This window comes from Desulfotomaculum copahuensis (assembly GCF_001655685.1).
GTDB classification, from domain to species: Bacteria; Bacillota; Desulfotomaculia; order Desulfotomaculales; family Desulfovirgulaceae; genus Desulfotomaculum_G; species Desulfotomaculum_G copahuensis.
In genome coordinates this window covers 57,672-115,342 of sequence record NZ_LYVF01000069.1, presented here as the reverse complement: position 1 = coordinate 115,342, position 57,671 = coordinate 57,672, and the positions used below count along the sequence as shown (strand labels likewise).

At 59.2% G+C, this 57,671-nt stretch carries 53 protein-coding genes (1 of these 53 only partly in view); 5 read left to right on the top strand and 48 right to left on the bottom strand.

Annotation, left to right across the window (positions count from 1 at the left end; all coding sequences use genetic code 11):
• Nucleotides 1-21: 21 nt before the first annotated feature.
• The 21 genes from A6M21_RS06185 to A6M21_RS06085 form a co-directional block, all read right to left on the bottom strand.
• Complete coding sequence (locus A6M21_RS06185; protein WP_066667015.1) at nt 22-609, bottom strand: indolepyruvate oxidoreductase subunit beta; 588 nt, start codon at nt 607-609, stop codon at nt 22-24.
• A gap of 28 nt (nt 610-637) precedes the next feature.
• Nucleotides 638-2,398 carry an indolepyruvate ferredoxin oxidoreductase subunit alpha gene (iorA, locus tag A6M21_RS06180; RefSeq protein ID WP_345788086.1) on the bottom strand — a complete coding sequence of 587 codons (1,761 nt, stop codon included), beginning with the start codon at nt 2,396-2,398 and terminating at the stop codon, nt 638-640.
• 38 nt (nt 2,399-2,436) lie between these two features.
• Nucleotides 2,437-3,639, bottom strand: a complete 1,203-nt coding sequence (locus A6M21_RS06175; protein WP_066667014.1) for a 2-hydroxyacyl-CoA dehydratase subunit D — start codon at nt 3,637-3,639, stop codon at nt 2,437-2,439.
• Nucleotides 3,629-4,777: a 2-hydroxyacyl-CoA dehydratase subunit D gene (locus tag A6M21_RS06170; protein ID WP_066667013.1), complete on the bottom strand. Its 1,149-nt coding sequence runs from the start codon at nt 4,775-4,777 to the stop codon at nt 3,629-3,631. The genes A6M21_RS06175 and A6M21_RS06170 overlap by 11 nt, the downstream gene beginning before the upstream one ends.
• Nucleotides 4,778-5,083: 306 nt before the next feature.
• Nucleotides 5,084-6,082 carry a D-2-hydroxyacid dehydrogenase gene (locus tag A6M21_RS06165; RefSeq protein WP_066667012.1) on the bottom strand — a complete coding sequence of 333 codons (999 nt, stop codon included), beginning with the start codon at nt 6,080-6,082 and terminating at the stop codon, nt 5,084-5,086.
• 310 nt (nt 6,083-6,392) lie between these two features.
• Nucleotides 6,393-6,752 carry a hypothetical protein gene (locus A6M21_RS06160; RefSeq protein WP_151191819.1) on the bottom strand — a complete coding sequence of 120 codons (360 nt, stop codon included), beginning with the start codon at nt 6,750-6,752 and terminating at the stop codon, nt 6,393-6,395.
• Nucleotides 6,753-6,881: 129 nt separating this feature from the next.
• Nucleotides 6,882-7,721 carry an amidohydrolase family protein gene (locus tag A6M21_RS06155; protein ID WP_066667008.1) on the bottom strand — a complete coding sequence of 280 codons (840 nt, stop codon included), beginning with the start codon at nt 7,719-7,721 and terminating at the stop codon, nt 6,882-6,884.
• A gap of 259 nt (nt 7,722-7,980) precedes the next feature.
• On the bottom strand, nt 7,981-10,284 hold the full coding sequence (gene hcrA / locus A6M21_RS06150; protein WP_066667006.1) for a 4-hydroxybenzoyl-CoA reductase subunit alpha: 2,304 nt from the start codon (nt 10,282-10,284) through the stop codon (nt 7,981-7,983).
• On the bottom strand, nt 10,277-10,795 hold the full coding sequence (locus A6M21_RS06145; protein WP_066667004.1) for a (2Fe-2S)-binding protein: 519 nt from the start codon (nt 10,793-10,795) through the stop codon (nt 10,277-10,279). Before A6M21_RS06145 ends, hcrA begins: the two co-directional genes overlap by 8 nt.
• A 19-nt stretch (nt 10,796-10,814) precedes the next feature.
• Nucleotides 10,815-11,738 carry an FAD binding domain-containing protein gene (locus A6M21_RS06140; protein WP_242868782.1) on the bottom strand — a complete coding sequence of 308 codons (924 nt, stop codon included), beginning with the start codon at nt 11,736-11,738 and terminating at the stop codon, nt 10,815-10,817.
• An 82-nt stretch (nt 11,739-11,820) separates the two neighbouring features.
• Entirely contained in the window at nt 11,821-13,398 is a 1,578-nt protein-coding gene (locus A6M21_RS06135; protein ID WP_066667090.1) for a benzoate-CoA ligase family protein, read from the bottom strand.
• 256 nt (nt 13,399-13,654) lie between these two features.
• On the bottom strand, nt 13,655-15,226 hold the full coding sequence (locus A6M21_RS06130; RefSeq protein ID WP_066667089.1) for a class I adenylate-forming enzyme family protein: 1,572 nt from the start codon (nt 15,224-15,226) through the stop codon (nt 13,655-13,657).
• Nucleotides 15,227-15,350: 124 nt separating this feature from the next.
• Nucleotides 15,351-16,544 carry a thiolase family protein gene (locus A6M21_RS06125; RefSeq protein WP_066667002.1) on the bottom strand — a complete coding sequence of 398 codons (1,194 nt, stop codon included), beginning with the start codon at nt 16,542-16,544 and terminating at the stop codon, nt 15,351-15,353.
• Between the two features lie 269 nt (nt 16,545-16,813).
• A complete protein-coding gene (locus A6M21_RS06120) occupies nt 16,814-17,374 on the bottom strand; it encodes a cysteine hydrolase family protein (RefSeq protein WP_078060434.1) in 561 nt (186 codons plus the stop codon).
• A gap of 39 nt (nt 17,375-17,413) precedes the next feature.
• A complete protein-coding gene (locus A6M21_RS06115) occupies nt 17,414-18,931 on the bottom strand; it encodes a class I adenylate-forming enzyme family protein (protein WP_066667000.1) in 1,518 nt (505 codons plus the stop codon).
• Nucleotides 18,932-18,995: 64 nt separating this feature from the next.
• Nucleotides 18,996-19,478, bottom strand: a complete 483-nt coding sequence (locus tag A6M21_RS06110; protein WP_066666998.1) for a Zn-ribbon domain-containing OB-fold protein — start codon at nt 19,476-19,478, stop codon at nt 18,996-18,998.
• Nucleotides 19,475-20,644: a thiolase C-terminal domain-containing protein gene (locus A6M21_RS06105; protein WP_066666996.1), complete on the bottom strand. Its 1,170-nt coding sequence runs from the start codon at nt 20,642-20,644 to the stop codon at nt 19,475-19,477. The genes A6M21_RS06110 and A6M21_RS06105 overlap by 4 nt, the downstream gene beginning before the upstream one ends.
• Before the next feature lie 17 nt (nt 20,645-20,661).
• Nucleotides 20,662-21,441: an enoyl-CoA hydratase/isomerase family protein gene (locus A6M21_RS06100; RefSeq protein ID WP_066666994.1), complete on the bottom strand. Its 780-nt coding sequence runs from the start codon at nt 21,439-21,441 to the stop codon at nt 20,662-20,664.
• A gap of 241 nt (nt 21,442-21,682) precedes the next feature.
• Entirely contained in the window at nt 21,683-22,537 is an 855-nt protein-coding gene (locus A6M21_RS06095) for a 3-hydroxyacyl-CoA dehydrogenase family protein (protein ID WP_066666992.1), read from the bottom strand.
• A gap of 341 nt (nt 22,538-22,878) precedes the next feature.
• Nucleotides 22,879-23,409: a hypothetical protein gene (locus A6M21_RS06090; RefSeq protein ID WP_151191818.1), complete on the bottom strand. Its 531-nt coding sequence runs from the start codon at nt 23,407-23,409 to the stop codon at nt 22,879-22,881.
• 115 nt (nt 23,410-23,524) lie between these two features.
• The gene (locus A6M21_RS06085) at nt 23,525-23,980 is read right to left on the bottom strand and encodes an Hsp20/alpha crystallin family protein (protein ID WP_066666988.1); all 456 of its coding nucleotides are present in this window, start codon (nt 23,978-23,980) and stop codon (nt 23,525-23,527) included.
• Nucleotides 23,981-24,059: 79 nt separating this feature from the next.
• On the opposite strand from A6M21_RS06085, the gene A6M21_RS06080 reads away from it, so the two are divergent.
• On the top strand, nt 24,060-24,329 hold the full coding sequence (locus A6M21_RS06080; protein WP_201721837.1) for a spore germination protein: 270 nt from the start codon (nt 24,060-24,062) through the stop codon (nt 24,327-24,329).
• Nucleotides 24,320-24,571 (top strand): spore germination protein, encoded by a 252-nt coding sequence (locus A6M21_RS06075; protein WP_066666984.1) that lies wholly within the window; start codon nt 24,320-24,322, stop codon nt 24,569-24,571. The genes A6M21_RS06080 and A6M21_RS06075 overlap by 10 nt, the downstream gene beginning before the upstream one ends.
• Before the next feature lie 2 nt (nt 24,572-24,573).
• Here the strand turns inward: A6M21_RS06075 and A6M21_RS06070 are convergent, their stop codons facing one another.
• The 17 genes from A6M21_RS06070 to A6M21_RS05990 form a co-directional block, all read right to left on the bottom strand.
• A complete protein-coding gene (locus A6M21_RS06070) occupies nt 24,574-25,086 on the bottom strand; it encodes an NYN domain-containing protein (protein WP_066666982.1) in 513 nt (170 codons plus the stop codon).
• Complete coding sequence (rlmB, locus tag A6M21_RS06065) at nt 25,064-25,837, bottom strand: 23S rRNA (guanosine(2251)-2'-O)-methyltransferase RlmB (RefSeq protein ID WP_066666981.1); 774 nt, start codon at nt 25,835-25,837, stop codon at nt 25,064-25,066. The genes A6M21_RS06070 and rlmB overlap by 23 nt, the downstream gene beginning before the upstream one ends.
• Before the next feature lie 44 nt (nt 25,838-25,881).
• The gene (locus A6M21_RS06060; RefSeq protein ID WP_066666980.1) at nt 25,882-26,289 is read right to left on the bottom strand and encodes a Mini-ribonuclease 3; all 408 of its coding nucleotides are present in this window, start codon (nt 26,287-26,289) and stop codon (nt 25,882-25,884) included.
• Between the two features lie 49 nt (nt 26,290-26,338).
• Nucleotides 26,339-27,802 (bottom strand): cysteine--tRNA ligase, encoded by a 1,464-nt coding sequence (gene cysS / locus A6M21_RS06055; RefSeq protein WP_066667085.1) that lies wholly within the window; start codon nt 27,800-27,802, stop codon nt 26,339-26,341.
• A gap of 43 nt (nt 27,803-27,845) precedes the next feature.
• Nucleotides 27,846-28,553, bottom strand: a complete 708-nt coding sequence (cysE, locus tag A6M21_RS06050) for a serine O-acetyltransferase (RefSeq protein WP_066666979.1) — start codon at nt 28,551-28,553, stop codon at nt 27,846-27,848.
• Nucleotides 28,554-28,744: 191 nt separating this feature from the next.
• On the bottom strand, nt 28,745-30,205 hold the full coding sequence (gene gltX / locus A6M21_RS06045) for a glutamate--tRNA ligase (RefSeq protein WP_242868781.1): 1,461 nt from the start codon (nt 30,203-30,205) through the stop codon (nt 28,745-28,747).
• 384 nt (nt 30,206-30,589) lie between these two features.
• Nucleotides 30,590-31,267, bottom strand: coding sequence for a TerC family protein (locus tag A6M21_RS06040; RefSeq protein WP_066666977.1), 678 nt, complete (start codon nt 31,265-31,267; stop codon nt 30,590-30,592).
• Between the two features lie 160 nt (nt 31,268-31,427).
• Nucleotides 31,428-32,336 (bottom strand): DMT family transporter, encoded by a 909-nt coding sequence (locus A6M21_RS06035; RefSeq protein ID WP_066666976.1) that lies wholly within the window; start codon nt 32,334-32,336, stop codon nt 31,428-31,430.
• 37 nt (nt 32,337-32,373) lie between these two features.
• Nucleotides 32,374-33,447 (bottom strand): hypothetical protein, encoded by a 1,074-nt coding sequence (locus tag A6M21_RS06030; protein WP_066666975.1) that lies wholly within the window; start codon nt 33,445-33,447, stop codon nt 32,374-32,376.
• Complete coding sequence (locus tag A6M21_RS06025; protein ID WP_066666974.1) at nt 33,444-35,264, bottom strand: cobalamin B12-binding domain-containing protein; 1,821 nt, start codon at nt 35,262-35,264, stop codon at nt 33,444-33,446. Before A6M21_RS06025 ends, A6M21_RS06030 begins: the two co-directional genes overlap by 4 nt.
• Entirely contained in the window at nt 35,261-35,497 is a 237-nt protein-coding gene (locus A6M21_RS06020; RefSeq protein WP_066666973.1) for a hypothetical protein, read from the bottom strand. Before A6M21_RS06020 ends, A6M21_RS06025 begins: the two co-directional genes overlap by 4 nt.
• Nucleotides 35,498-35,818: 321 nt before the next feature.
• On the bottom strand, nt 35,819-37,282 hold the full coding sequence (locus A6M21_RS06015) for a PLP-dependent aminotransferase family protein (protein ID WP_066666972.1): 1,464 nt from the start codon (nt 37,280-37,282) through the stop codon (nt 35,819-35,821).
• Nucleotides 37,283-37,472: 190 nt separating this feature from the next.
• Nucleotides 37,473-37,919 (bottom strand): DUF6917 domain-containing protein, encoded by a 447-nt coding sequence (locus tag A6M21_RS06010; protein WP_066666971.1) that lies wholly within the window; start codon nt 37,917-37,919, stop codon nt 37,473-37,475.
• A 262-nt stretch (nt 37,920-38,181) separates the two neighbouring features.
• Nucleotides 38,182-38,910, bottom strand: coding sequence for an FCD domain-containing protein (locus A6M21_RS06005; protein ID WP_066666970.1), 729 nt, complete (start codon nt 38,908-38,910; stop codon nt 38,182-38,184).
• A 138-nt stretch (nt 38,911-39,048) separates the two neighbouring features.
• Nucleotides 39,049-39,459, bottom strand: a complete 411-nt coding sequence (locus tag A6M21_RS06000; protein WP_066666969.1) for a MerR family transcriptional regulator — start codon at nt 39,457-39,459, stop codon at nt 39,049-39,051.
• Nucleotides 39,460-39,783: 324 nt separating this feature from the next.
• Nucleotides 39,784-41,289: a class I adenylate-forming enzyme family protein gene (locus A6M21_RS05995; protein ID WP_201721836.1), complete on the bottom strand. Its 1,506-nt coding sequence runs from the start codon at nt 41,287-41,289 to the stop codon at nt 39,784-39,786.
• Between the two features lie 42 nt (nt 41,290-41,331).
• The gene (locus A6M21_RS05990; RefSeq protein WP_066666968.1) at nt 41,332-42,567 is read right to left on the bottom strand and encodes an acyl-CoA dehydrogenase family protein; all 1,236 of its coding nucleotides are present in this window, start codon (nt 42,565-42,567) and stop codon (nt 41,332-41,334) included.
• Between the two features lie 195 nt (nt 42,568-42,762).
• On the opposite strand from A6M21_RS05990, the gene A6M21_RS05985 reads away from it, so the two are divergent.
• On the top strand, nt 42,763-43,446 hold the full coding sequence (locus A6M21_RS05985; RefSeq protein ID WP_078060433.1) for a response regulator transcription factor: 684 nt from the start codon (nt 42,763-42,765) through the stop codon (nt 43,444-43,446).
• A gap of 192 nt (nt 43,447-43,638) precedes the next feature.
• The gene (locus A6M21_RS05980; protein ID WP_066666967.1) at nt 43,639-45,414 is read left to right on the top strand and encodes an ATP-binding protein; all 1,776 of its coding nucleotides are present in this window, start codon (nt 43,639-43,641) and stop codon (nt 45,412-45,414) included.
• Here the strand turns inward: A6M21_RS05980 and A6M21_RS05975 are convergent.
• The 5 genes from A6M21_RS05975 to A6M21_RS05955 all read right to left on the bottom strand — a co-directional run bounded on the left by A6M21_RS05975 (nt 45,405) and on the right by A6M21_RS05955 (nt 53,493).
• Entirely contained in the window at nt 45,405-46,640 is a 1,236-nt protein-coding gene (locus A6M21_RS05975) for an ABC transporter permease (RefSeq protein ID WP_427854605.1), read from the bottom strand. The two genes, A6M21_RS05980 and A6M21_RS05975, sit on opposite strands and share 10 nt — an antisense overlap.
• Nucleotides 46,637-47,359, bottom strand: coding sequence for an ABC transporter ATP-binding protein (locus tag A6M21_RS05970; RefSeq protein ID WP_066666966.1), 723 nt, complete (start codon nt 47,357-47,359; stop codon nt 46,637-46,639). Before A6M21_RS05970 ends, A6M21_RS05975 begins: the two co-directional genes overlap by 4 nt.
• Before the next feature lie 268 nt (nt 47,360-47,627).
• The gene (locus tag A6M21_RS05965; protein ID WP_066666965.1) at nt 47,628-49,160 is read right to left on the bottom strand and encodes an efflux RND transporter periplasmic adaptor subunit; all 1,533 of its coding nucleotides are present in this window, start codon (nt 49,158-49,160) and stop codon (nt 47,628-47,630) included.
• Between the two features lie 375 nt (nt 49,161-49,535).
• A complete protein-coding gene (locus A6M21_RS05960) occupies nt 49,536-51,293 on the bottom strand; it encodes a hydantoinase B/oxoprolinase family protein (RefSeq protein ID WP_066666964.1) in 1,758 nt (585 codons plus the stop codon).
• Between the two features lies 1 nt (nt 51,294).
• Nucleotides 51,295-53,493 (bottom strand): hydantoinase/oxoprolinase family protein, encoded by a 2,199-nt coding sequence (locus A6M21_RS05955; RefSeq protein ID WP_078060432.1) that lies wholly within the window; start codon nt 53,491-53,493, stop codon nt 51,295-51,297.
• A 469-nt stretch (nt 53,494-53,962) separates the two neighbouring features.
• Between A6M21_RS05955 and A6M21_RS05950 the strand changes: the two genes are divergently transcribed.
• Nucleotides 53,963-54,649, top strand: a complete 687-nt coding sequence (locus tag A6M21_RS05950) for a 4Fe-4S binding protein (RefSeq protein WP_066666963.1) — start codon at nt 53,963-53,965, stop codon at nt 54,647-54,649.
• 110 nt (nt 54,650-54,759) lie between these two features.
• Here the strand turns inward: A6M21_RS05950 and A6M21_RS05945 are convergent, their stop codons facing one another.
• The 5 genes from A6M21_RS05945 to A6M21_RS05925 form a co-directional block, all read right to left on the bottom strand.
• Nucleotides 54,760-55,119, bottom strand: coding sequence for a GerW family sporulation protein (locus A6M21_RS05945; protein WP_066666962.1), 360 nt, complete (start codon nt 55,117-55,119; stop codon nt 54,760-54,762).
• Nucleotide 55,120: 1 nt separating this feature from the next.
• A complete protein-coding gene (locus A6M21_RS05940; RefSeq protein WP_066666961.1) occupies nt 55,121-55,777 on the bottom strand; it encodes a DUF2953 domain-containing protein in 657 nt (218 codons plus the stop codon).
• Nucleotides 55,774-56,220: an anti-sigma factor family protein gene (locus A6M21_RS05935; protein ID WP_066666960.1), complete on the bottom strand. Its 447-nt coding sequence runs from the start codon at nt 56,218-56,220 to the stop codon at nt 55,774-55,776. The genes A6M21_RS05940 and A6M21_RS05935 overlap by 4 nt, the downstream gene beginning before the upstream one ends.
• Entirely contained in the window at nt 56,210-56,803 is a 594-nt protein-coding gene (locus A6M21_RS05930) for an RNA polymerase sigma factor (RefSeq protein WP_066666959.1), read from the bottom strand. The genes A6M21_RS05935 and A6M21_RS05930 overlap by 11 nt, the downstream gene beginning before the upstream one ends.
• A 96-nt stretch (nt 56,804-56,899) precedes the next feature.
• On the bottom strand, nt 56,900-57,671 hold the 3' portion of the coding sequence (locus A6M21_RS05925; RefSeq protein ID WP_066666958.1) for an aminotransferase class I/II-fold pyridoxal phosphate-dependent enzyme. The gene runs 356 nt beyond the window's last position; the window shows 772 of its 1,128 coding nt (coding positions 357-1,128); the start codon falls outside the window, past its right edge; the stop codon is at nt 56,900-56,902.

Below are 57,671 nucleotides of genomic sequence, written 5' to 3'. Positions count from 1 at the left end.
TTACCGTCCGGAATGGTGTCTTTACCCGGCCCGCCGGCCGGCCAGGAAGGCCTGTTTATTTAATGCTACAAATTTGGCCGGCACCGTCCGTTCGATCACATCCAGCCAGAGCGCCTCCTCACCTTCCAGCAAAGTGGACAGTGCGCCCAGCAAAACCACTCCGGCCACGGCGGCGTTGCCCAGTTCCTGCGCCATTTCCGTGGCGGGCACCCACCACACCCGGCCGGCCCGGCCGGCCAGGAGGGAGTCAATCTCCCTTTCCTCCGGATAACGCGCCTGGCCCAGATTTACCGCCGGCGGTGGAATGCGGTAACGGTTGACCACCGCCGTCCCGCCCTTGAGCAGATAGGACGGCCAGCGGGCCGCTTCCAGCATTTCAAAACCAACCAGATAATCCACCCGCCCTTTTTCCGCCAGCGGGGAAAAAACCCGCTCCCCCCAGCGCACATGGCTTTCCACGGCGCCTCCGCGCTGAGACATGCCGTGCACTTCCGACTTTTTCACATCGTACCCCAAAGCCAGTCCCACTTCCATCAAGATGTCGCTGGCCAAAATGGTCCCCTGACCGCCCACCCCGGCCAGGATGAAATCCTTTTTCTTTTTGTCCATCTAAAGCGGCCTCCTTTTCAACCAACCATTACGCATTGAAAGCAATGGCTCCTGTAGGGCAAACCTGCACGCACAACCCGCAGCCGTTGCAAAGCAGGACGTTTATACTCACATGCTCCTCCTCCTGTGTAAGGGGGGAGCAGCCCAGTTCCAGGCAGGTACCGCAGTTAACGCATATATCGGCGTCCACCACCGGCGCCGGGTGTTTTTCCCGGCGGCTCAACACACAGGGCCGGCGGGCGATAATCAATGAAGGCTCTGCGCTCTGCAGGTGCTCCCGGACCACCTGCGTCACCTGATCCAGTTCATAGGGGTCCACCACATCCACCCGCTGATAGCCCATCCCCCGGGCCAGTGCGGCGATATCCACTTCCGTGGTTTCCCCGCCCTGCAGCGTCCGGCCGGTGCCCGGATCATCCTGATGGCCGGTCATGGCCGTCACCCGGTTGTCCAAAACAATGGTGGTGGTGGCGCCCCGGTTGTACAACACATTGACCAGGGGGGGCATCCCGCTGTGGAAAAAGGTGGAGTCACCGAGCACCGCCACCCGCGGTTCCTGAACGCCCGCCTTCTCAATGCCGTGCGAAACACCAATCCCGGCCCCCATACACCCGCAGGTGTGCATGGCCCCCAGGGGCGGCGCCGCGCCCAGGGTGTAACAGCCGATGTCCCCGGTGACCAGGACGTTGAGCTGTTTTAAAACGTAGAAGATGCCCCGGTGGCCGCAGCCCGGGCATAACATGGGCGGCCGTACGGGCAAAACCAGGGGCGGGCGCGGGTCTTCCTCCTCCGGCGGTGGCGTCACCAGACCGGCGGCCGCCGCGCACTGGCGCAGCAGGTGGGGGCTGAACTCCCCGTAAAGCGGGAAAATATCCTTGCCCCGCACGGTCACGCCCATCAAACGGATTTGTTCTTCCAGAAAGGGATCCAGTTCCTCCACCACCACGACCTGCTTGACCCGGCGGGCAAAATCGAGAATCAAGCGGCGGGGCAGGGGGTAAACCAGGCCCAGCTTCAGGAAGCTGGCGCCGGGAAAAACTTCCCGCGCATATTGATAGGCCGCGCCGGCGGCAATAATGCCCAGTTCCGGATCGCCCGGCTCGATGCGGTTGAGAGTGGTTTGCTCCGCATACTCACCCAACTTCTGCAGCCTTTCCTCCACCACCGGCCGGCGGCGGCGGGCGTTGGCCGGCAGCATCACCTGTTTGGCCGGATCCCGGCGGTAAGCGGGGGGATCCGGAGCAGGGGGGGCAACCGGCTGTAATTCCCCGTCAAATTCCACCGCCCCTTTGGAGTGGGCCAGCCGGGTCACCGTGCGCAGTAAAACGGGCGTATCAAAGGTTTCACTGATTTCCAGGGCCACCCCCACATACTGCCTGGCCTCTTCGCTGTCCGCCGGCTCGACCATGGGTATGCGGGCAAAGCGGGCATAATTGCGGTTGTCCTGTTCGCCCTGCGAACTGTGCAGGCCGGGATCATCGGCGTTGATAATCACCAGGCCGGCATTGACCCCGGTATAAGAGGCGTAAAACAGGGAGTCGGCGGCCACGTTCAGGCCCACGTGTTTCATGGCCACCATAGCCCGCCGCCCGGCATAGGCGGCGCCGACACCCACGTCCAGAGCCACCTTTTCGTTGGGCGACCACTCGGCGTACACGCCCGGGTAGGTGGCGAAGTTTTCCATCACTTCGGTGCTGGGCGTGCCCGGATAGGCCGCCCCCACCTTCACCCCCGCCTGGTAGGCGCCGTAAGCAATGGCCTCGTTTCCAGACATCAGTTTTTTCACCATAACTCCTCCTCATCCTGGCTGCCCCTGCTGATCAGGCATTATCTGGAGGCCAGTTGTTCAAATAGCACTTCCATTTTCGACTGTACCTGCGCTTCGGAAAAGAAACGCAGGTCCGCCATGTCCGCTTCAAAAACCACTCCGGGCAGTCCGGTCAGCCGGCTTATTTCATTGCTTTTATCGTACAGGCCCAGGGCGTTGGGCTTGCAGCTGCGGTTGGAAAACAACACATATCCGTCCACCCGGTATTTGTTCATCAACTGGATTTTTAAATCAATGCGCCGCCGGAAATCGTGATTTACATAGGCGCTGACATAATTCTCCGCCAGGCTTTCCAGCGGCCGGTCCGGGTCGAATCTATAGGCCCAGGAATGAGTGTACTGGGAAGCCACCGCCAGGGCGCCGCGGGCGGCAAAAAGCTCGCCGAACCACTTCAACCGCGGCCAGACGGGAATGTGATCCCAGTAAAGCTTGTAGCGCTCACCGGGCAGGGCGTGAATCCCCTGCTCCACCCGCTCCTGGATCTCCCGGCGCAATGCCCGGTAATAATCCACCGCTTCCCGTGTTCCCCGCCAGGTGACAATGGGCGCCATATGCAGACAGGCGTCAAAAAAACCGAAAGGAGCCGGTTTGAGGGCGGCCGTGTCCAGAATTTCATTCCACAACCGGCAGGCTTCGTTGGACAACTGCAGCACTTCCTCCAACCGCCGGTAATCAAAGGGGCGGCCGGTGGCCTGCTCCAGAAAGGCAATCATTTCCTGCAGTTGCTGCACAAAATAATCCCGAACCATTTGGGAATTACCCTCATCGACCAGCGGTGCATCAAGGAGAAAAAAAGAAGCCCGGTAAAAGCGGGCGGCCGCCTCAAACCACTTGGGCAGGCTGCCGCACTGGGTGTTGGCGCATAACAGGAGATCCGGCTTTTCAATGACGCCCACCGGATGCTCCCGGCTGTAGGCGTCCCCGATGCCGCAACGGGCATAGCCGCATAAATCATAGAAATACCCCCGGGCTTCCGCCGCTTCGGACAGCTTGCCGGCCACCCGCCGGGCGGCGGCCAGGGCGCCGAAGTTTTCCGGGTAATAAGGAAAGACGCCGGCCGCGTAAACTATCTCCACCGGAAAGACGGCAGTGACCCAGGCCACCGGGACGCCAGCCGCCCGGGCTTCGGAAGCGGCGGCATAATATTTGGCCATCAGCTCTTTTTGCAATTGACTGGTGCGAAAGGGTATTTTATCCGCCATCGGCCGTTCCCTCCACCATCTCCAGAAAGGCCTGCAACCGGGTGCGCATTTGCTCCAGGGAGCTGGTGCCCAGTTCCGTTTCCAGACGCAGGCCGGGGATGCCGGCCCGGTCCAGTGCCTGCTGGTTGTCGTAGTAATCATAGTTCTCCGGCTCGCAATATTTCAAATGCAGGAAGATTACCCCGGCCACGCCATGGTTACGGGCCTTTTCAACCAGAAAAGCGGCGCGGGGGTTGTTCCGGGGGTCGAACAGGGCACCGGGGATTTGATTCAACTGGCGGACGGCCAGTGCCGCCAGCGGATCGCCATCCTCCGGCGCGTCCACGGCAAAATAGCGGTAGCCTGTTTGCATGTCGTCGGCCACCACGGCCCCCCCGGCCTGATCAATCATATCCAGAATTTCAGGCGGTTCCGCCACCGCCCCGGAAAGCAGCAGTGGTATCCGGACGGAAGCGGGGCGTTCCATTTTCTCTTTTTGTATACAGTTCACCAGCTTTTCCAGCAACCCGGTATACTTTTCCCGCGGCATGAACATGGCGCTTTTTACCACGTCATAAAACATCCGGCTGCCCAGCCGGCCGGGATTTTCCCGGTGCAGGCGGGAAAGGGTGCGCAACAGGGAGCGGCTGCGGTTGTAAAGGGAAATGCTTCGGTTTAATTGCTCCGGACTGATTTCCCGGCCGCTGAATTCCTCCAGCCTGCTCTTGAGCCGCTGCAATTCCGCTTGCAGGTACCGGCGGGCACTGGGCCGCTCCACCTGCCGGGGCAACCGGTAATATTCCATGAACGGAAGCGGGTGGACATGCTGCCAGATACCGCCCAGCATCCGGGTGGTATCGCAAATGTGCGGGATGATCAACCCGTCCAGGAACTCCAGTTGGCCCTGCACGGCCAGAGCCAGGCAACTGCGGGCCAGGGAGCAAACCCACCCCTGCAGGTGGGCGTCCGCCAATCCCACCCCGCTGTGCCCGCCCGGCACTCCGAATGGCATAAAGCCGGCGGCATGAATCAATTCTTCCGGCACGTCAGCCGGCAGCCAGCCGATCACCCGGCCACCGTGCTCCTTTTTCCACTCCCGGGCGTGGCGGCCGGGGAAATTCACCGCTTCAACAAATTCAGCCAGCAAATCCTGGATCATCGTACACCCCTTTTCTCTCCGGCCGCTTTGCACCGTATCCTTACCGGAAGCCTGCCGGCGATTAATCCCGGCACCCGGGGAAATGGCCGTTGTTTATAACAATGGCCGTCCGTTTTACCATAAACAGGGGGCGGCCCGGGGGTTGCTGCCGCCAGCCGCAAGCTGAACGGAAGCACATGCACCCCGGCTTCCCGGATCAAAAGGAATTACCGGACGTCACCAGGATTCATGATCTCGAAAACACCGGCAACCCGTTACCGGCCATACTTTGTCCCGGTCGCGGGCCGCCGGTGCTTTCGCCGGGAGCTAGCTGGCCATGGGTACGCCAAAGCCGGGGGCGATATTGAGCAATGGTTCGCCGCGCATAAATCGGCCGATGTTTTCCACAAAGATGGCGCCGAACCGTTTGGCGTACATATTGGTCCAGCTGGAAATGTGCGGCGTAATGATCAGGTTTTTCGCCTGCCACAACTCGTCATCCGGCGGCAGATAAGAGGGCAGCGGATTCTTGATCCAGAAGGTATCCATGGCCGCCCCGGCAATCCACCCTTCATCCAGCGCCTTGATCAAGGCTTCCTTGATCACCAGGGAACCACGGGCGCAGTTGATGAAATAGGCCGTCGGTTTCATCAGCTTGAACCGGCTTTCATTCATTATGCCCAGCGTTTCCCTGGTTTCCGGTACGGACAGCAGGACAAAATCGCTCTGCCGGATCACATCGTCAACCTTTTCGTTCAAAAAGACCTCATCCACAAACGGAACATCCGTGATGCGCACATCCGTGCCGATAATGTGCATGTCAAAGCCCTTGGCCCGCCTGGCCACCGCCCGGCCGATGCCGCCCAGTCCGATGATGCCCAGGGTTTTGCCGTACAGCTCTTCCCCTTCGATCCGGATATAACGGGCCTCTTTCTGGTTATCCCACATCTGGTTGTATTTCTTGGTCAGGGACAGCATCAGCCCGAGTACAAACTCCGATACCGGAATAGCCGAACCGCCGGGCAGGTGAATTAAAGGCACACCGGCCGGCAACAGCCTGGATTTTTCCCAGTGGTCCACGCCCGAACTGAAGGTCATCACCCACTGCAGGTGCTTCATTTGCGGCACCTCTTTAATCAACGGCCAGGTGCCGATGATGTGGCTGTCCAGCGCCCCCTCAGGCAGGCTTTTTTCGTCACGGGCCAGCATGATGCGGATTTTCCCGCTCTTCACCTGCTCAGGGAAGCGTTCCCGGATCAGATCCGCATATTCTTCCGCCTTTTCCTGAACAATCAGAACATTCAGGGGATCAAAAAATGGAGCCATATTTTACACCTCCAGGAGATTTTTAATCGCCGTACTCCCGTACCCCGCAAGAGGTTGCTCCATTCTACCGTGCTATGGTTGCGGCTATACTGCCGTTTTACCAACGGTTCACAATTTTCCGTCAACAGCGCTTGACTCTACCTCCGGCGGAAACGGCGGCATATCCCCCCTTTTCATATTATGATAATTCCGCCGGCAATGATTTTAAATCACCCGTACGGGTGATTGGACATTCCAAAGGAGTGGATTGGGAATTAACACACCACGCCTTGAATTTATCCAGCATTCCCGGCACGTCAATTTCCGGCCGTCACGATTCATCCGAACCGGCCGCATCGTCCGTTTCCAGTGCAACCAGCGCCTGCTGCAATACCGCCTGCACTTCCTCGTCCTTATAACGCGCCGCCAGCCGGCGTAACGCCCGGACCACCTTTTCCCGTTCGTTCACCGGCGGCTTGCGGCCGGGCCGCTTACGGTAGAGTTCGGTCACCAGGTGGAAATACTCTTCATTGTCACCCACCAGCCGGCGCAGCCTGGCCGCCGCCCGTTCCGGCGTATTGCCCAGGTAAATGTCCTTCAAAGCCGGACTTTTTTTCCGGTGTCCGCCAAAACCAGACTCCAGATAAGCACAATGTTTACCGGCAACAGATTTCCAGGTAACATTACGCATCTGCATCACTCCCCGACAGGTCAGGCCGCATCCGGATTGCCGGCTGTGCGGCCGGTGGCATGTTGCTTTTGTCGCCCCCGGCGCATCCCCGGATCCGGTCCCAGAATGGTTTTGCACCGTCACTCCCGGCTACCTGATGCCCAGCAGCCGGGCGGCATTGCCGCCCAGAATCTTTTCCTTCGTCTCTTCTTGCAGGGGAAGCGCCCGGATCATTTCAATATTCGCCTTGATGCTGACCACGCCGGGCCAGTCGGAACCGAAGATAATTTTCCCGGCGTTGCGCTCCAGTTCGGGAAAGTAATCGAGCAGCTTTTGCGGCGGCAGGCCGGCTATTTCCATGTAGACGTTTTCATGCAGCCGGGCCAGGAAAAAGGCGTTGTTATACCACAGGCCGCGGCCGCTGTGCACCAGAACGATTTTTAAACCGGGAAAATCCACCGCCACGTCGTCCAAAAAAAGGGGATCGCCATATTTCAGCCGGGCGCCCTTGAAGATGGACGAGCCGGTATGCAGCATCACCGGCACTCCCGCTTCCTCAGCCGCGGAATAAACGGGATAAACCAGGCGGTCGTTGGGATAAAAATAGTGATAGGTCGGATACAGCTTTATTCCGCGGAAGCCGTCCTCCTGCAACAGCCGCCCGGCCAGCCGGCCGGTGCCGCCGCCTTCGGTCAGGTAGGGGTTGATACTGGCGAAGGGAATCAACTTCTCCCGGCCGTGACAGAATTCCCGTACGTATTCATTGGTGCAGATGCCGGTGGTCACCGGGCTCAGTTCGGCCAGGATCACCCCGTAATCCACTCCGTTCTCTTCCAGAAAGGCGGAAAACACGGCCGGATCTGCGTATTTTTCCACAAAAGCCGGCCAGTCCCCCGCCGTTTGCTGTGTCTTGATCCATTCCGCGGCGGAAACGCAATATTGTTCGTAATAAATGGGATGAATGTGAAAATCAATCACCGGAGAGGACATAATCAGCCGGCCTCCCTGCCATTTCAAAATTAAGCAGAATTTTCACACCCTGCGCCTGTCATAGCAATCGTCCGGTATGCAAGTTCAAATCCATGCTGAAAGGGCATCTAACTCCCGCCGTCGCTTAACCGGGGAACGGTTCCTGTGACAGGGTTGTAACCGCACAGTTCAGCCGCCTGAAGTGCGGTCAAGCGCAGGGCGTTTAACGGAAACCCGGTTTTTCTCAAACCACCGCGGGTTCACAGGAACACCGGGGTTATTACCCGCCCCCGGCTTCTTTTTCCCGCTTTTCCTTCAAGGCGCGCCAGACTTTTTCATAACTCAGCGGCAGGCTGTAGACGCGCACGCCCATGGCGTCGTAAATGGCGTTGGAGTAGCAGCCCATGGTCGGGATGGTGGCCCCCTCGCCCACTTCCTTCACCCCCCACGGGGCGTCGGGTTCACAGCTTTCCACCAGTTGAGAGGTGATCTCCGGCATATCCAGCGCCGTGGGCAGGCGGTATTCACTCAAATTGGCGTTTTTGATCCGGCCCTGCTCATCAAACACGACTTCTTCCCAGACGGCCTCGCCCATGCCCATAAAGAGGGCGCCGTGTACCTGGGCGTGCAGCAGGGCCGGGTTGATCACCGTGCCGCAGTCGTGCACGTCCCAGACCGCCTTGACGTCGATTTCACCGGTTTCTTCGTCTATTGCCACCTCGCTGACCTGGGCGGCAAAGCTGTAGGCCGGCGAGGTGCCCACCGCCGCTCCTTTGAATTTGCCGCCCAGTTTTGGCGGGGCGTAGGAACCGCGGCCGACGAGCGGCCCTTTCCGGACAAAGAACTCCCGGGCCACTTCGGCAAAAGTTTTTTGGATTTCCGGGTTCGACTGGCAGAAGACCACTCCTTCCCGGCAGTCCAGGGTGGAAACGTCAATATCCAGCATAGCCGCGGCCGTTTCCAGGATTTGTCTCTTCACTTCTTCGCCGGCCTGTTTGACCGCCGCCCCGGACATCAGCGTCTGCCGGCTGGAGTAGGCGCCAAAGTCATGGGGGGTGGTTTCGGTATCGGCAGCCACAATTTTCATGTGCTCATAGGTATAGCCCATGGCCTCGGCGGCCATCTGGCAGAGCACCGTATCAGTCCCCTGTCCGATGTCCACCGCGCCGGTGTACAGGGTGGCGGCTGATCCGTCCTCGTGCACCTTGATCATGGCGGCGGAGTGGGGCAGGTTGGTCCGGTAAATGGGATATCCGGCGCCGGAAACAAAGCTGCCCACGGCAATGCCGATCCCCCGGCCATGCGGGAGCTTGCCCTTTTTCTTATCCCAGCCGGAAATTTCTCTTACCTTTTCAATGCAGGCTTTCAACTCGCAGGAATTGATCTTGAATTCGTTGGGTGTGACGGTATCCGGCCGCCGGGCGTTGCGCAGGCGCAGTTCCAGCGGGTCCATCCCCAGGTCTTCGGCCAGCATATCCAGGTGGCATTCAAAGGCGTACCGCGGTTGGGGCGCGCCATGGCCGCGCTGGGCGCCGCAGGCCGGCAGGTTGGTGTAGACCCGGTACATGTCGAACTTGTAGTTTTCAAATTCATAGGTCAGGGGAAGCATCGCCCCGGCGTAGTAGGCTGTGGCAATGCCCAGGCTGGTATAGGCGCCGCCGTCCATGATAAAATCGGCGTGCACACCCAGGATTTTACCGTCTTTGTCCACACCGGTGGTGATTTTCATAATCTGGCGGTGGCGGCCGCGGTTGTGGGCGAACATTTCATGCCGGTCGTAAAACATTTTTACCGGCCGGCCGGTGAGCCGGGACAGTACCGCGCCGGCAAATTCCAGCCCGGTGGGTTCCAGTTTGCCTCCGAAGCCCCCGCCCACAAACGGTTTGACTACCCGTACATCGCCCATTTTCAGACCGAATTCCCGGGCAATGTAATATTGAAAATAATGCGGGGACTGGGTGCTGGTATAAACGGTCAATTTGCCGTCTTCCCAGATCGAGATGGCGGAGTGCGGTTCGATGGGACTCTGGTAGGTACGCTGCCCGGTAAATTGATCGGTGCGCACGTGATGCGCTGCGGCAAACGCTTTTTCCACATCGCCGAAGTTCTGGTGTATTTCCGTGTTGATGTTGCGCGGGTATTCGTCATGGATCTGCGGCGCGCCCTCTTGCATGGCCGCCACGGGATCGAAGACGGCCGGCAACACTTCGTATTCCACCTTGATCAACTTGAGCGCCTTGTAGACGGTTTCTTCATCGATGGCCGCCACCGCGGCCACCTTATCCCCCACAAAACGCACCCGGTCGATACAAAAGATGTTTTCATCCCAGCGGGCCGGGCTGATGCCGTATTTCAAGGCGGGCACATCCCGGTGGGTGATCACCGCCTTCACCCCGGGCAGTTTTTCCGCCTGCGATGTGTCGATGCTCAAAATGCGCGCGTGGGCATGCGGGCTGGTCAGGATTTTCCCCACCAGCATGTTGGGAAACTTCAAGTCACCGGTATATTTGGCCTGACCGGTAACCTTGACGCGCCCGTCTATTTTGGGTACGCTTTTGCCGATCACCGCATATTTTTCACTCATCGCCGCTTCCCTCCCCCACCTCTTCATTGGCCGCCGCCAGAATGGCCTTGACGATGTTCACATAGCCCGTACAACGGCAGAGGTTGCCGGCAATGGCTTGCCGCACTTCCCGTTCGGTTGGGTGCGGGTTGCGGGTGAGCAGCGCTTTGGCCGACATGATCATGCCCGGTGTGCAATAGCCGCACTGCACACCGGCGTGGTTGATCATTTCTGCTTGCAGCCGGTCCAGTTTTTCATTCCGCGCCAGTCCCTCAATGGTGGTGATTTCCCGCCCGTCCGCCTCCACGGCCAGGATCAGGCAGGAATCCACCGCCTTGCCGTCCAGCAGCACGGTGCATGAACCGCAGTCGCCCAGTTCACAGCCTTTCTTGGTGCCGGTCAGATCCAGATCGTCCCTTAAAAAGTTGACCAACAGGGTGTTGGCTTTGACTACCCGGGTGTAGCTGTCGCCGTTTATATGCAGGGTAACCAGATAGCGTTTGACACCGTCTTTGTCCGCAATGGCCTGCATTCCGCCGCCCCCTTCCCTTTTACGAGTGACCATCTTTAATTGCCTTGCGCAGCGCCCGCTTGGTGAATACGCGCACCATGTCCCGCCGGTAGTCCGCCGAGCCGCGGATGCTGGTTCTGGTCTTGCTTTCCGCCGCCGCGCACCGGCCGGCCTCTTCCAGCAATTCCTCCGTGACCACCCGTCCGCGGAGTAGTTCCTCCGCCTTTTTGGCGCGCATCGGTGTGGGCGCGGCGGCGCCCAGGGCAATGCGGGCTTCCCGGCAGACCTCTCCCTCCATAGTCACCGCGGCGGCCACGCCCACCACGGCCAGGGCGCCGGAACGGCGGTGGGCGAATTTAAAGTAGGTACTGCCGGTCAAGGAGCTGCCGGGTATGATTACGGCGGTTAATATTTCATCAGGGCTGATTGCGGAACGGCCCGGGCCGGCAAAAGCTTCTTCCAGGGGTAAATCCCTTTCCCCTCCCGTTCCGGTCAGCTTGATCAGCGCGCCCAGGGCGATCAGTATGGGCGGCAAATCGGCGGAAGGTACGGCGTTGACAATGTTCCCGCCGATGGTGCCCACGTTGCGGATCTGGTTGTTGCCGATCCGGTGGGCGGCCACGCACACAGAAAGATACTTTTTCTGCAGTACGGGCGAATTGACCAGTTCGTTGTGTGTGGTCCGGGCGCCGATGACGACTTTATTTCCCGGTGTTTCACGGATGCCGGTTAATTGATGCAGCTTCTTGATTGACACCAGTATTTCCGGCGCGATTTTTTCTTTCTTCATCATGGGCAGCACATCGGTGCCGCCGGCCAGCACCTTTGCGCGCGGGCCGGATTGCGCCAGCAGCGCGCAGGCTTCCGGCAGGCTTGCGGGCGCATAATAATCAAAGTCCGGCAAGTACATGGCCATCCCCCTCTTTACCTCGTTCTGCCCGCAACGGGTTAAAGGTCGTGTCAAAATTCCTTTCCTCCGTCAACTGCGGTAGCAGACGAATAATTGTCTCCCTCAAGCGGCTATTAACGTTACCGCGCGGGCGGCTTCAACTTCCCACCCGTTCCGCCTCCTGCCGGAGTATCTCCCGCAGCACGAAACGCTTGATTTTCCCGGTTATTGTTTTAGGCAACTCATCAACGAAGCGGATTTCTTCCGGCACCTTGTAGCCCGGCATCCTTTCCCGCACGAACAGCTTCAGGCTCTCCACCTGTTCCGCCGTACCTTCATATCCCGGCTTTAAAACCACAAAAGCGACCGGTTTTTCCAGCCCGGCCCCGAAGGGGCAACCGACCACACCGCTTTCCAGCACGGCTTCATGTTCGATAAGCAGGTTCTCGATTTCCACCGGCTCCACCCATTCCCCCCGGCACTTGAAAGCATCGTCGGCCCGGCCGGAATACCAGTAATAGCCGTCCTCATCCACGTACCAGCGATCCCCGGTGTTGAACCATTCACCCCGGATCAATTCCTTGGAACGCTGGTGTTTATTCCAGAAATAAGGGGTGGCGCTTTCCCCTTTCACCCACAGGGTGCCCGTCTGCCCGGGCGGCAGTTCGCAGCTGTTTTCGTCAAGCACTTTCACTTCGTAACCGGGCACCGGTTTTCCCGTGCTGCCGGGAAGCACTTCACCCGGACGGGAGGAAACGTAAATATGCAGCACCTCCGTACTGCCGATGCCGTCCAAAATCTCCACCCCGAAGCAGTCCCGCCAGCGCCTGTAAATAGCCGCCGGCAGCGGCTCGCCGGCCGAGACGCAAAGCCGGACGCTGCTCAGGTCAAACCTTTTGGCCAAACCGGGCAGGGCCAGGGCGGCGGCGTAAAAGGTGGGCACGCCGTAAAAAAGGGTCACCCGCCGGCGGGCGGCTTCGGTCAGAAACGGCTCCGGACGGGGCACTTCCGGGTAAAGCACGGTGCTGCCGCCCGTCCGGAAGGGGAACATCAGACCGTTGCCCAGCCCGTAAGCGTGAAACAGCTTGGAAACAGACATGGAAATGTCATCCGGCCGGATGTTCAAAATATTGCGGGCGTAAAGCTCACAGCAATGGATCCAGTCGTGATGCAGGTGCACCACTCCCTTTGGCGCGCCGGTGCTGCCGGAACTGTACAGCCAGAAGGCCGCGTCGTCTTTGCTGGTTTCCGCCGGGGCGAGGGAGGGTGCCGCACCGGCCAGCAGATCGTAAAAATTCAGATAGCCGGGAACATTTCCGGTCGTCACGAAATGCCTGGCAAAACAAAGGGATGGTTTAACCTTTTCAAGCACCTCCGCCATTTCCGGCGGGATCACCACCACCTTGGACCGGCTGTCGTTCAACATGTACAGATAATCTGCCGCCGGCAGGCGGTTGTTCATCGGAATGGGCACCGCCCCGATCTTCATCGCTCCGAAATACAGGTAAACCAGTTCGGGGGAATCGGGCAGGAGCAGAAAAACCCTGTTTTCCCGTTCCACGCCCAGTTCCAGCAGGGCATTGCCGGCCCGGTTGACCATTTCGTAAACTTCGCCGTATGTGATGCTGCGGTCCTGATAATAGATGGCCACCCGGCGGGAACGGCCCTCCTCCACGTGGCAGTCCACAAAAGTGGTGACGGCGTTGTATTTGTCCGGAAGATCAATTTTGGTCATCATTGCTCTCACCCTTACATCATGATTTTGGGAGCACCGCATCCCGCTGGCACCGGCACCGCCGTGCCATCCGGTTTGCTATTTAAATGTGAAAACAGCCGCCCTTTTTCTTCTGACATTTCTTCTGCCATACAGGCCGGAGCACATTAGCGGCCGAATGACCGGCCGGGGCCGCTAACCTGACTCAAAATCCTCACTTATGTCATGCCATGATAGCCGGAAACACATTTTCAGCATTCGAACCGGGCAAAGACAATTAACCGCCGTACCGCTCGCGCAAAACCCGGTGCAAGATCTTGCCCGTACCCGTCCGGGGCATTTCCTCCTCCCGGATGAATTCCACCGACTTGGGCCGCTTGTAGCCGGCAATTTTTCCGCGGCAGAATTCGATAATTTCACCGGCCAGCGTATCGCTGCCCTGATCATGCTCATGCAGGACGATCACTGCTTTTACCGCTTCCCCCCACTTGGCGTCGGGCACGCCGAACACCGCCACGTCCTTAACTGCCGGGTGTGTGCCAATCACGTTTTCCACCTCGGAGGGGTAGACGTTTTCACCGCCGGTAATGATCATGTTGGCCTTGCGATCCACCAGGTAATAATAACCATCCGCATCCCTTCTGGCCATGTCGCCGGCGGTAATCCAGCCGTCCCGGCAAACCGCCCGGGTTTTCGCCTCGTCCCGCCAATACTCTTTAAAGGCGTTGGGCGAACGGGAGTAAAGTTCCCCCACTTCTCCCGGCGCTACTTCCCGGCCCTGTTCATCCAGCAGCTTGATGCGGTCGATGCCGTAAATTTCCCGGCCGATCGAGCCCAGTTTGTCAAATTGCTCCTCCGGCCGTAACAAGGTAATCAAACCGGCCTCGGTGGAACCATACGCTTCCCACAATTCAGCGTTTTTAAAGAAGTCCATAATGGCCAGCTTGGTGTCCCGGCGGGCCGGGGCGGAAGAAATGAGCAACTGCCTGATTGAACTGACGTCGTATTTGTTTTTCACCTCGTCCGGCAGGGCCAGCATCATGATGTAATGCGTCGGCACCAGGGAGGTGAAGGTAATTTTGTATCCGGCAATGGTTTTGAGCAGGTCCTCCGGATCGAAACTGATCATGTTGTAGACCATTACCGGCGCGCCCACGTATGTGTAGGGAAAGGAATAATAAACCGAATTGACATGGCACATGGGCATGACCATCATCACTTTATCCGTGGACCGGACGCCCATGTTGATGTTGTTTAAAAGATACTGGGCGATGAAGCTTTCATGTGTGCGCACCACGCCCTTGGGCTTCCCGGTGGTGCCGGAAGTATACAGGATGGTCCAGGGATCGGAGGCGCGCACCACCACCGGCGGTTCTTCCCCGTCCCCCCGGGCGAGGAACGATTCATAATGAACATATCCGGGCGGCGCCGCCCCCGCACCGAGGTAAATATAGTTTTCCGGCGGAATGGCGGTCAGCCGTTCACGGATGCCGTCCACCAGAGGCACAAAGGGTTCTTCCACGATCATGACCTTGCTCCCGGCATGGTTGACGATATATTCCACCTCCGGGGGCGACAGGCGGAACATCACCGGCACGGCGATTTGCCCCCCTTTGGCGCAGGCGGCGTAGATCTCCATCCACTCCACCCGGTTGTAAGCCATCACGGACACCCGTTCACCATGACCGGCACCTGCCTCCAGCAAGGCGTTGGCCAGCTGACAGGATCGCCGGTTCCATTCACTGAAAGAGAAACTTTTGTTTTTATCCTGGCAGCCGAGTTTTTCGGGGTAGTGCCGGGCATTCATTTTGAGCACGGTTCCCACGTGCATCCAATCGCTTGTGATCATCTGTATTTCACCTGCCCGAATGTTTTGCAGCAAGTTATGGTTTCCGAATTAAGCCTGTTGAAAAGGCCGCCTTTTTGCAATCAGTTGGCTGATATTCATATTAACCTTTACCATGCGTCACGTTTCAATACACTTTGACCACCAGTGCCGCGCCCGTATCACCGGCCGCACACCCTGTGAAAAGCCCGTAACCGCCGCCAAGAATAACCAACTCCTCAATCATTTCAATAATGCCGCGGCCGGCGGTCGGTCCCTGGGGATGCCCGTAGATGAGTGAACTGCCGAAATTATTGATTTTCATGACATCAATGTTCATTTCCCGGGCCAGGTAGAGATCATTGGCGGCAAAGGGATTGTGTGTTTTTATTGCCTGCACGTCCTTGATTTCAATGCCGGCTTTCTCCAGCGCCATCCTTGCCGCGGGAACCACCGCCATGGCCATATGCGCTTTGGGGGCACGGGCAAAACCATAGGAAAGCACCTGAATTTCTATGTTTTTGTCAATACTGAGTTCCCTGGCTGCATCCCTGGTGGATAAAATAATGCCACAGTTCCCATCGGCCGGATGGGTTTGGGAACCGAATGAGTGCACCCCTCCCTCAATAACCGGCTTCAACCTGGCCAGACCTTCCCCGGTCGTTGGATACACCCCTTCATCTGCTTCAAGTAACGCGGTTTCCTTTCTGCTCTTTTTATATTCCACCGGAAACATGTATTTTTTTTGGAACTCCCTGCCGTTGGCCAGGGCATCCCGGTATTGTTCGTAACGACGCAAGGTTACCGCGTCACAGTCTTCCTTGGTAATCCCGCCGGCCTTTTTAACCACATTTTCCGCCGTCTGGATCATGGGGACTCCGCCCCAGGGATCGCAGTCGAAGTTATCCATCAGCCAGTCTTCCGCAATCACCGTTCCGCCGGGACCTTCCGGATTGGGCCAGACAGTATGTGGACCATTGGATGTACGATCAGTCATCAGGCAGAATACATTTTTATAAAGGCCTGTTTCGATGCCCGCCGCCGCCTGGTTTATGCAGGTTGTAGAGGTCGAACAGGCCTGGGGGATATGACAGCCGGGTATATCCGTTGCGCCCATCAGGGCGGCCGCCCAGGGAGCGGCGTAAAATGTGTGCAGCTGTCCGATTGTTTTCCCCAAAATGAGGTACTCAAACTTCCTTACATCTATGTTCTTTACCGCCAGCCACCGGCTGGCGGTTGCCGCCGCCAGTTCGACCGGATGTTCATTTTGCAGGCTCCCCTGCCAGCGGGAAAACGGGGAGCTGAAGTACCCGCGGTAAGGAATAAACGCTTTGGAGTACATAAATACCCCCTCCTAACGACTATGATTTTTTGAACAAACCCGTAAATGAAAGAGTGCCCCGTCCACCAATGCTTTGTCCGGGAAAAGCTTTTTCTTAAAACCAGACTGCTGCCGGCAGCAGCGGCATGCGCCTGACTTCCGAATGCATATCAAGACCGCTTTGCCATCCGGCTCAAAAGCAAACCCGGCAGCGCTCGCGGGTCACCGCAGGCAGTTGGACCGGCGCCCCGGAACCGGGGCGTGTTTCCAGCTAATTACCCGGAACCCGTTTACCTGTTTTCCGCCAAAAAATCCTCCGCCTTGATTACCCGCAACAGGGGATAAAGGGGATTTTGCCGGTAAATATCCAGGGTGGCCCGGTGAACCTCCTCCTTGTGCGCTGCGCAGCAGTCCTCCAGGATGACCGCCCGGAAACCGTTGCCCACCGCGTCCAGGGCGGTGAGCAAAACGCAGTAGGGGGTGCTGATCCCGGTCACCCCCACCTCTTCAATTCCCTTGTAGCGCAAGGTGAGATCCAGATCGGTGCGGGCAAAAGCGCTGAACAGCCTTTTTTCCAGCACCAGATCTCCGGGCTGCGGACGCAGGTCGTCAATTATCCCCGCACCGGAGGTGCCCCGCAGCGCGTGGGCTTTCATGCGGCCGCGGAAAATAAAGTCTTCCGGGAAAAAACTGTCGCAGGCGTAAATGACGCGCCAGCCCCTGTCCCGGGCCGATGCCAGCAACCATTGCAGCCGCGGCAATATGACGGCGGCCTGCTGTCCGATGCCCGGCCGGGAAACATCACCCAGATTATCTTTGAGCATATCCACCACAATCACCGCACGGCTCACGGCATATCACCCTCCCGGCAGTCGTCCAGAAATTCCGGCTCATAAACCAAGTTTTTCCCTTAAAATACGTTTCAGTATTTTACCGCTTGGTCCGCGGGGCAGATCGGAAACAAACTGCACAAAGCGCGGCGCTTTGTAAGGCGCCAGTTTTTCCTTACAATAGCGGATTAACTCTTCCGCACTTGCCTCCACCCCGTTTTTCAGCATGATATACGCCCCCGGAATTTCCCCTTTCACCGCATCGGGCACACCCAGCACGGCCGCTTCCAGCACGGCGGGGTGGGTGTAAAGAACCTCCTCCACTTCACGTGGATAAATATTGTAGCCGCCGCAGATGAGCATGTCTTTTTTCCGGTCGACGATATAATAGTAGCCGTCTTGATCGCAACGGCCCAAGTCCCCGGTGTGAAACCACCGCCCGCTGAAAGAAGCCGCCGTTTCTTCCGGCATTTCCCAGTACTCCTTGAAGACACCGGGCCCCTTGACCCACAGTTCACCTACTTCCCCCACGCCGCACGGATTGCCGCAGTCATCCGCCACCATCACTTCCCAGCCCCGGGCGGGCGGGCCGATCGAGCCCGCTTTGCCGTGCCCGAGCCGGCTGAAAGTAACTGTGGAACTGGTTTCAGTGGAACCATAACATTCGCAGAAAGCCGTCCCGAAAGTTTCTTCAATCTCCCGGATGTATTCCGCCGGCATCGACGCTCCCGCCGACTGGGCGAAACGCCACGCTTTCAAATCATAGCTCCCCTTGGAACAGGCCTGCAGCATGTAGATGTACATGGTGGGGACGCCGGCAAAGTGGGTAACCCGGAATTGGGAGATGATTCTCAGCGCTTGTTCGGGGAAAAACCGCTTGCTGGTGACCACACCGGCGCCCGCGTAAAGAGGGCCGAGCACGGTCAGCACAAAAAAGATATGGCAAAATGGCGTTCCGGTATGGAACAAGTCCTGGTCGTTTATATGCAAAACGTGACAGCCGTTCAATCTGGCGTTTTCCAGGAAGTTGCCGTGGGTGAGCACAGCCCCCTTGGGTTTGCCGGTGGTGCCGGAGGTGTAAAGAATGGTTAGCGGTTCTTCCGGCCCGGTTTCCACGGCAGCAAAATCCTCACTGCCGCCGGAAAGGAAATCTGCCAGTTCCGCCGCCCCCGTGGCCAGCCCCCCGGCAACCGCCACCTGTTCCAGATACGGCAGCCGGTTCCGGATGGGCAGCACGTTGGCCGTATACTCCTCAGCGGCGGCAATCAACATCCCGGCCCGGGAGTTGTTCATGATATACTCAATTTCCTGCGCCCGGTAGATGATGTTAAAAGGCACGGCAACCGCGCCGGTTTTGGCAACGGCAAAATAAGCCATCAGGTATTCCGGGGAATTGGGCAGGTAAATGGCTACCCGGTCCCCTCTTTTGACACCGGAATGAACCAGTGCATTGGCCAGCTTGTTGACCAGTGCGTTGAAGCGGGAGTGGGAAAACAGCCGGCCGGTATCACCGTCAATGACAGCAGTCCATTCCGGAATGCGTGCGGCGTTGTACTCAATAATCGAGGCAATATTCACAATTGTCAGCCCCTTATGCCCTTACTGCTTACTCACCCGCATGATGCAACAAATAGAAACAAGCTCACTTTACTTTTTCAAAGGCGAAAAAGACCCGCTCCTGCAGGATGACAGCGCCCTTTTTCGCGTCCACCGGCACCGGCTCCACCCGGAAAACAGCCAGTTTCACTTCGTCGCCTTCTTTCAATTCACCAGTCGCGCAATTAATCACCCGGCCGAAATAGGTCAACTGTCCGTCCAGATCAATCAGGGCATGGATCAACGGGGGGTCAAAGCCCGCAGGCACCCCGGTTTCCTCCTCGGTCACCACCAGCACGCGCCCCCTGACCGGCAGGTCCACCCATTCCAGTTCCGTGGACAGGCATTCCGGACAGATCACCCGTGGTGGAAAGGAACGCCAGCCGCAGCTGCGACAGCGGGTGGTGGTAAAACGTTTTTGCCGGAGGTTCTCATAAAAGGGATGGATACGGTTGAATTCCTTGCTTTGCTGCGGGTACGGATCCATGGTCACCGCGTATTTTCCCTCTAGCAGCGATATGCCCTTCATTCCAGATCCCTCCCGTAAACAACCACCGTATGCGCAGAGATGGCGCCGCTCAGGTTATGGGTCAAGCCAATGCGCGCGCCCGCCACCTGCCTGACGGCGTCCCCCCGCAGCTGACGCATAATCTCGATGCCCTGGCGGATGCCGGTGGCCCCCGGGGGATGGCCGCAGCTTAACAGTCCGCCGTCCGTATTCACCGGCACCTGCCCGCCAAAATCGGCCTTCCCTTCCTGGATGAAGCAACCGCCTTCACCTTTCTCGCAAAAACCAAGGTCCTCATATGCGATGATCTCGGCAATGGTAAAACAGTCGTGCGTCTGGGCCACATCCACATCCTGCGGCTGAATGCGGGCGTTCCGGTAGGCCTGCCGGGCGGCCGTTTTCAATGCCTCCCAGGTAGTCCAGCTGGCCATGTTGGCTGTCATGTTGCCCGCGCTGGCCTGGGCGCACCCCCGGATGTAAACCAGCGGTTGATCGGTGAAATAGCGCGCTTTGTCCTCCACGGCCAGAATGATCGCCGCCGCACCATCGGTAACCGGGCAGCAGTCGAATAGTTTCAATGGCTGCACGACGGTTTTGGCGTTGAGGGCTGTTTTCAGATCAACCGGCTCCCGGAACTGCCCTTTGGGGTTATTCATGCCGTTACGCCGGTTTTTTACCGCCACCAAGGCCATTTGCTCCTCCGTGGTGCCGTACTTTTTCATATGCTGTTTGGCGGCCAGGGCAAAAAGCGGCGGCAGTCCCAGTCCCATCGCGCCGTCCCAGTCGCGATCCAGCGAACCGGGCCCGCTGTAATCGGCCTCCCGGCACTGCGGCAGGTGGAGCTTTTCCCCGCCGGCGACCATCACCACATCGGCCACGCCGCTTTTAATCAACCCGTAGGCCATGATGATCCCGGCGCTGCCGCTGGCGCCCGACAGCTCCACCCGGGCACAGACGCTTTCCGGCTTGATGCCCAGGTACTCCGCCACCAGAGGCGCCAGGTGGGTCTGCAAGGAGCACCTTCCGGTGCCGGCCGAAGCGACAATCAAGCCGTCGATATTCTTGTTGCTGATCAGATCGTTACTATCAAAACAGGCCTTGCCGGCCTCCTGGAATAAATCCCGCTGGCTGGCCCGGCGCAGTCCCCAGGTGGACTGTCCGCCGGCAATGACACAGACGTTGCGCATGGGAAAAACCCCCGCCTTTATTTTCCTTTGAACTCCGGCTTGCGCTTTTCCAGCAGGGCGCGGAAACCTTCCACCCGGTCCGCGCTGCCAAAAGCGAGCAGAAAACTCTCCAGCTCAAAAAGCAGGGCGGCAGGGAGATCCATATTCATGCCGTTGTTCAGCGCCATTTTGAGCATGCGCTGGGCCACCGGCGGTTTGGCCAGCAGCTTTTCCGCCAGCTTGCCGGCTTCGGACAGCAGTGCGTTTCCAGGCACCACCCGGTTGACCAGGCCGTATTCCCGGGCTGTGGCGGCGTCAATCATTTCCCCCAAAAAGAGCAACTCCCTGGCCCGGGCCGTGCCGATCAACCTGGGCAGTCGCTGGGTGCCGCCGCCGCCGGGAATAATGCCCAGATTGATTTCCGGCAGGGCGAACCGGGCAGTTTCCGCCGCCAGACGGAAGTCGCAGGCCAGGGCCAGTTCGCACCCACCCCCCAGGGCCAGGCCGTTCACCGCCGCGATCGTTGGTTTATCCAGGTTTTCCAGTCTGTTGTAGGCTGCCAGGGAAAGGCGGCAAAAATCGTACATTTCCAGCGGCGTCAGGTCCACCATTTCGGTGACGTCGGCCCCCGCCGCAAAAGCCTTTTCACCAGCGCCGGTGATGATCAGCACCCGTACCTCTTGATCGCCGCCGATCTCCGCCACCACCCGGTCCAGTTCGCGGAAAAACTGGCTGTTCAACGGATTCAGGGGCGGACGGTTGATGGTCAGGGTGACTACGCCCGCTTCTTTGACCAGTGTGATCGTCTGGTAGGACAAGTTTATACCTCCTTCTGCACCCGATTATAAAAGTGCATTGTGAAAACCTGCCGCTTTGTGCTGCAAAATGAAAGAGCCAATAACTCCGGCTGACGCAGTGATACCAGGTGAATACCCATTTGTGCAGTAGAATAAAAGAGCCAATACCCGCAAATTACTTTACAAATGCAAGCCGGACAACCTTCCGGTTGCCTGGGCGGCAATCGTCTGAAGAAGCATCCGGGCTTGCCCCGGAGGAGGCTTACTTATATTCGTACCAGCCCGCCCCGCTTTTCCGTCCCAGCCGGCCGGCACGGATCAAAGCCTTCAGCGCCTGGGGCGGGTTCCAGCGCATATCCTTGAATTCATCATAAAAGTAGTTCAGCACGTGATAACCGATGTCCACACCGGTGAAATCCTGCAATTCAAAAGGCCCCATCGGATAGTTGAGCCCCAGCTTCACCGCCCGGTCAATGTCTTCCACACTGGCCACGCCTTCTTCCAACAGGCGGATTGCTTCCGCAAACTGGGCCAGCAGGATACGGTTGACCACAAAGCCGGGGGAGTCCTTTTTCACCTCAATGGGAGTTTTGCCCATTTCCCGGGCCACCGCGGACACCAACTGCACAGTGTCATCAGCCGTGAAATAGCCCCGGATCACTTCCACCAGTTTCATCAAGGGCGGCGGGTTGAAAAAATGCATGCCGGCCACCTTCGCCGGCCGGCCGGTGGCGGCGGCAATGGTGGTGATGGAAATGGAGGAGGTGTTGCTGACCAGGCAGGCTTCCGGCTTGCAAATGTCGTCCAGTTGGGCAAAGGCTTCCTTTTTGGCCACCGGATCCTCGATGATGGCCTCAATCACCAGATCCGCCTGTGCGAAGTCATCCATTCCGGCAGCCGGCCGGATCCGCTCCAGAACGGCTGCCCGCTCCGCTTCCGTCATCTTACCCTTTTCCACGCTCTTTTTGAAAAACCCGTCCATGCGGCCGGTGGCCCGGTCCACCTGACCCGGCACCGCATCGTATAAAATAACCTGGTATCCCGCCACGGCGGCCACCTGGGCGATGCCGCCGCCCATCGCCCCGGCCCCCAGAACGCCGATTTGTTTCATTTCCATCAGGCATTCATCTCCCTAAACTTTTTGTACAACTAAAATATAAAATAGGCGCCCGGGGTTTAAAATCGCCAGAAGGGATGTAATTGGTACCAGCGCGGGTGAAAAAGGGATTAACTACTTCGGGTGAAAACAAAAATAAAAAAACCGGCCGTCTTTGCCAGACAACCGGATATGTGAGCAACCATATTATTTTTACCGAATGTAACTGTCTGTCAATAACTCCATGACCAAAATTACGTCAAGGTTCCCTTCAACAACATGCCGGCAGCAACGGGTGATACGCGCCCCCAGCATTTTTGCCGGTAGCGACCTTACATTACCGTACCCGAAAACCGTTGACTTCACAGGGTGTTTTCAGGCGCCCGTTTAATACTGTCACCTCTTTTGAAAACTATATTTACCGGTTTTTGAACCGGTGGTTGAGGAGCCACCTTCCGGTCCGCGGAGGATGGCCCGGGCATGCCGGGCCCGGACGGCGGGGGCGGGGAACCGTCAACTCCCGGAACCGGGGACGGGGGCGGTGGGCCTTTGCTGCCCGGCGGCGCCGGCGCACCGGCCTTTTTGCCGGGTGAACGCGCTTCCTTTCCGCCCGCATGCCCGGGGACCGGGGTTGCACCGGGAGGCGGCACCGGAGGCGAAGTCGCACCGGAAGGCGGCGGCCCACCCTTTTTTCCCGGCGGAACACCGTAGTTGGCGCCGATGTTCAAACTGCCGCTCAGTTCCCTGATCCCCAGAGCGCCCAGATTGTTGGTGAATTCCAGCCGGTCCACGCTGATGCGCTCCACGCACAGCTTTTCCACCACCACCGGTGCACAGGCGGATCCCGCCAGTTCCCGGCAGCATTGTTTCAAGTCCGCGACTTCCTGTTCCAACCCGGCCACCCGCTGCGCCAATTCGTCCGGCCTTTTTTTTGCCCTGTGCCAAAAGGGGAATATATGCATACGCTTACCACCAGGCTTAAATTCATGTTTGCAGCAACCCGGCCCGCTAGTCGATATGCAGCGTTTTCACCGGCGACTCGGCGGCCCGGGGCAGGCGGATTTCCAGCAGGCCGTCACTAAACTTGGCCGTATAGTGCGCGTGATCGACGTAATCCGGCAGCTGGACGGTGCGCTGGAAATTACCGGTGAATCTTTCCGCGGACAAGGTCTGAAACCCGTGATAGGGGTTATGTACGCTGCCTTTGACCTCCAGCCGGTCGCCCACCACCTGGATGAGCACGTCCTCCTTGCGCACCCCCGGCAGATCAACCAGGATGTAAAATTCCTGGGCCGTCTGGTAAACATCCACCCGGGGGAATGCTTTATCCCCGTCCATCAGACCGGCAAAGTTGTTGATCATCTCTTTGGCCTGCGGGTTGTTGAATACACTGGACCAGAAATCGCGTCCGTACATTTTCTGGGCCATCTTGCTCCACTGCTGGAACTTTTCCTGATCAAACATCAGGAACGCCCTCCTTTATCTGCCATCTTAAAATAGCGCCGGCGATCATATATTGCTAAAAAGGGAAAGAGGTGACGGAGTGTCCCTAGTTATAAATATATTTTTGATGAAAATAAATGCTATTGAAAACGGGTCGGCCATGAACATCGGGCAAAATTTTTTGGCGGAGTGGAACAGCGTGGCCAAACGCAATGAGGGCACCGGCTCCAACTACGGGGATGAGACCTGTTTTGCCGGAATGGGGAATCTTGTGGATGACGCGGACTTCATGGACCAGCCCTTTTTCAAGGAACCCTTGATTGCCGGCCCAAAACAAAACATGTTAAAGGGGGAAGGGCATTGCCTTTAGTTGTTTTATCACCTCCCATCTTGAATATTTTCAACTTTAAAATTAACAGCCTGGACCGGGGAAGCATCGTCAACTTTGGACCTTCTGCCAACGACAACTTTACCAGTTACAACAAGTTCAACAACGGCCAGGGCGCACTCACAGGTGATTTGTCACCTTCGTTCTCCTGCGGCACTGTATTCGACCCGGACATTCTGGATAATCCCATCGGTCCGGCTCCGGTATTTGAAAACACACTGTAACCCTATTCCTTTTTCCGCCGCCATTTTTCCAAAATTGAGCGTACCTCCTTGGCCAGACGGTTTTCCAGGTAGGCATCGGCCGGTTTGCCGCGACCGTAATGCCGCCTGCTTTCTTTTTCCAGACGCTGTACCTGCTCCCGCAGCTCCCGGGGTGTGAGGCGGTAGGCGCCCCGGCCGAGAATCATGCGCTGTTCGGCCCAGTCGTAAGTGGCCACATGTACGGTGCCGCGTACGGACAATTCCTTGACCAGCTTTTCAATCAGCGAATCGGCGGTTTCACCTTCGGCGGTATAAATCACTTCCACACCGTTGACCATTTCACTGTGCTCCACAGCCTGTTTGACCTGATGGGCGTCGAAAACCACCACCACGTACTTGCCGCTCAAGGCGGCGAAGTTGATCATGATGTCCACCAGCCGGTTGCGCGCCTGTTCCAGGCTGACTTCCTTCAGTTTGTCCAGCTCCGGCCAGGCGTAAATCACATTGTATCCGTCAACGACCAGATATTCTTCCATGGTCGGCCTGTCTCCTCTGCCGGACAACCTCGTAAGTCAGCAGCGCCGCCGCCACCGAGGCGTTCAGGGAACTTACCCGCCCGGCCATGGGCAGGCGTACCAGGAGGTCGCATTTTTCCCGCACCAGGCGGCCCAGGCCCTTGTCCTCGCCGCCGATGACCAGGGCCAGCGGCCCGTCCAGCCGGGCGTCCCAGAAAAGATCGCCGGCCGTTCCTTCCGCCCCGGCCACCCAGATGCCCTGCTGCTTGAGGTAGTCAATGGTCCGGACCAGGTTGGTCACCCGGGCCACCTTGACATATTCCGCCGCCCCGGCGGCCGCCTTGCCGGCCGCCGGAGTAAGTCCCGCCGACCGGTGCCGGGGGATGATCACGCCGTGCACGCCGGCGGCGTCCGCCGTACGCAGGATGGCCCCCAGGTTGTGGGGGTCGGTCACCTCGTCCAGCAGCAAAAGAAAAGGATCCGCCGTTCCGGCGGCCTGCAGGATGTCGTCCACGGAAACGTAATCGCCGGCCGCCGCCAGGGCCGCCACGCCCTGGTGGGCCGTTCCCGGCGCCAGCCTGTCCAGTTGCACGCGCTCCACCTGCTGCACCGGGATTTGCCGCTCCCGGGAAAGGGCATAAATTTCCCGCAGCGGGCCGGTCAGCACCCCCCGGGCGATAAACACCTTGTTCAGGGAGCGCCCGGCTCTCAAGGCCTCCCGCACCGGATTGCGCCCGGCGATAATGTTTTCCGGATCGTTTTCCCTGGTCATTCAAGCACCTCCGGTCAGTCCGGCCGCGCCGGCATGGCAGGCAGCTATTGCCGTTCCTCCACCGCCTGCCGGGCCAGGGCCATGATTTCCGCCAGGCGATGGTGTCTTCCGGCCAGATAAAGGTAGCCAATCAGGCATTCCAGACCGGTGCTGTGACGGTAGGCAGAGACATCCGCTCCGTGGGGCGGGTGTCCGCTCTTGGCGTTGCGCCCCCGGCGGGCCAGGGCGGCCTCTTCCGGCAGCAGCTTGTCCTCCAGTGCGCGCAGCACCCGGGCCTGATTGTCGGCACGCACATATTTTATGGTTTCCCGGTGCAGCTGATTCACCCGGGTCAAGCCCCGGCCCGCCAGATATTGCCGGATGGCCAGCTCATACACGGCGTCGCCGATATAGGCCAGCACCAGAGGCGGCAGTTGCTCCGGGTTGTATGGAAAACCATCCATCAGAATCATCAAGCATTCCCCGCAGTTTTTACATTTTTCGCCGCCGGCCGGTTGAAATCTATCCTTGCTGCCTTTTCCAGCGCACGCCCTGCGGTGTATCTTCCAGAATGATACCCAGTTCCTTCAAACCGTCCCGGATGCGGTCGGCGGCGGCCCAGTCCTTGCGCGCCCGGGCCTGGCCGCGCACTTCCAGCAGCAGGGCAATCAAACCGGCGGTCAGCTTGTCGTCATCACCAGCCGGCTCTTCCAGCCGGATGCGGCCGGCGGTTACGTCCACCGGAAACAGCCCGAGCACCCGGTTGAAGTCGAAAAACAAGGACATGGCCTTTGCCAGGTCATCCTGCCGCAGCCCGCCGCCTTTGGAACCGTCCTGCAAATAAGTATTCACTTCGCGGGCCAGTTCGAAGAAAATACCGATGGCCAGGGCGGTGTTGAAGTCGTCATCCATGGCCGCGATAAAGTCCTGCCGGTACTTTTCCAGCGTGGCCGGGAAGTCATCACCGGCAGCCGGCGGCTTTTCACTTCCGGAGCCCCGGCCCATTGCCTCGGCAAGCAGCCGGATGCTTGTTTTGATGCGTTCCAGTCCCCGCCCGGCCGCGGCCAGCTTTTCGTCGTCAAAGTCAAGCGGGCTGCGGTAATGAGTGGACAACAGGAAAAAGCGCACCACCGGCGGCGGAAATTTTTCCAGGATCTCACGCACCAGAAAGAAGTTGCCCAGGGACTTGGACATCTTCTCCTGGTTGACAGTGATAAACCCGTTGTGCATCCAGTAACGGGCGAAGGGACGGCCGGTGGCCGCCTCCGCCTGGGCGATCTCATTCTCGTGGTGGGGGAAAATCAGGTCGAAGCCGCCCCCGTGAATATCGAAATTATGGCCCAGATACTTCACCGCCATGGCCGAACACTCGATGTGCCAGCCCGGACGGCCTTTTCCCCAGGGACTGTCCCAGGCCGGCTCGCCCGGTTTGGCCGCCTTCCAGAGGGCGAAATCCATCGGGTGCTTTTTCCGCGGGTCCACTTCCACCCGTGCGCCGGCCTGCATTTCGTCCAGGGAACGGCCGGACAGCCGGCCGTAGGCCGGAAAGGAGGCGATGTGAAAGTAGACGTCCCCATCCACCACATAGGCGGCCCCTTTTTCCAGCAGCGCTGCAATCATGGCGGTTATTTCCGGCAGATGCCCGGACACCCGGGGATGAATGTCAGCCCGCCGCACATTCAAGGCGTCGGCGTCCTTGAAATATTCCGCCACATATTTTTGTGCCAGCAGCAGGGCGTCGGCCTTCTCCTCCCGGGCGCGGTTGATGATTTTATCGTCAATATCGGTAAAATTCTGGACATAGAGCACCCGGTAACCGCGGTACTCGAAATAGCGGCGCACCGTGTCGAAAAACACCAGCGGCCGGGCGTTGCCCAGATGAATGTAATTATAGGTGGTGGGACCACAAACATACATGGCCACCTGCCCCGGTTCGCGCGGCACAAATTCCTCCTTGCGCCGGGTGAGTGTATTGTATAACTGCATACCCAAATTCCTTTCCTTCTCAAAAGAATATAAGCCGCCCGGCCTATTCAAAACCGTCTTCGCAGGTCTCCGGCGGTACAGTCCGGTCCGCCCCGGCGCTCCTTTCCAGTTCGCGCACCCTGTTTTCCAGGTACTTGATGTTCGTTAACATGCTGTTGATCATTTCCGCCACCGGGTCGGGCAGCAGATCGTGCCGCAGATCGATCACCGGCGGGCCGGCCGGGCTTACCCGCCGGCCGTCCTGCACCACCACCCGTCCGGGCACGCCCACCACCGTGCTGTTGGGGGGCACCGGCTTTAAAACCACCGAACCGGCGCCGATTTTGGCGTTGTCCCCCACGGTAAACGAGCCCAGGATTTTAGCCCCGGTGCTGATCACCACATTGTTGCCGATAGTGGGATGGCGCTTCCCCTTTTCCTTCCCCGTACCGCCCAGGGTCACCCCCTGATAGATAGTCACGTTGTCGCCCACTTCGGCGGTTTCGCCAATCACCACTCCAGCGCCGTGATCGATAAACAATCCCTCACCGATTTTTGCCCCCGGGTGAATCTCAATCTGGGTCAACCAGCGGGAGAACTGGGAGAGCAGCCGGGCCACGACAAATAAACGCTTGCGGTAGAAAAAATGGGCCACCCGGTGCATCAAAATGGCATGCAGACCGGGATAGCACAGCAATACCTCCACCAGGCTCTTGGCCGCCGGGTCCCGTTCAAAAACGGCCCGCACGTCCCTTCTCAGCCGTCCAAACATATCTATCCCTCCCGCGAATAAAGCAGTCCATCTTGCTCTGTCTATAAGCAAATAATTGGGGAAATTCCCGGCTCACACGCTACACCGCCGGCTCTCATAACGGTACGCCCGTTCCGGGTACCGCGTTCAACCGCCGGTACCCGTGGCGCCCGTCCGGGCCGTCAAAGGCGAGGAAATTCCCCCGGAGGGATCTAGCTACATCGCCCGGCCGCCCGGGCCAGGCGCCCGGCAACCTTCTCCGGTCCGAGCAGGGGGAGCACCTGGTAGAGCTCCGGCCCGTGGGTGCGGCCGGTCAGCGCCACCCGGAGCGGCATATAAACTTTCTTCCCGCCCAAACCCAGTTCCCTGGGCAGTTTTTTCAATATCATGCGGGCAGTTTCTTCATCCAGCTCGTTCAGGGCGACCATCTTTTCCCGCAGGGCGGCGAGCACCGCCGGCACCTGCTCCCCGGTCAGCACCGCCCGGGCCTCGTCGTCCACCGGCGGCGTTTCCTGGGCAAAGAAAATATCCACGTGTTGCGTAATCTCCGCCAGGTTGGACAGGTAGTCCCGCACCGCCGCCACCAGGGATTTGAGCCGGGCATACCGCTCCGGTGTAATTTCCCCTGTGATATAGCCGGCTTTTTGCAGGAAGGGGATGGCCAAATCAGTGATCCGCTCCAGCGGGCACTGCCGGATATAGTGGCCGTTCAACCAGTTGAGCTTTTCCAGGTCAAAGACGGCCGGGCTTTTGGCCACCCGGTCCAGGGTAAACAATTCCTTGAGCTGCTCCGGGCTGAAAACCTCATCCTCGCCACCTGGCGACCAGCCCAAAAGGGCCAGAAAATTGACCAGCGCTTCCGGCAGGTAGCCCAACTCCTGATATTGCTCAATGGAGGTGGCCCCGTGGCGCTTGCTCATCTTGGTGCGGTCGGCGCCCAGGATCAACGAGACGTGGGCAAACTCCGGCTCCGGCCAGCCCAGCGCCCGGTAGAGCAGGATCTGCCGGGGCGTGTTGGGCAGGTGCTCCTCCGCCCGGATGACATGGGTGATACCCATCAGGTGGTCATCCACCACCACGGCGAAGTTATAAGTGGGAATGCCGTCCGATTTCATAATGATAAAATCCCCGATGCCGTCACAGTCAAAGGATACCGCACCCCGCACCTGATCATGCACCACTACGGTTTGCCCCGCCGGTACCTTGAAGCGCAGCACCGGCCGCCTGCCGGCGGCTTCACAACGGGCGCGCTCCTGCGGGCTGAGATTGCGGCAGCGTCCCAGATAGCGGGGCATCTCCCCTTTGGCCAGCAAAGCCTCCCGTTCAGCAGTCAGCTCTTCCTCCGTGCAGTAGCAGTGGTAGGCCAAACCGGCGTCCAGCATCTGCTGTGCATAGCCCCGGTAAATGTCTAGCCGTTCGGTCTGCCGGTAGGGGCCGTTGGGGCCACCCGCCCCGATGCCCTCGTCCCAGTCCAGGCCCAGCCAACGCAGGGCGGCCAGGATGTTTTCCTCCGATTCCCGAGACGAACGCTCCCGGTCGGTATCTTCCATGCGTACCAGAAAACTGCCGCCGGTATGGCGGGCATACAGCCAGTTGAACAGCGCCGACCGGGCGCCGCCGATGTGCAGCGGGCCGGTCGGGCTGGGGGCGAATCTTACTTTTACCCGGGGCAAAAGAGTTCCTCCTCTACTTACACACATTAATCAACGGCAAATGACGCGGTCCGGCCACACCGTCCGGCCATCGCCAGTTTTCGTTCCTATTATACCATCCGCCGCGCGGCGGAGGCAACTTGTTCACCTGTTTATAACCGGCCGGCCTCCCTGCTTTTTCCGCCCCTGATGCCCGGGGTTTCTCCTTTGGCTTGCTCATTCCCAACGGCGGGGAAAAATTAAGAAGGTGGTAAGTCAATTACCACCTTCTTTTAAGGAAGGGTTGTGCTCTGATACCTGCACTGAATACAAACCTCCGCCCATTTTTTCTTCCGGCCGGTGACGCGTCAGCGGGCAGGGAGCCAGGAAAAACATCCGAAAAAAATGAAGCAAACTTCCGGACCGTCAGTGCTTATCCGGTTCGCAGCGGTGAGCACGCTGACGGCGTGCCAGCAGGAGGCCGCCAAAGACCACCCCCGCGGCTGCCAGCAAGGGTACAACCCGCGGCAAAACACCCGCGCCCAGGAAATGCTGCACCAGTTTATCCCTCATGATCATTTCCGCGGCCGTCCAGCCCAGGATGGCCGCCCCGACAGCCACCAGAAACGGGAAGCGCTTCATCAGACCGGTGATCAAACTGCTGCAAAAAACCACCACCGGGATGCTTAAAGCCAGGCCGAAAATCAACAACCAGATGTTGCCGCGGGCGGCCGCCGCCACCCCGAGAATGTTGTCCAGGCTCATGATGAAATCGGCCACCATGATGGTTTTCACCGCCTCCCAAAAACAGCCGGCCTCGCAGACGTTGTCTTCGCAAGTATCGTCAACCAGCAGCCGGACGGCGATCCAGATCAGCATCAAACCGCCCGCCACTTGCAGAAAGGGGATTCTCAAGATATAAACGGCGGCAATGGTTAAGATTATGCGCAAGGCAACAGCGCCGCAGGTGCCGATAAAGATGGCCCTTTTTTGCTGCACCGCCGGCAGCCGCCGGCAGGCCATGGCGATCATCAGTGCATTGTCCCCGCTGAGCACCAGATTGATAATGATTATGCTGACCAAAGCCACGGCCAAAGAAACCAATTCCGGGCCTCCCAACGCTCGTTGAACACAGCGCGCATACAAATTGAATCACTTGCCGTTACGTCGTTGCTTTAAAATTCGTCACAATGTGACATTTTTCCTGTCTGTGTAAAAAGTCTTTATAATCAATGATAATTTTTTACTATCTTGCCCTGCTTTATTAACTGGAAACACAGGAACGTTTGTTTTCACCCGAAGTAAGATAAACCCCGGTCATCACCAGCAACCCTCCCGCCACCTGACTGGCCTGAATCAGCTCGCCCAGGAACAGGACCGACAGCAAAACAGTAAACAAAGGGGTGAGATACATGAACACGGCCGCCCGGCCTGGCCCCAGTGCGGCCACTCCGTAATTCCACCACAGGAAGGCCAGCACCGAGCAAAAAACCCCCAGATAAAGCACCCCCAGCATGACACGCCAGTCCAAATGAAAGACACCGGTGATTTTCACTTCCCACCAGGAAACCGGGAGCAGGGCGGCCAAACTCAGCACGCTGCTGACGGTGGTGGCGGCCAGGTTGGACATGTGCCCGGCCACCCGGCGCACCGCCAGGGAATAAATACTCCACAGCAAAATAGCCGCCAGTACAATCAGATCGCCCGGGTTGAAGCGCAGGGACAACAGCACGGCAGGATTGCCCCCGGTCAGGATCCAGATCACCCCGGCCAAAGCCGCGGCCATCCCGGCCACCTGACGGCCCGGCAATGCCTCTTTGGAAAAAATAAAGGACAGCAGGGCAATCATGATTGGAGCGGCGGCATTGATCAGGGAGGCGTTGATGGCACTGGTGAAGTGCACGCCCCAGTATAGCAGGGCGTTAAACCCCAGCACGCCGGTCAGTCCCATCAAAGTCAACCATCCCCACTGGGAGCGCCAATGTAAAAGTTCTCTTTTCTCCAGCTTCCAGGCCAGGGGGAATAAAATAGCCACGGCCACCACCCAGCGCAGCGCGTTCAAGGTAAAAGGCGGCAGTTCGCTGCTCAGCAGTTTCCCCACCACTGCATTCGCCCCCCAGAAAAAGGTGGCCAGCACCAGCAATAAATGCGGCGATCGCGAAAGCCCGCTCATTACCACACCCCCCGACACTTGAACCGCCGTGGCGCCGTTAATCTTTTTGCATCATTGCTTCCACCAGCCGGCTCAGTTTTTCACCGCCTTGCGCCACGACATCGCATACCGGTACATCCACCAGACTGGAAACCCGGTGCAGCAACTCTTCACCATCCACATAAGCCGGTTGGTAATCCCGGGTTTCGTAACGGTAACGGGGATAAAAAGGGTTCACTGTAACGGCCAGCAGGGGCAACGGCCGCAGATAGCCCACCGTTCCCCCCCGGCCGTTCACCGCCGTAATGAAGTGAGCGGCCGCGGCCGGATCCCCGCCGACGATGAGCTTGACCGGATCGGCAAAAATAAAGGTGCTCTTGCGCGGGAAGGGCATCTGCAGCATTTCTTTCAAGCATCCGGGCGAAACCACCCCCGGACAAAAGAATCCCCCGGCACTTCGCGCCCGGTTCATCAGCGGCCGCAAATCTTCCGCCTGGAACAGCGAGCCGACCGTGTCCGCCAGTACATGCCCCGGCCGGTCCCAGAGCACCGTCCGGCCGGCGGCCGCTATTCCAGCCGGCAACGGGATTTGACCGGGCCGGTTGCAGATAGCGCTGATGTGGCCGGCGTCCCGCGCAATCTCAGCAATATTTTGCTTATAGGACGCCCCGGTGGCCAGGATCAGCCCGTCCGTCTCCACCACGGGCACAATCCGATTCAGCGCTCCGTCCACCATGACCAGCGCGGCTCCCTGCCGGTGCAGGAAATCGATTACGGGACGCAAATATTTGCTTTGATTGGGCCCGGCCAGCACCAGCAGGCCTTCCCGCTCCACCCGGCCGCAGATTACTTCACCCAACGGGGTGCCGACACCCAGCCGCTCAATCACCCTGATTCCGGCGCTGCCGGCCGCCAGGCAGGTTTCCGCCGTGGCCGCCAGCACATTCCGGCGCACAAACAGTCTGGGCTTGGGCAAGCCGGTGACATTATCCAGTCTTTCACCGTCAAAACCGATGCTGGTCAGTCCCACCGACACCGCCCGGTCGCAAAAATAATTCAACAGGGCGATGGTGGAGGTAGTCTTGCCGGTATTTTTAGCCGTACCCATAATGCCGACGGTCAGTTTTTTCATTTCTCAATCACGGTGCCCCGGCCGTTGCGGCCCGGGTAGGCGCCGTCTTCCCTGCTTCCCAGCACGCCGTCATACAGCGCCTGCACGAAATCGCCCTTCTCCACCACCCGGGCCAGCGTGTCCTCAATGCCGGCGATGATTTCTTCACTCCATAGTTCCGCCTGCCGGGTGGGCGTCAGTTCCAGACGGCCGAAAAACCGGAAGCCCGCTTTTACCGCCTGCAGCGTATCAATCTTGGCCGGGACGCTGATCGGACCGCCGGAATAAGCCTCATCGGAAGAGGCGATGGTCACGGCGTCCGCGCCCAGCATGGCGGCGGCACAGGCATGAAATGCCGTGGCGGCGGAAGACTGCACCCGGTCTTCCGTCTGGGTGAGAAAACCTACCGGGGCGCCCGGCCAGACGGGCGCGTCGATGATTTGCTTCAGCGCCACCACCTTGGCGGCGTTGAAATCAACATAGTTGTCCTCCATCTGACCGCCAATCATTACTTCCGGGGAATAACAGAACAGGGGCTGCAGGACGGGCCTGCCGCCCAGGCGCAGCGCCAGATCGACGGTGATCAACATCCCGGCAAAGGCCTTGTAGGCGGGTACCCCGCACAATTCCTCGTTGGTCACCACGTCAAAAGGCAGGTTGTACTTTGCCGCATAGCGGATGGTCCAAATACCGTCCACAGTCATCCGGGCCGGCTCCGTACCGGCGCCCAGCGCCCCGTAACAGATATTTATTTTGGTCAAATCGGCGCCTATTTTACCGGCCAGCACCGCCGTCTCCGGAGTGTTCAACCCCCGGTGGGCGCGCACCTGCCACAGTGTACCGGGTTCCAGGGATTTTTTGATCCGGTTCAAGTTGGCCGGGGTAATCAGCGTTCCGTCCTCCTCATGGGTCAGGAAACCGTCGAAAAGCCCCTCGGTCCTGGCTCCCCAGGAGGGATCGAAGTGGATCACCCCGTCCGCCCCCCAGCCTTCACTGACCTTGATGTGGCCGATATCCATAAAGGGACAGCCGGTGCCGTACTGATTGAAAACCAGCGGTTTTGGACGGCCGCGCTGCAGCCGCGGCGCCATCATCCGCTCTGCAGTCCGGGAGACATAGTCTTCCAGGGCGGCCACTTCTTTCCGGGTAAAGCGCCTGGTTTTGGGCGGAAAAATCCCTTTTTCGTAGAAGTTACGGGCCGTTTCGCCGCACAATCCGGCATAAGCGTTAAAAAAGTCATTCACCGGCTCATAATTGCGCCAGCGGTCCACATCCCACAGTTCTTCCCTTACGGCCGCCCTTTCAACTCCCGGTGAGGTTTTGTTTTCCGCCCAGGTTAATATCATATCCGTAATGGCGGCGAGTTTTTCCCGGATCCCACGATGGCGGTATTCATAGGAGTAGCCGGCTGTGAAATCCTGCTTTTCCTTCCGGCTATCACCCTGCACCTGCCGGTATTCCCTGTCTTCCACAAAGGCCAGCGCCTCCGCCACGGTGGTGCCCGGACCGAAACCGCCGTCAAAACCCAGTTCGGCGGCCAGTTCCGGTCTGACGGCCATACCGCCCACCCCCAGGCGGATCCTGTCCCTGACGCCCACGGCGTCCAGCAGGTCCACCAGCCTGGCCAGCACTTCCGCCACGCCGTACCCCAGTGTCCGGCTGATCAGCACGGTGTCCGGCGCAGTCCGCATGACCTCCTGAACCACTTCCTCCACACTCAAGTCGGGGGGCAGGAGCATAGTCTCATGACCCGCTTCCGCCAGGCCGCGCCGGATCATTTTCAGACCCACGTCATGTACCGGATCCAGGGGCACCAGCAGGATTTTCCGCGCCGTCATGAAACCACCTCCCCTCCCAGCCAACCGTAGACATCTCCGGAACGGTGCACATAGGCCCTGGCGCGTACCCTGACCCCCGGTCCCTGGAACTGGATAAATACAATGTCCGCGTCTTTGAACCCCAATTCCTTGACCATCTGGAGGGTTAGACGGCGCCCTTCTTCCTCACTGCCGCAGACCAGAAAGGTTTCCAGATCCAGGGCGTCCATAATGTTATCCATGACTTTGGACATGCGTGTCCCTCCTTACAGCCGGACTACTATTTGTAAAATGGCAAATATTCAGTAAATCCGGAGCGTGATCACCAGGTGCAACGTTATCCCGGGCAATCGACTTGCGGTGCATCAACGCCCGGCATAGCTCCGGCCAACCGGGCAACGGCGCAAAAGGAGCCGCGAAGGCTCCTTTGCAGCACCGCCCGGTCCGGTCCGGAGCAAGCCCGGGCGTGCATCTCACGCGAAGCACGGAATACGGGAATATGGCGGCACCGGCCGGGGCGGTACCCTAGTGAGCCGCCCCCTTATTACCGTCCGGCGCCGGCGAATGCCGGGTTTTTAGATCAGGCCCGCATATTTGCACACAATCTCAATCAAGCGCACCTGGGCACGCACTGCAACCCTGGCCCTTTCCTCCATGAGCATGCCTTCTTCATCAGTGGTGCCCAGGCCGGGGGAAATAAAGATATTGCCGTCATAGGCAATGGTCGGGATGACCCCCATCTGGGAAAGCCCGGTCTGGAACAGGTTGGTGCCGGCGTACATATCCTCGATGGAGAAAACGGGAATGCCCAGCTTGCCGTCTTTCCAGGTTCCTTCATAGTTAATCTCCACCGCACCGGAATTGTAGGATTTGCTGATCATGATTCCCTCCCGTAACCGGGCGGGCAATGTTTCAATTTCTTCACGGATAATTTTCTCCAAATCATCCACCGGCCGGATCAAAATTTCCGGTTTGTCACGCAGCACCTTCAAGGCCTGGATCTGGGTAAGCAGGGCTTCCTTGCCGGGGTCAAAGGTCACATAGGCCGCTTTGCCGTAGGAAGCGGTGGTGCCGTAACGGTCGCCGTGCATGCCCAGGGCGCGCCTGATTGGTACCATGAATTCCTCTTTGCCGATGATCAGACCGCTGGTGGCCGCACCCGTAGCCTTGTCCATGCTGTAGACAATCACATCGGCGCCGGTCTTCCGGGGATCATGACCGACGAATGGCAACCCCCAGGCATTGTCCACCACGTAGGGAAGATCGTACTGATGCGCCACTTCCGCCAGTACCTTTTGCAGCACCGGCGTACCGTTGTCGTCCTTCGTCCCGTAGCCATAGCCCGGTGTATCGTAACCCAGCGAGGTTATGCCCGTGAGCATGGCGGCGTGGGTTTGAGCCGTAGCTGCAATCTTTTCCCGGGCGGCCTGCGGGTCCACCCCGGTCAAAAGGGGCACCGGATGGTACTTGATGCCGTGAACGTCGTACCTGGCCCCGGGCAGGGGTACGATCACCGTATCCAGGTTGTTCTGCCGCTTGCCGTAGAAACCCAGTTCCCCGGCGGTAGACCCCCGGTCGGCAAAAATGTCCTTGAACCGGCCCGGGAAGGGGCGGCCATAGCTGCCCTGATGGTGCATATGTTTTTCCAGGGGGGCGATATAACGGGCGCGGTAATTATCGCCCCGGCCCATCATGGGCGGCGTGAACAAAGCATCAAAGGTGGCCCACAGGCCGGCCTCGCAGGTGGTGATGGGTGCCGCGTCATATTCGTCGCCGTAAACATCCTTGACAATTTCCCGGATTTCATCCACCAGTTTGGCCAGGGGAACGACTTCCGTGGCTCCCTTTTCGGAAGCCTCGATGATGTCCCGGCGCAGCGGGGAGGGGCATCCCGAAACGGCCCCGGTGAGGCCGAACTTCCCTCTCAGCTCTTTTGGAACGCCGATTTCATCAGCCGCCTGGCGCGCCTCGGCATAAATATTACCGATGTTCGCCTGCAGATGCCGGTACATCTGGAACTTGTACTTGAACTCAGTCATTATGTTTTACCCCCTTGGATTTAATATCATTTTTTCCCGGTTCGCAATTCGCGCCGCGCTTGTTCAGTTTCCGGATCCAGGCCGGTCGTTCCTTCGGTGCGGCCATCATCTTCAAGAGCAGCTGCTTTCACAATAAGTTCAAAAGCGGGAAGAGTTCATCCTTTTCCGGCCTGTTTGCCTGTTTGCCTGCTCACCTGTTTACCTGTCTCACCGATACTTCGGATTCAAGCCGCAATCCCCGCTCAACTCCATCGAGCCTTTCAGGAGAATAGACAACTATATTCAGGTGATTGGGGAGGTGGGTTTCATCAAACCCGGCAATCCGCCCCAGCACAAGACCGTTGCAGCTTACCTCGTCCCCGGCCACCATCACGCCGCCGCAACCGACTTCCATAAATCCCAGGTAGGCGATACGCTGCACATCACTGCCGGGGACCGCTCCTTCCTCATCGGTAACAATCAGTTCGTGAATCTCGTTTCTCTGTACCGCCCTGGAAATGGGAGTGATCAACTTCAAACCCCTGTTTTCCAGCTTGCCTTGCAAGACAACTACCAGTTTTCCCGTAATTTCCCTTTTAGTGACGTAAGGATTGATGCTAAAAAGTTTTTCCTTATATGGATCGCCCGCGGCTACCACCCCCTATTTTGCTTGTTTCCGCACCTCCCGCCGCCTACCGGTATCCAGAACTGACCGTTTTCTTTATTTCTTCTCCGGCATAAACCGGCGTATCTTGGGAATAGTGATCACCAGGCCGGCTCTGGCCACTCATCATTGATGAGCTGATATATTAGCATTCGCCACTGTTTTTTTAATTCCTTCTTCAGTCAATAAATTTTTGCATAAAAAAATCCCGGACAGGTTTACCTGCCGGAATTGGAATCTTAAAAACCCGCCGGGGTTATGTCTCCAGGTGAGTTTGCCGCCAGTATTTCTCCACATCCGAGATCAAGCTTTCAATATGCTCCACCATGGCCCGGTCCGCCGCCACCGGGTCCCGGTTGATGATCGCCCTTAAAATGCGGGCATGTTCCACGGCAATGGTGCCCTTCACTTCCTTCCGGATATATTCCAGAATGCCGGACATCTGCCGGCCCTGCCGGATTAAATTCAACGCCGCGGTCAGAACCTTGTTTTTTGCCGCCGTGGCAATCATATGATGAAACTTTATGTCCTGCTCCGCTGTCATTTCGTTTCTGGTGGCCAGCCGTTCCTGTTCGTGCAGGATGGCCTCCAACAGGCCGATCTCGGCCTCCGTAGCCTTTACCGCCGCCAGGGCAGCCAGTTCCCTTTCAATGGCCCGCCTGGCCACCAGCATGTCAATCAGATCCTCCTGTCGCTGGGAATCGAGTATGCTTATGAAGTGTGAACCGCTGAGATTCAGCCGGCTGGCCTTTTCAATCGATTCCAGCACTTCTTTACCGTGCGCGGAAATGGAACGGCCCCGGTAGCCGTATTTGACAGTCAGATCATGACGATCCATATCGCTCAAAATCCTGCCCACTGTGGCTTCACTAAGGTTAAATCCCCTCTGTACCAAAAGCCGGCACAACTGACCGGACCCCAGGGGACCGTTTTCAGCGCTGAGAATCTTTAAAATCTCAGCCTCATGCTTTTTGATTTCACCCATTGCCTTCACTCCACAAAAATAAAGACAAAATAAATTACCGGCTTTCTATTATAGCACACCTAATCCGGAGGAGAAAAGAGGGGGATAACACTTCTTCTATTTTAATACAGATGGAAGTTGCATCCGGCCGCAAAAAGGCTACCGTTTTTCACAACCGGTAGCCCCTTCCCCTTCCTCCAGCATGGCTGTGAACCGGCGGCGGAATTCCAGCAGTTCCTCCTTGAGCAGCGTCAGATCGCGAATCATTTCTTCTATTTCAGCGATGCGCCGGTCGCCGTAGGCGATGGTGCGGCGCAACTGCTCTTTCTGACCGGGATCCACATTATACAGGTCGATCATTTCCTTGATTTCCTGGAGGGTGAAACCAAAGCGCTTGCCCCGCAGGATCAGCTTCAACCTGGTCCGGTCACGCCGGTCATACAGGCGCTGGCCGGATTCACCCGCCCGCTGCGGGCTTAACAACCCTACTTCCTCGTAATAGCGGATAGTGCGCGTGGTGATGCCGAATTCGTGAGCCAGTTCGGAAATGGTGTAGACGTCCTGTTTCAAATAATATCCCCGCCTTAACAACCATGAAAATAAATTTTCATCCTTTGATGGTGCGGCTGAAAACGGCCCGGGGGTCTGTCCCGGGCAATGAACTATTTTCATTCCCCGCCGGTGCATCCCGACGGTACGATTGCCTGCCCGTTGCAGACGAATTTAAATGCTCAAAGAATTTCTTACCTTCGCCTGTTATTCTACCACATGCCAACCGGTTTGATCATCAGCTTTTCCCCGTGGATTGGCGTTTTAGCCAGAGGGGGACAATTGTTCTCTTTCAGCCGTCTGACAAACAAGCCGGTCCCGTCAATACCCGGAACCGGCTCCAGGCTACCGCCCGAATTGTTCCCTGATCTCATTCTTCAAAACCTTGCCGCTGGCGTTACGTGGAATGACGCCGGCAAAACGGATCAGACGGGGCACCTTGTAGCCGGCCAGGCGCTGCCGGCAATAGGCCAGGATTTCCTCCGCCGACGGCGGGTTGGCTGCATCCCGGGGTACCACCAGGGCTACCACCGTTTCCCCCCATTCCGGGTGGGGCACGCCGGTCACCGCCGCGTCGGCCACCACCGGACAGGCGGTCAACACATCTTCCACTTCCCGGGGATAGACGTTTACCCCGCCGCTGATGATCATATCCTTCTTGCGGTCGATGATCCACAGGTAACCCGCTTCGTCCTTTCTGGCCATATCCCCGGTGTAGATCCAACCGTCTTTCAGTGTTTCCCGGGTGGCCTGTCCGTTCCGGTAGTAGCCCGTCATGCCGCCGGCCGTACGGATGATGATCTCGCCCGGTTCACCGGCAGGTACGTCCCGGCCCTGTTCGTCCACCACCCTGAGTTCGGCGTTCACCGTGGCCCGCCGGCCGATACTGCCGGCAAATTCCGGATGTTCCGCGGGATACAGGGCCATGCCGTTTGGTCCCGCTTCGGTAAGCCCGTAGACGCCCATCAAGCCGCCGGGGAAGTGCCGGCTGACCTGAAGCACGGCTTCCCGGGACATGGACGCGCCGCCGTAAATCCAGCGTTTGGCGGCGGATAGATCATACCGGTCCAGGTTGGGCAACCGCGACGCCAACAGGTAGGCCACCGGCGCGCCGAAAAAATGGGTGGTTTTTTCCTGTGCGGCCAGTTCCACCAGGGCGGCGGGGGAAAAGGAGCCCAATACTCTGGATGCCCCGGCAAAGACAGCCCCGGTTAAAAACAGGTTCAGCGGCGCCGAGTGAGTCAAAGGCATCAGCTGTAAAACGCGGTCTCCGAACCTGATCTCACCTTCGTAAGCCATCATGGAACCGGTCAGATAGACGGCCGCGTGGCTTAATACCACCCCCTTGGGCCGGCCCGTGGTGCCGGAGGTATAAATTATCTCCGCCACGTCTCCGGGAACTGCCGCCGGGTGGCCGTTCATATCGAAGCGGTTATACAAACCGGGGAATTCCGCCGTGGAACAGGTTGTCTTCACGGCCGGGCAGGCGGCCGCGGCCTGTTCCGCCTGCGTCCGCAACTCATCTTCGTAGAGCAGGGCGCTGGATTCGCTGTTGTCCAGGATGTAGGCCGCCTCCACCGGGGTGAGCTTGACATTGACCGGCACCACCACCGCCCCGGCTTTCAAAATGCCAAAGAAGGCCACTACAAATTCCGGGCGGTTGGAGATAAAAACGGCCACCTTATCTCCCCGTTTTATACCGTGCTGCTTTAAATAGCCGGCCAGTGTCCCGGCCCGGCGGTTCAACTCCGCCCAGGTCAGAGTCACTCCTTTTTCCGGCCACTTGACCCCCGGATCGGCCGGGTACTTGCGGGCGTTTCTTTCCAAAAGCGCCGTCAACAGTTCGGCCAATTTACATTCCTCCCGTACGAAAAATAATCAGCCGGTAACCTTTTACTCAAAAACCTTTTCCTCTTCCCGCATGGCCTCGCCGGCGTCGTATTCCACATCCCGCCCGCCGGTGCGGCCAGCCAACTCTCGGTAATATTCGTGCTGTATGATCAGATTCATCACTTCACTGGTCCCCGTCCAGATCATGATCAGCCGGGTATCGCGCAGCAGCCTTTCCACCGGGTAGACGTTGGTGTAACCGATGCCGCCCATCACCTGCATGGCGTGGTTGACGATCTGCCAGGCCGCCTCGGTGGCGAATTTCTTGGCTTCGGAAACCAGGCGCCGGGCCTGTGCGGCGGGCACGCCGCCGTCGACGGCACGCGCCGTGGCGTAAACCAACCCCCGGGCGGCATCCAGCAGGGTGATGCTGTCCGCCACTTTGAAGCCCACGGCCTGGAAATCCTTGATCACCCGGCCGAAGGCCTTGCGGCGGCCGGAGTAGCGCGCCGCCACCTCCAGCGCCGCCCGGGCCATGCCCAGGGCGCCGGCGGCGCTGGTCAGCCGCTCGGGAATCATCATGCGGTAAAAAATGGCCGCCGCGCCGTTTTCCTCCCCCAGCAGGCCGTCCGCCGGCACCCGGCAGCCGTCGAAGACCACCCGTCCGGCGCCGCCGCCCCGCGTACCCATCAGACCGTAGAGGTATTCCACTTTCACGCCCGGCCCCCGCTCGACTAAAAAGGCGCTGATCCCCTTGTGCGGCGGGGCGTTTTCATCAGTGCGGGCGTAGATCAGGAAGTAATCGGCTCCTTCCGCCCCGACCACAAAACGCTTCTGCCCCTTGAGCACATAATGGTCTCCCTCCCGGCGCGCGACCGTGGTGGCACCGAAAAAGTCGGAACCGCCCCGCGGTTCGGTCAACCCCTCGGCGCAAAACAACTTTCCGGCCAGAGTGGGCTTGAGAAACTTCTGCTTTTGTTCTTCCGTACCAAAGACGTGAATGGCCTCACCCACTATACTGGGCAGTGAATACAGGCAGGCCAACGAGGTGCCCAGCACACCGGCCTCCTCCAGCGCCGCCACCTCGGCCACCCAGTCCAGCCCCCGCCCGCCGTATTCCCGGGCGAAGCGGAGCCCGAGCAGGTTGCGGGCGGCGGCGGCCTGCACGTATTCCCGCGGGTACTGCACCTTTTCCGCATCCATGTCCAGAATCAACTGCCTGGGCACGTCCTCCTTGACAAAACGGCGGACTTCCTCCCGCAATTCCTTCTGTGCCGGTGTAAGTAAAAAATCAAACAAGCGACCACCCCCGGGTAAAAATATTTAAATAGTCGGACCATTTTATCAATAGCTTAGTTGACGTTTACGTAAATGTCAATAGGCATTCAAAATAAAAGGGCCGGGGACTTGTTCACAAAACGGTAACATGTTTTATTTATAATTAATATAGCTGTATGCTGGTTATTTTCCGGGGCTGAAACGGGAGGGAAGGGCTTGGACAGGATACTGGTGGTCGACGACGAGGAGCCGGTATGCGCGCTGGTGCGGATGTATCTGGAAAACGAGGGTTTTCCAGTTGAAACCGCCGGGGACGGTGAGGAAGCGCTGAGCCGGGTGAAGTCCGGCTACATCCGCCTGGTGCTGCTGGATCTGATGCTCCCCGGCCTGGATGGATGGACTGTCTGCCGGGAAATCAGAAAGTTCTCCCCGGTGCCGATCATCATGCTCACGGCCAAGGGGGAAGAATTTGACCGGGTGATGGGGCTGGAACTGGGCGCGGATGATTACATGGCCAAACCATTCAGCCCGCGGGAACTGGTGGCCCGCGTCAAAGCGGTTTTGCGGCGGACGGAACAAGCCGGCGCGCGGGAAAGGACGCTGCTGATTTACCCCGGTCTGACCATTGACTGCAATGCCAACCGGGTGGAAGTTTCCGGACGGGAGGTCCAGCTGGCTCCGAAAGAATTCGAACTGCTCTGTTTTCTCGCTTCCCGGCCGCGCCGGGTATTCACCCGGGACTACCTGCTGGAAAAAGTTTGGGACTATAATTATACCGGTGACGGGCGTACGGTTGATACCCACATCAAACGGCTGCGGGAAAAACTGAAAACAGAAAGCGGCCGCTCTTATCTGAAAACGGTTTGGGGGAAGGGGTACAAGTTTGAAGTGACAGAGTGAACGATACACCCGGGGGGCATGGCAAGCCACACTGCATATGGTAAAAAACGGGCCGCGCATACTGTTGAAGCAGCCGGCCACGCTGCCGGCGCAAGGTGCGGGAACAGGAAAGGGCCGGTATAATTTCGGGTGAAACAGACGGCGGAGTAAAAGATGCGCGTTACTTTAATTATACCGGTAGGGGACTGAAATATGGGAAAGAACCTTTTTACCCGGCTGCTCGCTTCTTACCTGATTGTTATTTTGATTACTTTGCTCGCCGTCGGTCTGGCCATGTCACATTTTTTCACCAACTACTATTATGACGCCAAAGAAAAAGAATTGCTCGACCGGGGGCAACAGGTCGCCGCCAAACTGTCGAAACAGATGGAACAGGAAAACGGCAGCAACTGGCCGGGTTTTGTCTTGAAAACGATTGGTTTTATCCAGGATGCGCATGTGCTCATGCTTGACCGGGAAAGGTTGACCCGCCCCGGCTCCGGGTGGCCGGAAAAACCGCTGTGGCTGAATGCCGCAGACCGGGAAAAAATTTTACAGGGTGAAACGGTAGCCAGGCGGGAATTCGACCAGCGCTTCAATCAGAACATGCTTTCAGTGGCGGTGCCGTTGAAAGTGGACGGGCAGGTAAGCGGCGCCCTGCTGTTTTTCACCCCGGTGGCGGACATCAAGGCCAGCATCGCCGCGGTACAGCGATTGATTCTGTACGCCGCGGGCATTGCCGTCCTCCTCTCCACTCTTGCCGGCCTGCTTCTTTCCCGCTCAATCGCCGGCCCGCTGAAAGAGATGAGCCGCATTACGCTGGAGATGGCCCGGGGCAACTTCCGTCAGCAGGTGCCGGTAACCTCCCGTGACGAAGTGGGGCAACTGGCGGAAAACTTCAATCATCTGGCGGTCACCCTGGAAAAAACAGTGGATGCACTCCGGCAGGAAAAATCCAAAATGGAAAACATTCTGGTCAATATGAGCGAGGGAGTACTGGCCGTAAACAGGAAAGGGACGGTGATGCTGTGCAACCCCGCGGCGGCGCAGGTATTGGGAGTGGACGCCGCTGCCGTGACGGGGCAGCAGCTGCCGCCGGAACTGCCCCCGGCACCCCTTTTTGAAACTGTGCTGGAAACTGGAATAAGTCAAACGGCCGAGTTTACTCCGGACAACGGCCGGACTTACGTACTGGCCCAGGCGGCCCCTCTGGAGCGCCGGGGCGGCGAAATTTACGGGGCGGTGGGTGTACTGCAGGATATCACCGGGTTGCGCCAACTGGAACAGTTGCGCCGTGATTTCGTGGCCAATGTATCCCATGAATTGCGCACCCCGCTGACCACCATCCAGGGTTTCATTGAAGCCATGCAGGACGGCATGGCCGGCGACACTGCCGTCCGGGAGCGGTATTTACAGGTGATGCACCGGGAAACCGTGCGGTTGAACCGCTTGATTCACGATTTGCTGGATCTGTCCCGGCTGGAAGCGGGAAAAGTGGAATGGGAGATTAACCTGGTTGAGATACCGGATCTTTTTTCCCGTGTTTTATTTAAATTTCAGTCTCAAATTACCGCCACGCAGCTCACCGTTCAACAAGCGGTGCAGCCCGGTTTGCCACCGGTGCTGGGCAACGAGGACCGCATCGAACAGGTGTTGATCAACCTGCTGGGCAATGCTATCCGGTTTTCTTCCCCCGGCGGGTTGATTGAATTGCGCGCCGCCGCGGAGAACGGCAAAGTAACCGTTGTCGTCCGCGATACCGGCCCGGGCATTCCACCCGGGGATCTGCCGCATATCTGGGAGCGTTTTTACCGGGTGGAGAAATCCCGCTCCCGTTCGCGTGGCGGCACCGGGCTGGGTCTGGCCATTGTCAAGCATATCATTGAAGCGCACGGGGGCGAGGTGGCGGTACAGAGCGAACCCGGCCGCGGTTCCAGTTTCAAATTCACTCTTACGGCGGCGCCGGTAGAAAACGGGACTTACTCGTAGCTCAACGCCTCGGCCGGATTCAGGCCGGCCGCCCGGCGCGCCGGGTAGTAGCCGAAAAAGACACCGATCACAATGGAAAACCCGACGGCCAGCAGAATGGAAAACAGTGAAACGGGCGCCGGCCAGTGCACAAAGAAGGCAAAGACCCGTGCCCCGGCCATGCCGGCGACAATGCCGAAAAACGAGCCGGCCAGGCTTAATAAAACCGCTTCCAGCAGGAACTGGTTGAGCACGTCTTTTTTGGAGGCGCCGATGGCCATGCGCACACCGATTTCCCGCGTACGCTCGGTAACCGAGACCAGCATGATGTTCATCACGCCGATACCGCCGACAATCAGGGAAATAGCCGCCACCCCGGCCAGGAAGATGGTCAGCAGGCTGGTGACGTTTTCAGCCGCGCTTTGAATCTGGGCCATGTTCCTGATGTTGAAATCATTGTCTTGATTGGCGGCCAACCGGTGCCGCCTGCGCAGCAGGGAGGTAATTTCCGCCTGCACGTCATCCATTTCATCTTTGTTCCGTACCTGCACCTGCATGGCGTTGATTGACTGGTTGCTCACGCCCAGCAGCCGGATCTGGGCGGTGGTCACCGGGATGTAGATGATGTCGTCCCGGTCCTGTCCTCCGCTGGATGCACCCAAAGATTGCAGCAGGCCGATCACCCGGAAAGTAATCCCGTGCACTCTGATCTGACTGCCCACCGGATTGGTACCGGGCGGGTACAGGTTCTGGTAAACGGTCTGCCCGAGCACCGCCACCGGGGCTATGCTTTGCACGTCGGACTGGCCGAAAAACCGCCCCTGCGCCATTTGCAGCGCGGAAATATTGACCACCTCGGGGGTGGTGCCTTCAATACTGGTGGTCCAGGTCTGGTCCTGGTATGTAACCAGTCCGCTGCCCCGGACTATTGGCGCGGAGTAAGCCACACCGGGAAGCCCGGCCACCGCCTGGGCGTCCTGAAGGGTCATCGTGTTCACGCTGCCCCCCGACCCGCGCACATACTGGCCGGCCGCCCCCGGCAGCACCATCAGCAGGTTGGAGCCCAGGCTGTTGATCTGGGCCAGCACCCGGTCCTGCGCCCCCTGGCCGATGGCCATCATCAGGATTACCGCCGCCACGCCGATGATAATGCCCAGCATGGTGAGAAAAGAGCGCATTTTATTTGCTTTTAATGCCTGAAGGGAAAAATCGCCGAGCACGCTGAATTTTACCGGCAATACAGTCACGCTCCCCGGTTGAAGATAGTCCGGTGGATTACCGGTTCATCACCGGCAATGGAACCGTCACGCATAGTTATCTTGCGCTGGCAATAAACGGCTATGTCCGGTTCGTGGGTGACGATGACCACGGTCACTCCCTGCTCGCTGTGCATCTGCTGGAAGATACCCATTATCTCCGCGCTGCTTGCCGTATCCAATGCGCCGGTGGGCTCATCGGCCAGGATGACCAGCGGATTGTTGACCATCGCCCGGGCAATGGCCACTCTTTGCTGCTGCCCGCCGGACATCTGGTTGGGGCGGTGCCGGGCAAAATCCCTCAGCCCCACCCGTTCCAAAGCAGCCAGGGCGCGTGCGGTCACTTCGGCGCCGGAAAGGCCGGCGTAAAAAAGGGGCAGTTCGACGTTATACAGGGCGGAGGCCCGGGGAAGCAGGTTATAGCGTTGAAAAACAAAACCCAGTTTCTTGTTGCGCAAGGATGCCAGTTCACTTTCCTTCAGCGTGCTTACGTCCACACCGTCCAGATGATAGCGGCCGGATGTCTGCCTGTCCATGCAGCCGATAATGTTCATCAGAGTGGACTTCCCGGAACCGGAGGCGCCCATGATGGCCGCCATTTCGCCCCGGGCGATCTCCAGATCAACGCCACGCAAGGCATGGACCGCCACTCCTTTGAGCGGATATACTTTGGTTAGTTCCTGGCACTGGATCAACGGCGGTCCGGACAAAAATTTCACCTGCCTTTTTTGTTGAAAACAGCTGCATAGTAATCCCTGTGGACGGCTTTACAGCACCGCTCTTTATCCTCGATTCTTGCAGGCGGCATTGACTGCAGTCAATCTCCAAGGTCGTGACCGTACCCCGGGCATTCCGGTCCGGCCGCCTTCTTTTTCATTAACACCCGGCATTCTCAAGAGTGAAGCCGTTCAAGTGTTTTATGCCGTTTCGGCGGACATGCGGCTGCCGGACACGTGTCCGCCACGGCGGACCGGGTGGTTACCGGCCGGGCCGCGTCAAAAACATAACGCCCCCGCCCGGTCTGGGGCCGGCGCCGTTTTGGTTGTTGTTGCCGCGTGCGCCTGCCGCCGGACCCGGCGCGCCGCCCGCCGGCATACCCGTCCGGCCGGTGCCGCCGGTTCCGGCCTGCCCGGTGATGATCGTTTCGCCCGGTTGAAGGCCAGATTTAATTTCCACATTTACGTCATCGGAAAGTCCAGTCTCCACCGGCCTGGGCACCGCCTTGCCGTTTTCCAGCACCAGTACCAGGCTCTTATTTTGGAATGCACTTCCCCCCGGTTGCCCGCTCCACCGGGTGTTCTGTCCGCTCCCCCCTGCTTGGCCGTTTGGCCGGAAACTTTGTCCGCTTCCCCCCGGTTGGCCGTTTGTCCGGGCGTTTTGTTGCCTGGGCGCGGCAAGGTAGGTGCGGGCAAAATCCAGGGCGGTCTGCGGAACTACCGGAACGTGCATGGCGAAAGCAGTGACGATGTTTACCGACGCCGGCAGGCCGGCTTTCAGCTGACTGTAATCATCAATGGAAATGATCGCTTCATACATCTGTACATTGTTGACACTGGTCGCCATGGGGGCAAGCGAAGTAATCTTACCGTTAAATGTTTTTCCAGGATATGTATCCACAGTGAAGGTAACCCGCTGGCCGGTTTTTACTTTGCTGATGTCCGCCTCGTTTATTTCGGCGGAAAGCTGCAGGGCCGTTGAAGACAAAATGATCCCGTACTGCGATGAAACAGCGGTGCCAACCGGGGGCGCGCCGCCCTGCGTCCACTGGCCGACATTGCCGTTGATCTGGGCCACGTAGCCGTCAAAGGGAGCAATTATACGGGCGCTGGTCAGGTTGTTTTGGGCCAGCGCCACTTGTGCCTGGGCGGTTTCAACCTGCGCGGCGGCCGCGGCAATATCACCGCTGTTGCTGACCAGCGAAAGATTGCTTGCGCTGGATTGCTCCTGGGACAGAGCGGACTGGTAACTGTTTTGGGCGCTGTCCAGGTCCGCCCGGGTGATCGCTCCGGCTTCGAAAAGGGATTGATCGCGATCCAGCGTGGCCTTGGCCAGATTAAGGCTGCTTTGCGCCTGTGCCAGCTGCGCCTTGGCCTGGGCGATCTTTTCCGGCTGGGTGGCGACCAGTTTGTCATAATCGGCCCGGGCGTTTTGCAGATTTCCTTCGGCCTGGGCCAGTTGGGCTTGAAAGTCGCTGTCCCGCTCCTCCGCCAGCAGTTTCCCTTTATCAACCCTGTCCCCCACCTGCACGTAGGAATTTTGCACGTAACCCTGGTTTTTGAAGGTGAGGGTGACCTGTTGCACCGGCTCTATGGTGCCGGAGGCGTTAACCGTTTCCGAAATATCACCATAGGCAACTTTTTGGGTGAGGTAGCCGCCGCCGTCCTTTGGCTTGCCCAGGTAATGCCAGGCGATCAACCCGCCGGCGACAACTACCAGTATCAACACGGTCCAAATTTTGTGGCCGGTTATGAATTGCCGGATTTCGACCGGGATCAGCTTCCGTTCAGACATGAAATCCAAACTCCTTTTACCAGTGTCTCCAGTAATTATACCAGCCAAATAATGCGATTTTGTGAACAAAAAACGAACATTCAGGACAACGCTCCGGGGGATACGGTAAGCTCACCCGGGAACAGGCGGATCAAATGCCGCTAAGAATGCAGATTAAAATACGGAACAGCGGCTGCCGGTCGAACCGGTAAAGCTCTAAAAGCGGGGATTGTTCCCCCGCTTTTCATTTATCTGGCGTATCCACCGGACGCGCTTTCCCGGCCCGGCCGTACCGGCGCAGGAATTCCACCGGCCGGTTGGCCGTATCCGGAAATAGACGGCCGCCCGGCAGCGGTAAAAAAGCTGGAATCGGCCATCCTGCCGCTTGTACAGCGATCAATCCCGTATTTTACGCCGGAGGCATTCCGTGGCTGCTTCGTCCACTGTCAATTCCGCCGTGAGCACAACACCGTAGTCCTCCCGGGCGGCATCCCGGGAAAGCAGCCCTTCTGCTACATCCAGTTGCACCAGCGCCGGATCCCGTTCCAGGGGATCGCCGTATCCCCCGCCGCCGGCGGTTTGCAGAATCACCCGGCTGCCGGCGGGCACCCGGGCGGTGAATTTGCCCGGATCGCCGTTACCCGGCGCGGCTACCACCGGCGCCGGATCACTTTCCGCCGGGGGCAGCAGAGCCACCCGCGCCCTTTCCCCCGGCCGCCCGCCTGCCAGGCCCCAGGGAGGATGCACGGCACGCTCCGAACTCACCGCCACGGTGGCTTCTTCCCCCAGCACGGTGATTTCCCGCACCAACCCCAGGCCGCCCCGGTATTTGCCGGGACCGCCCGAGCCGGACGCCAGGGCGTAGCGCTCCACCCGCAGGGGATAGGACAGCTCAATCACTTCCACCGGGGTGTTGCGGGTATTGGTCATGTGCACGTGAACGCCGTCCATGCCGTCTTGACCGTATTTAGCCCCCTGGCCGCCGCCGCAGGTTTCCACATAGGAGTAGTAGCGCCCCGCGGCGTCCAGGCCGCCCACGGTGAAATTGCTCATACTGCCCGTGCCGGCGGCCGTCACCCGCAACGGCAGCGCCCCGGACAGGGCGCCCAGGAGCACGTCGGCAATGCGCTGGGCGGTGTTGATGTTCGCATGGGCCACCGGAGCCGGAAAGGCGGGGTTGACCAGGCTGCCCGGCGGCGTGATCACCTGCAGGGAACGGACCAGCCCGTCATTGGAGGGCAGGCCGGGGTCCAGCACCGCCTTGACCACATAGTAAACGCAGGCCAGGGTCACCCCCCGGGTGGCGTTGACCGGTCCGGCCACCTGGGGATGTGTGCCGGTGAAGTCCACCGTCAGCCCGCCGGAGTGCCGCTGTAAACGTACCCGGATGTTGATCTCCCGCCGGCTCAGGCCGTCCCCTTCCAGGTAATCCTCAAAATCATAAACGCCGGCCGGCATGCCCTCCAGAGCAGCCAGCAGGCGGCGTTCAGCATAATCCATCATGGCTTCCATATAACGCTGCAGCACGTCCGCGCCGTAACGCCCGGCCAGTTCCTGCAGCCGGCCGGCGCCCAGCTCGTTGGCGTTGAGCTGCGCCCGTATGTCGGCGGCAAACTCTCCGGCGGTGCGCACATTGTGGGTGAGCAGGCGCAGCAGTTCCTCATTCAGCTGTCCTGCGCGACGCAACAAAAGAGGCGGGATGCGCAGACCCTCCTGAAAGATCTCCGTGGCCGTGGTGGACATGCTGCCGGGAACAGAGCCCCCCACATCCACATGATGGGCCAGGTTGGCCACCAGCGCCAGCGGCCGCTGGCGGTAAAAGACCGGGCTCAACAGGCAGATATCCGGCAGGTGTGAGCCGCTGACATAGGGGTCGTTGATCATCACCACGTCCCCGGGACTCAAACCCGGCGCCGGAAAATCCGCCAGCACAGCCTTGACCACCGCCGGCATCAGCCCCAGGTGCAGGGGGATGTGCTCGGCCTGGGCCACCAGCCGGCCGTCCGGGGTGTAGACGGCGGTGGAGCAGTCCCGGCGGTCCTTGATATTCGGCGACAGCGCCGTCCTGGTGAGCACGGCGCCCATTTCTTCAGCCACCGCCTGCAGGGCGTGGCGCAGCACTTCCAGTTTTACCGGATTTACCGGGCCGGCCAATTTAACGCACCCCCGTTTCGATAATCAAGTTGCCCAAACGGTCCACGGTCAGCCTCATCTGCGGCCAGAGCAGTGTGGTAGTGTCCTCCTGCCGGATCAAAGCCGGACCGGTCAAAGATTGCCCCGGCGCCAGGGTGGTCCGCTCGTAAACCGGAGTGGGCAGGCAGGCATCCTGGAAAAAAACCGGGCGGGTGGCAGCGGGCGGGGGCGGTCCGTCCGGACCGACACCGGCAGCGGACCGGCCTTTCCCGTGACGACCAAAGGACAACCGGGAGGCACTGTTCAGACCGGCCGCCGGCGCCCGGAACGGGCCGTGAAAGGCCGGCAGCCGGCCGGTGGCCGCCAGCCGCAATAACGTTATTTCCACCGGGGCGTCTTCCCGGCGGTAACCGTATTCCCGGCGGTGTTCCAGGTGAAAGCTGCGGGTCAACAGGTGCAGATCAGCCGCCGTAAGCGCGCCGGCCGGTACGGGCAGATCCAGCGTATAGGACTGGCCGGCATAACGCAGCCCGGCCGCCCGTTCCAGGAGCATTTCGGCCGGGGAAAAACCCTCCGCCGCCAGTTCGCGCCGCGCCGCTTCCTCCAAAGGGGCGTAAAGGCGGGCCAGTTCATCCGCCGTGGCCTCCGCCAGCGGCAGCAGCACAGTGCGGGCATAGTCCAGGCGCACATCGGCGGCCAGCATGCCCAGCGCCGAAGCAACCCCCGGGTGGCGGGGAATCAGGGCGTGGGGTATACTGGCCTCCCGGGCCAGTTCGGCCGCATGCAGCGGGCCGGCGCCGCCAAAGGCGAGCAGGGTGAAATCACGCGGGTCCAGCCCGCGCTGCACCGATACCACCCGGACGGCGCGGGCCATGGCGGCGTTGACCACGGCGATGATGCCGGCGGCCGCCTCCTCCAGCATCAGTCCCAGCGGCCGGGCAATTTTTTCCGCGATGCTCCGGCGGGCCGGCTCCAGCTGCAGGGGGCGTTCCCCGGTCAGGGGGTGCGCCGGGTCCAGGCGCCCCAGCACCAGGTTGGCGTCGGTGACCGTGGGCTCCTCCCCGCCCAGGCCGTAACAGGCCGGACCGGGGTCGGCCCCGGCGCTGGCCGGTCCCACCCGCAGGGCGCCGCCGGCGTCGATCCAGGCGATGCTGCCGCCCCCGGCGCCGATGGTGTGGATGTCCAGCATGGGCAGGCTCAAGGGATGGCCGCCAATGCTGCCTTCGGTGGTATAACGGGGCTTGCCCCCGCGGATCAAGGAAATGTCCATACTTGTACCGCCCATGTCGGCGGTGATCAGGTTGGGCCGTCCGGTTTTGGCGGCCAGTTGCACCCCGGCCAGCACGCCGCCCGCCGGACCGGACAGCACCGTGCGGGCGCTCTCCCGCTGCGCCTGGGCGGCGGTGATCACCCCACCGCCGGAATGCATGATGAACAGCCCGGGGCCGCCACTCCCGACGGCAGCCGCCCTGCGCGCACAGCCGTCCCCCGTCCGCTGCGTCCCGCCGTTGCCGGTCCGTCCCAGAGCCGTTTCCAACCGGGCGAGGTATGCGGCCACCCGGGGCAGCACCACGGCATTCACGGCCGCGGTGGCGGTGCGCTCGTACTCCCGGAAAACAGGCAGGATCTCCGAAGACAGGGTAACCACGGCTTGCGGGTAGACGGCATGGATTATTTCCCGCACTTTTTTCTCGTGCACCGGGTTGGCGTAGGAATGAAGCAGGCTGACGGCAATGGAGGAAACGCCCCGCCGGCGGATCTCTTCCACCACCGCCCGCACTTCCGCCTCGTCCGGCGTTATGTAAATCTTGCCGCCGGCCAGGATGCGCTCGTTGATTTCGAAAGTCAGCCGGCGGGGAATAAGCGGGGCCGGACGGGTCACCCGGAAGTCATACAGGTCCGGCCTGTCCTGCCGTCCGATGCGCAGCACGTCGGCAAACCCGCGGGTGGTGATTAACGCCGCCGGCGCCCCCTTGCCCTCCAGCAGGGCGTTGGTGGCCACGGTGGTGCCGTGCACCAGCAGGCGGATCCCCGCCGGATCAAGACCGCCCCCGGCGGCCGCCCTGGCCAGTCCGGACATTACGGCCCGGGCCGGATCGTCCGGAGTAGAGATAATTTTAGCCATCCAAAGCTCTCCCGTGTCCTCGCGCAACAGGCAAACATCGGTAAATGTGCCGCCGGTGTCCACCGCCGCCCGCAGCCTTATTCCGCCCGACCGCATCTCATCATCTCCCCCCGCCTTTTATACCGGTCCATGATTACCTGGAATTCGCCGGTCTTTTACTTCATTCCTGCCGGGACGTAAATACAAGCCACTGAAACAAAATTGCGAACCCCTCCGGGACAAGCCGGGGGGGCTTCTCCACCAGGGTTTCCCATAGCACAGGAAAGCCGGCCGGTTTAACCAGTGTCTTACGCCCGGCCTTGCCTGCCCTTCAGGGAAATTACTGCCGCCGGGGTCATTTTTTACCGGCGGCCATCCTATTGACTGCGTAATTTATAAATAGTATTATTGAAACAGATCGGCGCCGTAGCTTTTACATCAAAAATGCCGGAATACAACCGGCGACACCCTGCACCGGTTGGCCACCGGAGCAAGATAATTGCTCACCGGGCTTTTTTAAGCCCATCCTCACGCTAATTGATTATGTAGCGTAAGTATCACATATTATCATTGGAGGCAAAGTCATATGCTTATGGAAGTACAAAAAAAACGCCGGCAAAAACAACGTCTGACCTGGTGGGGTCTACCCCTGGTGGCGGTGTTGGGCTGGTTTCATCCCTGGCTGGGCTTTCTGCTCCTGGTATGCATGGCCGGTTCAATAGGAATGTCCGTCTACCGCGGACGGGCCTGGTGCAACTGGATGTGCCCCCGGGGGGCTTTTTACGATTTACTCGTTCGCCCCCTGTCCCGCAACAAACCAGTTCCAGCCGTTTTGCGCAGCCGCGGGGTACGGCTTTTCATGATTGGAATGATAGCCGCCATGATCAGCACCCAGTGGTATCTGGCGCATGGCAATCCGGCCGCCATGGGACTGGCGCTGGTGCGCCTGCTGACCATCACCACGGTGGCAGGGATTATACTGGGCATCTTTATTCACCCCCGCGCCTGGTGTCACATCTGCCCCGTGGGCACATTGGGCCGCTGGCTGGGCGAAGGCAGGAAACCGCTGTTCATCAGCGGCGAATCCTGCGCCGCTTGCGGTGCCTGCTCCCGGTCCTGTCCCATGCAGCTGACCCCCCACCTGTTCCGGGAGTGCGGAATTATGACGGACAGCGACTGCATCAAATGCGGTTCCTGTGTGGCCGCCTGCCCCCGCCGGGCGATTTCCTTCGACGCCGCCCGGCCGGAAAAGGGCTACCAGAATGCGGCCTGACAGCAAACAATCGAGTAGGGTAGCGCCGCAGTAATTTTCTGCGGCTATCTGCTGGAAAGCAGGCCGTCCATCACCGGTCGGCCTGCTTTCCAGCTTATCCATAGTTCCCGTTATTTGCAACAATCCGTCTTTGGTTTATCAATGCCAAACCTGGACAATGCCTCGGGGACCAGTTCGGCCAGTTTTTCCAGAGTGCCTTTTTGGGCCAGGGAGTACACCCGGACTTCCCCTTCCTGGATGATGATCAGTGCGGTGGGATTGATCCTGGCCCCGGCCCCGCCGCCGCCGCCTTTGCCGCCGCCCCTGGAGGGGTCGGTGCCTTCCCCGCTGCCGGTGCCGAAGCCGAAGCTGGCCGAGATGATCGGAATGATGGTAATGTTGCCGCTGGTAATCGGATCACCGACGATGGTTTTGGTGGTGATCAGATTCTCCAGCCGGGAAACTATCGCTTCGATGTTTTCCTTAATCATTCTAAAAAACCTCCCTGACTTTAGTTTTTCGTTTAATTATCCTGGACCACCAGAGACGCCGGACGGGGGCGGCCAGCAGGAAGCCGCCGGTCAACCATAGAAACCGGACCGGAACCAGCCGGCCGCCCACTTCCCCCCGCAGGTCCAGGGCAGTTTCCGCAAAGTTGGGACGCAAGTGCAATTCCAGCCGGCTGTCGTGCAGGGCGGACACAAGGCTGGTAAGGTAACCGGTCAGCGCCGGATCACCCGTCCCGTACTCCCCTTCCAGTCTGAGCTTTAAATCAAGGGAACGCCAGATGCGGCGCAGATAGGCAAAAGCCCTCTTGAGCAGCGGGCCGTCCAGGAACGGCGCCAACCGCTTGATCCGGAAAGCGTTCCGGGTTTGATCCGGTTTACGTTTTTTCTCTTGTTTGGGGCGGGCGGGTTTTTTCCGTCCGGACCGGGGCGGGCGCCCGGTCCAGCGGCCAACCCGCAGGGAGAAGGCCGGTTTATTGTCAAGCATGCCCAACCGGGCGGCGACCAAACCACCCGCCCAGGCCAGTTCTCCCTCGCCGGCCAGTTTTTCGTTCAGACGGACCCGGCCCCAAAAGGTTACCGGCAGGGCCAGGATGATCAGCAGGGCGAGTATGATAACGAACAAAATGAGCAGGACGGTCACCGCGGGCCACGCCCTTTCTTAATGGAGCGCCCCCTTTGCCACAGGCGGCCGGTGAGGTTTAAAGAACCAAGCAGCAACCCGGGCAGTTCCCGCCCGGCCGCCAGGATCAATTCCTTTATTTCCCCGGCCCCGGGCAGGTAAGCCGTGGTAAGGGTGACCGGACGCCAGGCCAGCTTTTGCAATTCCCAAAAACCGGATCTTTCTTCCGCCGGCCCGCCCCGTCCCGGTCCGGCGGCTGCGATCACCTGCTGCCGGATATAGGGCAGTTCGGGAGGGAGGGGAACCTCCTCCGGCCGGGACAGCTCAAACCAGAGCAGCTTCAACCGGGAAAGTTCGCCGCGGCAGGCGCGGCACCCGGCCAGGTGCCCTTTTAATTCCCGGGCCGCCTGTTCTGACAGTTCACCGTCCAGGTAGGCCTGCAACAGTTCAGCGTCACAGGGCACGGCCGTTCACCTCCCAACCGTAGAGATCGCTTAAGGATTGCCGGAGCAGGTTGCGGGCGCGGAAAAGATAAGTTTTCACCGTTCCCAGCGGCAGGCCGGTGGCGTCCGCAATCTCCTGATAGCTCATTTCTTCCTGGTGGCGCAGGGTGAGCACCAGGCGGAACAGGGGCGGCAGGCGGCTCAAGGCCATGCGGAGCGCCTGCCGGGTTTCCATCCATTCCACCTGCGCCTGCGGGTCGTCACTGCTGCGGGTAGCCAGAGTATCGCCCAGGGAGAAATCTTCACCGACCGGCTGGTCCAGGGAAAGGGTTTCCGGCGTATGGCGGCGCAGAAAGTTCAGACAGGTGTTGATCACCACCTGACGCAGCCAGGGTTTAAAAGGGCGGTTCACTTGAAAGCTCTTGATCCCGGTAACAACCTTGAGCAAAGCTTCCTGGGACAGTTCCAGGGCGTCTTCCCGCCGGCCGGCAAGCCGGTAGCACAGGCTGTAAATGTAGCCTTCATACCGGGTAAGCAGCAGGCGGTACCCTTCCTCCCGGCCCTCCCGGCACTTGAGCACCAGTTGACGATCATCAGTGTCCAAATGAATCTCCCCTTTTACCCTTTCCCCGATCCTATTACACCGGCCGCCTCAAAAAGTTTCAGGGTAAAAGTTTTAATTACTGCGCCCCCGTAGGAATTAACTATAATCACTTTCCGCCAAATAATCCCCGAACAGTTCCAGCCCCCGCCGGAAAACGGCCGGCTCCACGCCCAACCCCAGGCGGAAGTGGTTTTCCCGGGAGAAAACGGCGCCGGGCAAAAGGAGCACGCTTTTCCTCTCCACCAGTCCCCGGCAAAATGTGGTGGAATCTACGGGCTGATGGTAGCGGGGAAATACGGTAAACCCGCCCCGGGGCGGTATATAGGAAAGCAAACCCGGCCGTTCATTCATGAAGTCCGCCAACCGCGCCAAGTTTTCTTTTGCCACAGCAAGCTTTTTCTCCAACAACTCCCGCCGGTGCTGCAGGGCCAGGACGGCCAGAAATTCAGCCGGAGCGGCGTTGCACATGGTGGTGTAATCACGCATGGCGCCGCAGGCGCTCAGCAACTGCTTGTCCCGGACGGCCAGCCAGCCTGTCCGCAGCCCGCCCAACCCATAGGGCTTGGTCATGTCACCGGTGCAGATTGCCCGGGGCGTAAGGTCTATGGCGGCCGGCAGTTCGTCCGGCGGGTTATAGATTATGCCCCGATATACTTCATCGGAGATCAACCACAAACCACAGTGCTCCACCACCTCCACCAGCCGGTCCATTTCCTGCCGGGACATGATGTACCCGGTGGGGTTGTGGGGGTTGTTCACCACCACCGCCCGGGTGCGGGAGTCAATGAGACCCTTCAGGGCGTCCGGATCCATATATAATTTCTCTTCTCCCTGTAACGGCCAGGCTTTAATCTGTACGCCCGCCGCG

What these genes read in the sequence shown, in the direction of transcription:
- A6M21_RS06185 (WP_066667015.1), bottom strand. Translation starts at nt 609, where the DNA reads ATGGACAAAAAGAAAAAGGATTTCATCCTGGCCGGGGTGGGCGGTCAG.
- iorA (WP_345788086.1), bottom strand. Translation starts at nt 2,398, where the DNA reads ATGGTGAAAAAACTGATGTCTGGAAACGAGGCCATTGCTTACGGCGCC.
- A6M21_RS06175 (WP_066667014.1), bottom strand. Translation starts at nt 3,639, where the DNA reads ATGGCGGATAAAATACCCTTTCGCACCAGTCAATTGCAAAAAGAGCTG.
- A6M21_RS06170 (WP_066667013.1), bottom strand. Translation starts at nt 4,777, where the DNA reads ATGATCCAGGATTTGCTGGCTGAATTTGTTGAAGCGGTGAATTTCCCC.
- A6M21_RS06165 (WP_066667012.1), bottom strand. Translation starts at nt 6,082, where the DNA reads ATGGCTCCATTTTTTGATCCCCTGAATGTTCTGATTGTTCAGGAAAAG.
- A6M21_RS06160 (WP_151191819.1), bottom strand. Translation starts at nt 6,752, where the DNA reads ATGCGTAATGTTACCTGGAAATCTGTTGCCGGTAAACATTGTGCTTAT.
- A6M21_RS06155 (WP_066667008.1), bottom strand. Translation starts at nt 7,721, where the DNA reads ATGTCCTCTCCGGTGATTGATTTTCACATTCATCCCATTTATTACGAA.
- hcrA (WP_066667006.1), bottom strand. Translation starts at nt 10,284, where the DNA reads ATGAGTGAAAAATATGCGGTGATCGGCAAAAGCGTACCCAAAATAGAC.
- A6M21_RS06145 (WP_066667004.1), bottom strand. Translation starts at nt 10,795, where the DNA reads ATGCAGGCCATTGCGGACAAAGACGGTGTCAAACGCTATCTGGTTACC.
- A6M21_RS06135 (WP_066667090.1), bottom strand. Translation starts at nt 13,398, where the DNA reads ATGACCAAAATTGATCTTCCGGACAAATACAACGCCGTCACCACTTTT.
- A6M21_RS06130 (WP_066667089.1), bottom strand. Translation starts at nt 15,226, where the DNA reads ATGATCACAAGCGATTGGATGCACGTGGGAACCGTGCTCAAAATGAAT.
- A6M21_RS06125 (WP_066667002.1), bottom strand. Translation starts at nt 16,544, where the DNA reads ATGTACTCCAAAGCGTTTATTCCTTACCGCGGGTACTTCAGCTCCCCG.
- A6M21_RS06110 (WP_066666998.1), bottom strand. Translation starts at nt 19,478, where the DNA reads ATGAAGGGCATATCGCTGCTAGAGGGAAAATACGCGGTGACCATGGAT.
- A6M21_RS06105 (WP_066666996.1), bottom strand. Translation starts at nt 20,644, where the DNA reads ATGCGCAACGTCTGTGTCATTGCCGGCGGACAGTCCACCTGGGGACTG.
- A6M21_RS06095 (WP_066666992.1), bottom strand. Translation starts at nt 22,537, where the DNA reads ATGGAAATGAAACAAATCGGCGTTCTGGGGGCCGGGGCGATGGGCGGC.
- A6M21_RS06085 (WP_066666988.1), bottom strand. Translation starts at nt 23,980, where the DNA reads ATGTTTGATCAGGAAAAGTTCCAGCAGTGGAGCAAGATGGCCCAGAAA.
- A6M21_RS06070 (WP_066666982.1), bottom strand. Translation starts at nt 25,086, where the DNA reads ATGGAAGAATATCTGGTCGTTGACGGATACAATGTGATTTACGCCTGG.
- rlmB (WP_066666981.1), bottom strand. Translation starts at nt 25,837, where the DNA reads ATGACCAGGGAAAACGATCCGGAAAACATTATCGCCGGGCGCAATCCG.
- A6M21_RS06060 (WP_066666980.1), bottom strand. Translation starts at nt 26,289, where the DNA reads ATGATTCTGATGGATGGTTTTCCATACAACCCGGAGCAACTGCCGCCT.
- cysS (WP_066667085.1), bottom strand. Translation starts at nt 27,802, where the DNA reads ATGCAGTTATACAATACACTCACCCGGCGCAAGGAGGAATTTGTGCCG.
- cysE (WP_066666979.1), bottom strand. Translation starts at nt 28,553, where the DNA reads ATGTTTGGACGGCTGAGAAGGGACGTGCGGGCCGTTTTTGAACGGGAC.
- A6M21_RS06035 (WP_066666976.1), bottom strand. Translation starts at nt 32,336, where the DNA reads ATGAGCGGGCTTTCGCGATCGCCGCATTTATTGCTGGTGCTGGCCACC.
- A6M21_RS06030 (WP_066666975.1), bottom strand. Translation starts at nt 33,447, where the DNA reads ATGAAAAAACTGACCGTCGGCATTATGGGTACGGCTAAAAATACCGGC.
- A6M21_RS06025 (WP_066666974.1), bottom strand. Translation starts at nt 35,264, where the DNA reads ATGACGGCGCGGAAAATCCTGCTGGTGCCCCTGGATCCGGTACATGAC.
- A6M21_RS06020 (WP_066666973.1), bottom strand. Translation starts at nt 35,497, where the DNA reads ATGTCCAAAGTCATGGATAACATTATGGACGCCCTGGATCTGGAAACC.
- A6M21_RS06015 (WP_066666972.1), bottom strand. Translation starts at nt 37,282, where the DNA reads ATGACTGAGTTCAAGTACAAGTTCCAGATGTACCGGCATCTGCAGGCG.
- A6M21_RS06005 (WP_066666970.1), bottom strand. Translation starts at nt 38,910, where the DNA reads ATGGGTGAAATCAAAAAGCATGAGGCTGAGATTTTAAAGATTCTCAGC.
- A6M21_RS05980 (WP_066666967.1), top strand. Translation starts at nt 43,639, where the DNA reads ATGGGAAAGAACCTTTTTACCCGGCTGCTCGCTTCTTACCTGATTGTT.
- A6M21_RS05965 (WP_066666965.1), bottom strand. Translation starts at nt 49,160, where the DNA reads ATGTCTGAACGGAAGCTGATCCCGGTCGAAATCCGGCAATTCATAACC.
- A6M21_RS05955 (WP_078060432.1), bottom strand. Translation starts at nt 53,493, where the DNA reads ATGCGGTCGGGCGGAATAAGGCTGCGGGCGGCGGTGGACACCGGCGGC.
- A6M21_RS05950 (WP_066666963.1), top strand. Translation starts at nt 53,963, where the DNA reads ATGCTTATGGAAGTACAAAAAAAACGCCGGCAAAAACAACGTCTGACC.
- A6M21_RS05945 (WP_066666962.1), bottom strand. Translation starts at nt 55,119, where the DNA reads ATGATTAAGGAAAACATCGAAGCGATAGTTTCCCGGCTGGAGAATCTG.